The 54,740-nt window shown below is 57.4% G+C and carries 61 protein-coding genes and 1 pseudogene (1 of these 62 running past the window's edge); 33 read left to right on the top strand and 29 right to left on the bottom strand.

Annotated elements, in window-relative coordinates:
- Both rpsR and rpsF read right to left on the bottom strand, forming a co-directional pair.
- Window positions 1–120 carry the 5' portion of a 30S ribosomal protein S18 gene (gene rpsR / locus V6N04_RS08430; RefSeq protein ID WP_371169705.1) on the bottom strand. It extends 108 nt beyond the left edge of the window, so the window shows 120 of its 228 coding nt (coding positions 1–120); it begins with the start codon at window positions 118–120; its stop codon lies off the left edge, out of view.
- A 19-nt stretch (window positions 121–139) separates the two neighbouring features.
- Window positions 140–496, bottom strand: coding sequence for a 30S ribosomal protein S6 (gene rpsF / locus V6N04_RS08425; protein ID WP_371169704.1), 357 nt, complete (start codon window positions 494–496; stop codon window positions 140–142).
- Window positions 497–823: 327 nt separating this feature from the next.
- On the opposite strand from rpsF, the gene V6N04_RS08420 reads away from it, so the two are divergent.
- From V6N04_RS08420 to V6N04_RS08305, 24 genes are all read left to right on the top strand, one after another.
- A complete protein-coding gene (locus V6N04_RS08420; protein WP_371169703.1) occupies window positions 824–1,468 on the top strand; it encodes a hypothetical protein in 645 nt (214 codons plus the stop codon).
- Window positions 1,469–1,608: 140 nt separating this feature from the next.
- Entirely contained in the window at window positions 1,609–2,544 is a 936-nt protein-coding gene (gene fabD, locus V6N04_RS08415; RefSeq protein WP_371169702.1) for an ACP S-malonyltransferase, read from the top strand.
- Window positions 2,545–2,646: 102 nt separating this feature from the next.
- Window positions 2,647–3,384, top strand: coding sequence for a 3-oxoacyl-[acyl-carrier-protein] reductase (fabG, locus tag V6N04_RS08410; protein WP_371169701.1), 738 nt, complete (start codon window positions 2,647–2,649; stop codon window positions 3,382–3,384).
- Between the two features lie 213 nt (window positions 3,385–3,597).
- The gene (locus V6N04_RS08405; protein ID WP_242106401.1) at window positions 3,598–3,831 is read left to right on the top strand and encodes an acyl carrier protein; all 234 of its coding nucleotides are present in this window, start codon (window positions 3,598–3,600) and stop codon (window positions 3,829–3,831) included.
- A 194-nt stretch (window positions 3,832–4,025) separates the two neighbouring features.
- Window positions 4,026–4,769, top strand: coding sequence for a 1-(5-phosphoribosyl)-5-[(5-phosphoribosylamino)methylideneamino]imidazole-4-carboxamide isomerase (locus V6N04_RS08400; RefSeq protein ID WP_371169700.1), 744 nt, complete (start codon window positions 4,026–4,028; stop codon window positions 4,767–4,769).
- A 144-nt stretch (window positions 4,770–4,913) separates the two neighbouring features.
- Window positions 4,914–6,176 carry a beta-ketoacyl-ACP synthase II gene (gene fabF / locus V6N04_RS08395; RefSeq protein ID WP_371169699.1) on the top strand — a complete coding sequence of 421 codons (1,263 nt, stop codon included), beginning with the start codon at window positions 4,914–4,916 and terminating at the stop codon, window positions 6,174–6,176.
- On the top strand, window positions 6,176–7,336 hold the full coding sequence (gene mltG, locus V6N04_RS08390; protein WP_371169698.1) for an endolytic transglycosylase MltG: 1,161 nt from the start codon (window positions 6,176–6,178) through the stop codon (window positions 7,334–7,336). Before fabF ends, mltG begins: the two co-directional genes overlap by 1 nt.
- A 163-nt stretch (window positions 7,337–7,499) precedes the next feature.
- Window positions 7,500–7,871 (top strand): permease, encoded by a 372-nt coding sequence (locus V6N04_RS08385; protein ID WP_371169697.1) that lies wholly within the window; start codon window positions 7,500–7,502, stop codon window positions 7,869–7,871.
- Window positions 7,798–9,147 carry a DNA-packaging protein gene (locus V6N04_RS08380; RefSeq protein WP_371169991.1) on the top strand — a complete coding sequence of 450 codons (1,350 nt, stop codon included), beginning with the start codon at window positions 7,798–7,800 and terminating at the stop codon, window positions 9,145–9,147. The genes V6N04_RS08385 and V6N04_RS08380 overlap by 74 nt, the downstream gene beginning before the upstream one ends.
- Window positions 9,148–9,344: 197 nt before the next feature.
- Window positions 9,345–10,535: a phage portal protein gene (locus tag V6N04_RS08375; RefSeq protein WP_371169696.1), complete on the top strand. Its 1,191-nt coding sequence runs from the start codon at window positions 9,345–9,347 to the stop codon at window positions 10,533–10,535.
- Window positions 10,536–10,550: 15 nt separating this feature from the next.
- Window positions 10,551–11,123 (top strand): HK97 family phage prohead protease, encoded by a 573-nt coding sequence (locus V6N04_RS08370; protein WP_371169695.1) that lies wholly within the window; start codon window positions 10,551–10,553, stop codon window positions 11,121–11,123.
- A gap of 33 nt (window positions 11,124–11,156) precedes the next feature.
- Entirely contained in the window at window positions 11,157–12,362 is a 1,206-nt protein-coding gene (locus V6N04_RS08365) for a phage major capsid protein (protein ID WP_371169694.1), read from the top strand.
- Window positions 12,363–12,533: 171 nt separating this feature from the next.
- Window positions 12,534–13,142: a head-tail connector protein gene (locus V6N04_RS08360; RefSeq protein WP_371169693.1), complete on the top strand. Its 609-nt coding sequence runs from the start codon at window positions 12,534–12,536 to the stop codon at window positions 13,140–13,142.
- A complete protein-coding gene (locus V6N04_RS08355) occupies window positions 13,139–13,477 on the top strand; it encodes a phage head closure protein (RefSeq protein WP_371169692.1) in 339 nt (112 codons plus the stop codon). The genes V6N04_RS08360 and V6N04_RS08355 overlap by 4 nt, the downstream gene beginning before the upstream one ends.
- Window positions 13,474–13,884, top strand: a complete 411-nt coding sequence (locus V6N04_RS08350) for a DUF3168 domain-containing protein (protein ID WP_371169691.1) — start codon at window positions 13,474–13,476, stop codon at window positions 13,882–13,884. The genes V6N04_RS08355 and V6N04_RS08350 overlap by 4 nt, the downstream gene beginning before the upstream one ends.
- A gap of 26 nt (window positions 13,885–13,910) precedes the next feature.
- Window positions 13,911–14,324, top strand: a complete 414-nt coding sequence (locus tag V6N04_RS08345; protein WP_371169690.1) for a phage major tail protein, TP901-1 family — start codon at window positions 13,911–13,913, stop codon at window positions 14,322–14,324.
- Between the two features lie 2 nt (window positions 14,325–14,326).
- A complete protein-coding gene (locus tag V6N04_RS08340) occupies window positions 14,327–14,659 on the top strand; it encodes a gene transfer agent family protein (protein ID WP_371169689.1) in 333 nt (110 codons plus the stop codon).
- Window positions 14,656–14,868 carry a phage tail assembly chaperone gene (locus tag V6N04_RS08335; RefSeq protein WP_371169688.1) on the top strand — a complete coding sequence of 71 codons (213 nt, stop codon included), beginning with the start codon at window positions 14,656–14,658 and terminating at the stop codon, window positions 14,866–14,868. Before V6N04_RS08340 ends, V6N04_RS08335 begins: the two co-directional genes overlap by 4 nt.
- A gap of 5 nt (window positions 14,869–14,873) precedes the next feature.
- Window positions 14,874–15,536, top strand: coding sequence for a phage tail tape measure protein (locus V6N04_RS08330; RefSeq protein WP_371169687.1), 663 nt, complete (start codon window positions 14,874–14,876; stop codon window positions 15,534–15,536).
- A gap of 26 nt (window positions 15,537–15,562) precedes the next feature.
- Complete coding sequence (locus V6N04_RS08325) at window positions 15,563–16,195, top strand: phage distal tail protein, Rcc01695 family (protein WP_371169686.1); 633 nt, start codon at window positions 15,563–15,565, stop codon at window positions 16,193–16,195.
- Entirely contained in the window at window positions 16,195–17,148 is a 954-nt protein-coding gene (locus V6N04_RS08320; RefSeq protein ID WP_371169685.1) for a DUF2163 domain-containing protein, read from the top strand. Before V6N04_RS08325 ends, V6N04_RS08320 begins: the two co-directional genes overlap by 1 nt.
- Entirely contained in the window at window positions 17,141–17,596 is a 456-nt protein-coding gene (locus tag V6N04_RS08315) for an NlpC/P60 family protein (RefSeq protein ID WP_371169684.1), read from the top strand. The genes V6N04_RS08320 and V6N04_RS08315 overlap by 8 nt, the downstream gene beginning before the upstream one ends.
- Window positions 17,596–21,522 carry a baseplate multidomain protein megatron gene (locus V6N04_RS08310; protein WP_371169683.1) on the top strand — a complete coding sequence of 1,309 codons (3,927 nt, stop codon included), beginning with the start codon at window positions 17,596–17,598 and terminating at the stop codon, window positions 21,520–21,522. The genes V6N04_RS08315 and V6N04_RS08310 overlap by 1 nt, the downstream gene beginning before the upstream one ends.
- 3 nt (window positions 21,523–21,525) lie before the next feature.
- On the top strand, window positions 21,526–21,837 hold the full coding sequence (locus V6N04_RS08305) for a DUF7742 family protein (protein WP_371169682.1): 312 nt from the start codon (window positions 21,526–21,528) through the stop codon (window positions 21,835–21,837).
- Here V6N04_RS08305 and V6N04_RS08300 read toward each other — a convergent pair.
- Window positions 21,818–22,156 carry a TraR/DksA family transcriptional regulator gene (locus V6N04_RS08300; protein ID WP_371169681.1) on the bottom strand — a complete coding sequence of 113 codons (339 nt, stop codon included), beginning with the start codon at window positions 22,154–22,156 and terminating at the stop codon, window positions 21,818–21,820. The genes V6N04_RS08305 and V6N04_RS08300 overlap by 20 nt on opposite strands.
- 85 nt (window positions 22,157–22,241) lie before the next feature.
- On the opposite strand from V6N04_RS08300, the gene cysE reads away from it, so the two are divergent.
- Window positions 22,242–23,045, top strand: a complete 804-nt coding sequence (cysE, locus tag V6N04_RS08295) for a serine O-acetyltransferase (protein ID WP_371169680.1) — start codon at window positions 22,242–22,244, stop codon at window positions 23,043–23,045.
- A 442-nt stretch (window positions 23,046–23,487) separates the two neighbouring features.
- Here the strand turns inward: cysE and V6N04_RS08290 are convergent, their stop codons facing one another.
- The 8 genes from V6N04_RS08290 to V6N04_RS08255 form a co-directional block, all read right to left on the bottom strand.
- The gene (locus tag V6N04_RS08290; protein ID WP_371169679.1) at window positions 23,488–24,783 is read right to left on the bottom strand and encodes a pyruvate dehydrogenase complex dihydrolipoamide acetyltransferase; all 1,296 of its coding nucleotides are present in this window, start codon (window positions 24,781–24,783) and stop codon (window positions 23,488–23,490) included.
- Window positions 24,784–24,795: 12 nt separating this feature from the next.
- Window positions 24,796–26,160 carry a pyruvate dehydrogenase complex E1 component subunit beta gene (locus V6N04_RS08285; RefSeq protein ID WP_371169678.1) on the bottom strand — a complete coding sequence of 455 codons (1,365 nt, stop codon included), beginning with the start codon at window positions 26,158–26,160 and terminating at the stop codon, window positions 24,796–24,798.
- A 136-nt stretch (window positions 26,161–26,296) separates the two neighbouring features.
- Window positions 26,297–27,298: a pyruvate dehydrogenase (acetyl-transferring) E1 component subunit alpha gene (gene pdhA / locus V6N04_RS08280; RefSeq protein ID WP_371169677.1), complete on the bottom strand. Its 1,002-nt coding sequence runs from the start codon at window positions 27,296–27,298 to the stop codon at window positions 26,297–26,299.
- Between the two features lie 157 nt (window positions 27,299–27,455).
- Complete coding sequence (locus V6N04_RS08275) at window positions 27,456–27,758, bottom strand: FtsB family cell division protein (protein WP_371169676.1); 303 nt, start codon at window positions 27,756–27,758, stop codon at window positions 27,456–27,458.
- A gap of 238 nt (window positions 27,759–27,996) precedes the next feature.
- Complete coding sequence (locus V6N04_RS08270) at window positions 27,997–28,890, bottom strand: fructose bisphosphate aldolase (RefSeq protein WP_371169675.1); 894 nt, start codon at window positions 28,888–28,890, stop codon at window positions 27,997–27,999.
- Between the two features lie 232 nt (window positions 28,891–29,122).
- Window positions 29,123–29,293 (bottom strand): hemin uptake protein HemP, encoded by a 171-nt coding sequence (gene hemP / locus V6N04_RS08265; protein WP_371169674.1) that lies wholly within the window; start codon window positions 29,291–29,293, stop codon window positions 29,123–29,125.
- Complete coding sequence (locus V6N04_RS08260) at window positions 29,290–29,427, bottom strand: hypothetical protein (protein WP_371169673.1); 138 nt, start codon at window positions 29,425–29,427, stop codon at window positions 29,290–29,292. The genes hemP and V6N04_RS08260 overlap by 4 nt, the downstream gene beginning before the upstream one ends.
- A 178-nt stretch (window positions 29,428–29,605) precedes the next feature.
- Window positions 29,606–30,796 carry a phosphoglycerate kinase gene (locus tag V6N04_RS08255; RefSeq protein ID WP_371169672.1) on the bottom strand — a complete coding sequence of 397 codons (1,191 nt, stop codon included), beginning with the start codon at window positions 30,794–30,796 and terminating at the stop codon, window positions 29,606–29,608.
- Window positions 30,797–30,949: 153 nt separating this feature from the next.
- Here V6N04_RS08255 and V6N04_RS08250 point away from each other — a divergent pair, with 153 nt between their 5' ends.
- From V6N04_RS08250 to V6N04_RS08240, 3 genes are all read left to right on the top strand, one after another.
- Window positions 30,950–31,450 (top strand): peptidylprolyl isomerase, encoded by a 501-nt coding sequence (locus V6N04_RS08250; RefSeq protein ID WP_371169671.1) that lies wholly within the window; start codon window positions 30,950–30,952, stop codon window positions 31,448–31,450.
- Window positions 31,443–32,084, top strand: coding sequence for a peptidylprolyl isomerase (locus V6N04_RS08245; protein WP_371169670.1), 642 nt, complete (start codon window positions 31,443–31,445; stop codon window positions 32,082–32,084). The genes V6N04_RS08250 and V6N04_RS08245 overlap by 8 nt, the downstream gene beginning before the upstream one ends.
- Window positions 32,085–32,195: 111 nt before the next feature.
- Window positions 32,196–33,170: a DUF3179 domain-containing protein gene (locus tag V6N04_RS08240; protein ID WP_371169669.1), complete on the top strand. Its 975-nt coding sequence runs from the start codon at window positions 32,196–32,198 to the stop codon at window positions 33,168–33,170.
- A 6-nt stretch (window positions 33,171–33,176) separates the two neighbouring features.
- Here the strand turns inward: V6N04_RS08240 and V6N04_RS08235 are convergent, their stop codons facing one another.
- From V6N04_RS08235 to tyrS, 6 genes are all read right to left on the bottom strand, one after another.
- The gene (locus V6N04_RS08235; RefSeq protein ID WP_371169668.1) at window positions 33,177–33,722 is read right to left on the bottom strand and encodes a hypothetical protein; all 546 of its coding nucleotides are present in this window, start codon (window positions 33,720–33,722) and stop codon (window positions 33,177–33,179) included.
- 16 nt (window positions 33,723–33,738) lie between these two features.
- A complete protein-coding gene (gene trpE, locus V6N04_RS08230; protein WP_371169667.1) occupies window positions 33,739–35,250 on the bottom strand; it encodes an anthranilate synthase component I in 1,512 nt (503 codons plus the stop codon).
- A gap of 40 nt (window positions 35,251–35,290) precedes the next feature.
- Complete coding sequence (locus V6N04_RS08225; protein WP_371169666.1) at window positions 35,291–37,132, bottom strand: SurA N-terminal domain-containing protein; 1,842 nt, start codon at window positions 37,130–37,132, stop codon at window positions 35,291–35,293.
- Between the two features lie 81 nt (window positions 37,133–37,213).
- Complete coding sequence (locus V6N04_RS08220) at window positions 37,214–38,395, bottom strand: aminotransferase (protein WP_371169665.1); 1,182 nt, start codon at window positions 38,393–38,395, stop codon at window positions 37,214–37,216.
- Between the two features lie 204 nt (window positions 38,396–38,599).
- Window positions 38,600–39,085 carry a GNAT family N-acetyltransferase gene (locus tag V6N04_RS08215; RefSeq protein ID WP_371169664.1) on the bottom strand — a complete coding sequence of 162 codons (486 nt, stop codon included), beginning with the start codon at window positions 39,083–39,085 and terminating at the stop codon, window positions 38,600–38,602.
- An 81-nt stretch (window positions 39,086–39,166) separates the two neighbouring features.
- Window positions 39,167–40,423, bottom strand: a complete 1,257-nt coding sequence (gene tyrS, locus V6N04_RS08210; protein ID WP_371169663.1) for a tyrosine--tRNA ligase — start codon at window positions 40,421–40,423, stop codon at window positions 39,167–39,169.
- Between the two features lie 129 nt (window positions 40,424–40,552).
- Between tyrS and V6N04_RS08205 the strand changes: the two genes are divergently transcribed.
- Both V6N04_RS08205 and V6N04_RS08200 read left to right on the top strand, forming a co-directional pair.
- Complete coding sequence (locus tag V6N04_RS08205; protein ID WP_371169990.1) at window positions 40,553–41,638, top strand: anhydro-N-acetylmuramic acid kinase; 1,086 nt, start codon at window positions 40,553–40,555, stop codon at window positions 41,636–41,638.
- A gap of 12 nt (window positions 41,639–41,650) precedes the next feature.
- Window positions 41,651–42,259, top strand: coding sequence for a 3'-5' exonuclease family protein (locus V6N04_RS08200; protein WP_371169662.1), 609 nt, complete (start codon window positions 41,651–41,653; stop codon window positions 42,257–42,259).
- A gap of 3 nt (window positions 42,260–42,262) precedes the next feature.
- Here the strand turns inward: V6N04_RS08200 and V6N04_RS08195 are convergent, their stop codons facing one another.
- The 6 genes from V6N04_RS08195 to V6N04_RS08170 form a co-directional block, all read right to left on the bottom strand.
- Window positions 42,263–42,604 carry a DUF427 domain-containing protein gene (locus V6N04_RS08195; RefSeq protein WP_371169661.1) on the bottom strand — a complete coding sequence of 114 codons (342 nt, stop codon included), beginning with the start codon at window positions 42,602–42,604 and terminating at the stop codon, window positions 42,263–42,265.
- Window positions 42,605–42,667: 63 nt separating this feature from the next.
- The gene (locus tag V6N04_RS08190; protein WP_371169660.1) at window positions 42,668–44,467 is read right to left on the bottom strand and encodes an aminopeptidase P family protein; all 1,800 of its coding nucleotides are present in this window, start codon (window positions 44,465–44,467) and stop codon (window positions 42,668–42,670) included.
- Between the two features lie 116 nt (window positions 44,468–44,583).
- Window positions 44,584–46,458, bottom strand: a complete 1,875-nt coding sequence (cobT, locus tag V6N04_RS08185) for a cobaltochelatase subunit CobT (protein ID WP_371169659.1) — start codon at window positions 46,456–46,458, stop codon at window positions 44,584–44,586.
- Window position 46,459: 1 nt separating this feature from the next.
- A complete protein-coding gene (locus V6N04_RS08180) occupies window positions 46,460–46,900 on the bottom strand; it encodes a hypothetical protein (RefSeq protein WP_371169658.1) in 441 nt (146 codons plus the stop codon).
- Window positions 46,901–46,902: 2 nt separating this feature from the next.
- Window positions 46,903–47,889 (bottom strand): cobaltochelatase subunit CobS, encoded by a 987-nt coding sequence (cobS, locus tag V6N04_RS08175; RefSeq protein ID WP_371169657.1) that lies wholly within the window; start codon window positions 47,887–47,889, stop codon window positions 46,903–46,905.
- 193 nt (window positions 47,890–48,082) lie between these two features.
- Entirely contained in the window at window positions 48,083–48,709 is a 627-nt protein-coding gene (locus tag V6N04_RS08170) for a DnaJ domain-containing protein (protein ID WP_371169656.1), read from the bottom strand.
- Window positions 48,710–48,783: 74 nt separating this feature from the next.
- On the opposite strand from V6N04_RS08170, the gene V6N04_RS08165 reads away from it, so the two are divergent.
- Window positions 48,784–49,041, top strand: a complete 258-nt coding sequence (locus V6N04_RS08165) for a BolA family protein (RefSeq protein WP_371169655.1) — start codon at window positions 48,784–48,786, stop codon at window positions 49,039–49,041.
- Here V6N04_RS08165 and V6N04_RS08160 read toward each other — a convergent pair.
- The 3 genes from V6N04_RS08160 to V6N04_RS08150 all read right to left on the bottom strand — a co-directional run bounded on the left by V6N04_RS08160 (window position 49,038) and on the right by V6N04_RS08150 (window position 50,397).
- Window positions 49,038–49,430, bottom strand: a complete 393-nt coding sequence (locus tag V6N04_RS08160; RefSeq protein ID WP_371169654.1) for a DUF4177 domain-containing protein — start codon at window positions 49,428–49,430, stop codon at window positions 49,038–49,040. The genes V6N04_RS08165 and V6N04_RS08160 overlap by 4 nt on opposite strands.
- Before the next feature lie 125 nt (window positions 49,431–49,555).
- Window positions 49,556–50,050, bottom strand: a complete 495-nt coding sequence (locus V6N04_RS08155; protein WP_371169653.1) for an SRPBCC family protein — start codon at window positions 50,048–50,050, stop codon at window positions 49,556–49,558.
- Window positions 50,047–50,397: an ArsR/SmtB family transcription factor gene (locus tag V6N04_RS08150; protein WP_371169652.1), complete on the bottom strand. Its 351-nt coding sequence runs from the start codon at window positions 50,395–50,397 to the stop codon at window positions 50,047–50,049. Before V6N04_RS08150 ends, V6N04_RS08155 begins: the two co-directional genes overlap by 4 nt.
- A gap of 341 nt (window positions 50,398–50,738) precedes the next feature.
- Here V6N04_RS08150 and V6N04_RS08145 point away from each other — a divergent pair, with 341 nt between their 5' ends.
- The gene (locus V6N04_RS08145) at window positions 50,739–51,515 is read left to right on the top strand and encodes a hypothetical protein (RefSeq protein ID WP_371169651.1); all 777 of its coding nucleotides are present in this window, start codon (window positions 50,739–50,741) and stop codon (window positions 51,513–51,515) included.
- A gap of 85 nt (window positions 51,516–51,600) precedes the next feature.
- On the opposite strand, the gene pyrE is transcribed toward V6N04_RS08145, so the two are convergent.
- Complete coding sequence (gene pyrE / locus V6N04_RS08140; RefSeq protein ID WP_371169650.1) at window positions 51,601–52,143, bottom strand: orotate phosphoribosyltransferase; 543 nt, start codon at window positions 52,141–52,143, stop codon at window positions 51,601–51,603.
- Between the two features lies 1 nt (window position 52,144).
- Window positions 52,145–53,659 carry an Asp-tRNA(Asn)/Glu-tRNA(Gln) amidotransferase subunit GatB gene (gatB, locus tag V6N04_RS08135; RefSeq protein WP_371169649.1) on the bottom strand — a complete coding sequence of 505 codons (1,515 nt, stop codon included), beginning with the start codon at window positions 53,657–53,659 and terminating at the stop codon, window positions 52,145–52,147.
- Window positions 53,660–53,976: 317 nt separating this feature from the next.
- Here gatB and V6N04_RS08130 point away from each other — a divergent pair, with 317 nt between their 5' ends.
- Window positions 53,977–54,573: a transglycosylase SLT domain-containing protein gene (locus tag V6N04_RS08130; protein WP_371169648.1), complete on the top strand. Its 597-nt coding sequence runs from the start codon at window positions 53,977–53,979 to the stop codon at window positions 54,571–54,573.
- Window positions 54,574–54,627: 54 nt separating this feature from the next.
- Here the strand turns inward: V6N04_RS08130 and V6N04_RS08125 are convergent.
- Window positions 54,628–54,740: pseudogene (locus tag V6N04_RS08125) on the bottom strand (IS5-like element ISCARN85 family transposase); the annotation flags it as partial.

The following is a 54,740-nucleotide window of genomic DNA, read 5'->3' as shown; positions in this document are numbered from 1 at the left end:
CTTGCCACGCTCAGAGATATAGCGCTGCAGAAGGCGCGTGTCTTTGTAATCGATCTTCGGCGCGTTGTCGCCCGAGAACGGGCATACTTTGCGACGGCGGAAAAATGGTTTACCAGCCATAGGTTAGATCCTTTCGAACTTAGCGGTCACGGCCGCGGCGGTCGCCACGTTCGTCACGCTTTTGCATTTGGATCGACGGGCCTTCGGCGTGATCGTCAACCTTGATGGTCAGAATGCGCATAACGTCGTCATGCAGGCGCATCAGGCGCTCCATTTCCTGAACGGCCGGTGCGGGTGCATCGGTTTTCAGGAACGCATAGTGACCTTTGCGGTTCTTGTTGATCTTGTAGGCCATCGTTTTGACGCCCCAGTATTCGCTGTCAACGACTTTACCGCCGTTGTCACCGAGTACGGTGCCAAAATGTTCGATGAGGTTCTCAGCTTGCGTGTTGGACAAGTCCTGACGCGAGATGAAGACATGCTCATACATCGGCATGTGAACTCCAGTTCTATTTTCAGGCGCGCTTCAAAGGATGGGCATTTATGCCTTTCCGCCACCCATCCACGAGAGGCCACGCGGTTCAAAAACACACGGAAAGGACGGTGCCTTATACACCTTTGGCCTAACGGTGCAAGGCGATTTTGAGTGCGGAGACTGGCGCCATGTGACGCAGATAATCCCAGCGAATGCCCGCGAATAACCAGACCTCTGCCCCAATCCCGTCACAGTTGCATGAGACCCCTAGGGAAAGGGTGAGGGCTACGCAAAGAAGTCCTCAAGCCCGCCGAAGAATTCGAAAGAGACTGCAAGGGTGGCATTGCTATGAGTGACCAGAAAATCAGCTTCGAACAGTTGATAGGCATGACGCGCCTTAGTCCTCGTGTATATAAAGCCGACTGGGGCTATCGTCTGACAGCGGAAAATGCAGCCCCCGGCCTGATGCGCCTTACCCATGCGGCAGGGCGCTTTGTCGGGCTGGTGTTGTTGTTGATGATTGCTGGCGTCTGGATGTTTTCGGGCAACGCATTTGCTGATCCCCTGATTATGGCAATGAAGCTGGGTTTGACCGGGCTTCTGTTTGTCCTTGGCTGGTTGTTGTTTTGGTATGGCCGCGATTCACAACAGGCCGAAGCGCAAGTTGATCTGGACAAGCGCGAAATGCGCATGGGGTACAAAGACGGCTGGAACCGGTTCCGTCAGGAAACGCGTATCCCCTTTGGTGAAATCGGCTCGTTCCTGATCTTGCGTGGCAAGGAAGAAAACGGCGAGGCGGGTCTTTATGCGCGGATTGGCAGCGGCATGGATGCTTTCGAAGTGATCGCGGGTGATGAAGAGGTGTTAGAAACTATTCAGACCCAGTTGGTTAAGGATTTGAGCAGCGCACGCCGCACCACGAAGCCGAACAAGGCATGGCCGTCGCTGTCAGAGGGTAAGGCGATCTCGCTGTCGCATGTGACCGCGCCGTAAGCATCCCTGAACAATTGTAGAAAATCAGACTGGCGCGCAAATTTTTGCAGCGCCAGTTTTCATTTCTGGCAAAGCGGATTGCACCGGTCGGACCTGCGCGCTATCCCCTAGGGGTAAGCTTCACGGCAAGAGGAGAGCCCATGAGCCGCGCATTTGTATTTCCCGGGCAGGGTGCCCAGAGCATTGGAATGGGAAGGGCGCTTGCAGAAGCCTATCCCTCAGCGAAGGCCGTATTTGACGAGGTGGATGAGGCGCTTGGCGAAAAGCTCTCGGCCTTGATTTGGGAAGGTGAGGCGGATGAGCTGACTTTGACCCAAAACGCACAGCCTGCACTTATGGCCACTTCACTGGCCGCGATGCGTGCGTTGGAAGCCGAAGGGGTTTCCATCGAGGATGCCGCTTATGTGGCGGGTCATTCGCTGGGCGAATACTCGGCTTTGGCGGCGGCTGGCACATTCTCGATCGCGGATACCGCTCGTTTGTTGCGCGCGCGCGGCAAAGCCATGCAAGAGGCTGTTCCTGTTGGCGAGGGCGCGATGGCGGCCCTTTTGGGACTGGATTTCGACACGGCTGCCGAGGTTGCCTTGGAAGCGGCGCATGATCAGGTGTGTCAGGCGGCGAATGACAACGATCCCACGCAAGTTGTTGTTTCTGGAAACAAAGAGGCCGTTGAGCGCGCGGTTGAGATTGCCAAGGTCAAGGGGGCTCGTCGTGCCGTCCTGTTGCCCGTCAGCGCACCGTTCCATTGTGCATTGATGCAACCCGCTGCCGAGGCGATGGCCGTGGCATTGGCGAATGTAGATATGTCGCCCCCCAAAGTGCCTCTGGTCGCGAATGTTCTGGCGGCGGGTATTTCTGACCCAACGTCGATCCGTTCGCTTTTGGTCGATCAGGTAACAGGTTCTGTGCGGTGGCGTGAAAGCGTATCGTGGATGGCCGAGAACGGCGTCACTGAGATATGGGAGATCGGCGCAGGTAAGGCACTGTCGGGTATGATCCGTCGGATCAACAAAGAGGTTGGGACGCGGGCCATCGGGACGCCTGATGATGTCAAAGCGGCTGTGGCAGCCGACTAGGTTTGGCTTTGCGGGAAATCACACCATGACGCCGCAGGAAATCGAAAATATGGTCTTTTGACCGAACCTATGCGCGCCGCGCAGTAGGAAAGAGGAGAGCAAATGTTTGACCTTTCAGGAAAAAATGCGCTTGTGACTGGCGCATCCGGTGGCATTGGTGGCGAGATCGCCAAAGTGCTTCACGCAGCAGGCGCAACGGTTGGCCTATCGGGCACTCGGGTAGAGCCGCTAGAGGCGCTGGCCGCCGAGCTGGGTGAACGCGCACATGTGCTTCCGTGCAACCTGTCGGACCCGGACGCGGTTGACGCTTTACCCAAACAAGCCATCGAAGCGATGGGTGGCGTGGATATTTTGGTCAACAACGCGGGCATCACGCGCGATCAGATATTCATGCGGATGTCGGACGAAGAATGGGACAGCGTGATCAATGTGAACCTGACTTCGACCATGCGGCTGTGTCGAGGTGTCATGCGCCCGATGATGAAATCTCGTTGGGGGCGGATCATCAACATCAGCTCGATTGTTGGCGCGACCGGGAACTCAGGGCAGGTGAACTACGCGGCCTCGAAAGCTGGCATGGTTGGTCTAACAAAATCAATCGCTTACGAGGTGGCTAGCCGTGGCATCACCGCCAATTGTGTTGCGCCTGGCTTCATTGCGACAGCGATGACGGACAAGCTGACGGACGATCAGAAAGGTAAGATCAACGCGCAAATTCCGGCGGCTCGTATGGGCACACCGGAAGAGATCGCGGCGGCTGTGCTTTACCTTGCGTCGGCTGAGGCGGGCTATACCACTGGGGCCACGATCCACGTTAATGGTGGCATGGCGATGCTGTAGGCAGCCTATGCAGGGCGGGGCGCTGAATTTGACCCTGCCTATTGAAGGATGAAAGCGTTTGCCTATTTAATGCGATGTGCTATAGGCGGCGCATGTTTTACCCCATCGCCCTTTTCAGGGTTGGGGAACTTGGCGTCAAACGCCGCAAACCAAGTGGCCCGTGATGGGTCGATCGAAAAGGGCTATATGCCTGAAAAAACGTGAGGATTTATCATGAGCGACGTCGCAGACCGCGTGAAAAAAATCGTTGTTGAGCACCTGGGTGTTGAAGAGGACAAGGTTACGGAATCGGCCTCGTTCATCGACGATCTGGGCGCAGACAGCCTGGACACTGTTGAGCTGGTTATGGCTTTCGAAGAAGAGTTCGGAATTGAGATTCCTGACGACGCTGCAGAAACCATCCAGACCTTTGGCGACGCTGTAAAGTTCATCACCGAAGCTGCCTGATCTTTCAGGACATCTGAGAATTCGAAACGGCCTGCCAATTTGGCGGGCCGTTTTCATTTTATCTATCGATTTCGACGGAAAGTGACGTAACGACGCTTTCGCGTCTTTTTCTGCCGAATTTGGGCGACCACTATCGGTTGTGGTACTATTCGACTGAACATCACGGATGAATTTTGGTCGGCAGGAGGTATCTGATGATTATCTACCCCACACTCGAACTACAAAATGGACGTTGTGTTACGCTGCACCGGGGGCGCTTGGAAGAGCCATCGGTCTGGCATGTTGATCCAGTTGAGACGGCGCGTGGTTTTGCCGAAGCGGGTGCAGAATGGCTGCATATCACAGATTTTGACGCTGTTGCCGGTGAAGGCAACAATGACGAATTGATTGAAGAGATCATTCAAACCTGCGGTTCGTCGGTACAAGTCGCAGGCGGTGTTCGGACACGCGAGCAAGTGGAAGCGTGGATCGAAAAGGGTGCAGGTCGTGTTGTACTGGGCACGATTGCTGCGCGTGATCCCTCATTGGTCAAGGACATGGCAATGCGCCATCCGGACCAGATCTGTTTGGCCGCCGATGTGTGGCAGGGTCAATTGATGACCGATGGCTGGCGTCAACCAGCAGCGATTGCGCCAGAGGACTTCCTTGCGTCCTATGCGGATGTGCCACTGGCGAGTGTTCTGATCACAGATATCGACAGCGATATTGATCAGGCCGACGCTCAGCTTGGGTTGCTGAGCCAGCTGGCTGGATCAACGCGCCATCAAGTGATCGCTGCGGGCACAGTGCGCGAAGTCGACGATGTGGCGCGGCTGAAATATGTCCCCAATATTGCAGGCACATTGATTGGCCGGGCTTTGTTTAACAAAGATGTCGATCTGGTGGCAGCATTGGACGTGGCCAAACCAGTTCCTGAAGCCAAAGCCGAGTTCATATAAGGCCATTCGTTCACGCGACTTTTTTCACATGTTTCCATGCAGGGTCGGCGCGGTTTTACCACATGTGGTGAAATCAACTTGCCCCTGCATACCCGGGCGCGCTATCACGCTTTGACATTTGAATACCTTTGAAAGGGCAGCAGAATGCGTCGAGTGGTTGTTACAGGTCTTGGCATGGTGTCTCCTTTGGCGAGCGGCGTCGAGGAAAGCTGGAAGCGAATTTTGGATGGGCAGTCAGGGGCTGGCCCAATCACCAAGTTCGATGCGTCTCGTGTGGCGACGAAATACGCCTGTGAGGTACCATTTGGCGATGGCACAGATGGCACGTTCAATCCTGATGATTGGATGGAGCCGAAAGAGCGTCGCAAGGTTGACGATTTCATTCTGTTTGGTCTGGCTGCCGCTGAAATGGCCGTCAAAGATGCGGATTGGTTGCCAGAGGACGAAGAAAGCCGTCTTCGCACCGGTGTGATGATCGGATCTGGAATTGGTGGCTTGTCGACGATTGCCGACACATCAATCATTTTGAAAGAACGCGGCCCGCGCCGGGTTTCGCCGTTCTTCATCCCTGGCTCGTTGATCAACCTGATCTCCGGTCAGGTGTCGATCAGATTTGGCTTCAAAGGGCCAAACCATTCGGTTGTGACGGCCTGTTCGACGGGCGCGCATGCCATTGGGGATGCCTCTCGTCTTATCCAAACGGGTGATGCGGATGTGATGATTGCCGGTGGCGCAGAGGCCGCGATTTGTGAGCTGGGCATTGCCGGGTTCAACGCCTGCAAGGCGCTGTCAACCAAAGGTGAGGACAACCCAGAGGCGGCAAGTCGCCCTTATGATGCGGATCGTGACGGTTTTGTTATGGGCGAGGGTGCCGGCATTGTTGTGCTGGAGGAATACGAGCATGCCAAGGCGCGTGGTGCCAAAATTTACGCGGAAGTGCTGGGCTATGGCCTGTCGGGCGACGCCTATCACATCACTGCACCATCTGAGGATGGCGATGGCGGTTTCCGTGCGATGGAAGCGGCCTTGGCGAAAGCGGGGCTGGAGCCTTCTGCGATTGATTACATCAACGCGCATGGCACATCGACCATGGCGGACACGATCGAGCTTGGTGCTGTTGAACGCCTGCTGGGCGATGCCGCCGACACGGCAACAATGAGTTCGACCAAAAGCTCGATCGGGCACTTGTTGGGTGCCGCTGGCGCGGTGGAGGCGATCTTCTGTATCTTGGCCCTGCGTGACCAGATCGCACCGCCCACAATCAATTTGGATAACCCTGCTGTGGAGCCTCGGTTGAGCCTTGCGGCCAACAAGGCCGAGCCGCGTGAGATCAACACGGTTTTGTCCAACAGCTTTGGCTTTGGCGGGACCAATGCCAGTCTTGTTATGGGGAAGGTCGCTGACTGATGTGGCGCAACATAGCCTCGAACGCGCTGAGCCTGTTTGTTGTCATTCTGATCGTTGGAGTCGGGGTGATTGCTTGGGGCAAGAAGCAATACACGGACCAAGGTCCCTTGGCGCAGGCGATTTGTCTGCGGGTTGAGAATGGCTCGAACTTCTCGCGCGTGGCCGACAGCCTGACGGAGCAAGACGCCATCACCAATGCGACAATCTTCCGGTTGGGGGTCGATTACAGCGAAAAGGCGTCCTTGCTGAAGGCGGGATCGTTTCTGGTCGAGGAAGGTGCCTCGATGGAGCAGATCGTCGACGTTGTGACGCGCGGCGGTGCATCGACCTGCGGGACAGAGGTTCTGTATCGGATCGGTGTTTTGTCGGCGGTTATGCAAGTGCGTGAGCTGGATCCGGCAACTCAGGAATACGAAGTAACGGCCGAGTTCAAGCCTGCAGAGTTAGAGGGCGCGGCGCCTGAGACTTACAACACTGTGCGCGAGGACAGCGACACGCGTTATCGCATCGCCTTGGCTGAGGGCGTGACAAGCTGGCAGATCGTTGACAGCCTGAGCCGCGCGGATTTCATGACCGGAGAGGTTACTGAGACACCTGCCGAGGGCAGCCTTGCGCCTGATAGCTATGAGGTGAAGGCCGGTGCGGATCGTGTGGCACTGATTGCGGATATGCAGGAGTCTCAGGCCGAGATATTGGCTGCGGCTTGGGAGGCGCGTGCGCCTGATCTTCCCTATGCCTCGCCCGAAGAAGCCTTGGTTATGGCGTCTATCGTCGAGAAGGAAACCGGGTTGGCCGAGGAGCGTCGTCAGGTTGCGAGCGTTTTTGTTAACCGCATGAACAAGAGCATGCGTTTGCAAACCGACCCGACCGTGATCTATGGGATCACACGCGGGCAGGGTGCGTTGGGACGGGGATTGCGCCAAAGCGAATTGCGTCGCGAGACACCATTCAACACTTATGTGATTGATGGATTGCCGCCCACGCCAATTGCGAACCCGGGGAAGGCTGCGATTGAGGCCGCTCTGAACCCAGACAGCACGGAGTTTATCTTCTTTGTGGCGGACGGCACCGGTGGTCACGCGTTTGCAGTCACGCTGGACGAGCATAACGCCAATGTCGCCAAGTGGCGTGAGATCGAAGCGGAACGCGCGAACCAGTGAATTCGTAAACAAAACATGACCTTGCCGCGCGCTGTTGCGGCGGGCTGGTTTGACAGAACGCACGGTTCTGCATAGCCTTTGTAATACGCTAGAAGACGTGAATGTAACGGCCTTGGGCATCCGCCCGGGGCCGTTTTTTCATGTCGCTCGTGCGGAGAAGAGCATGAGAGGCAGACATAAAAATATGACAATGATCACGCCCTTGGGGAAGGACGCAGCTTCGGAAGATTACCTGAAGATTGCGGACACGTTTTTTCTGCGTGTTTTGAAAGAGCTGGACCGCCAGTTGAGCGCGGCGGAACTGGCCGATTGCGAGACCACACCGGGATTGGCGAAAGCCGTGACCGAGGTGCGCCGTGCCATGCAAACAGTATTTGAAGAAAGGAAACGTCTTGAACAAAGTGATAAAAACGCCTTTGGCGGTGCCGGAGCAGGGACACTCGACCTTGCTCAGGCCCGAGATGAAATCGGGCGCCGACTGGCTTGCCTGCGCGACGCAAGAGGAGCGGGAGGCGTTTCTGAACGACCTGAGTGATGGGGCACTGGTCGCACTTCCGTACTTGTTCGAGTTTTGGGCACTGGATCACCAACTTGCGCCAGAGGGAGATTGGCGCACATGGGTGATCATGGGCGGGCGTGGCGCGGGGAAAACCCGCGCCGGGTCCGAATGGGTGCGGTCCGAGGTCGAGGGGGCGGGGCCCCTTGATCCGGGCCGCTCTCGTCGCGTGGCGCTGGTGGGTGAGACGATCGATCAGGTGCGGGAAGTGATGGTGTTCGGTGACAGTGGTATTTTGGCGTGTTCGCCGCCAGATCGGCGGCCTGAGTGGCAGGCCGGCCGGCGCCGCCTTGTGTGGCCCAATGGGGCGATTGCGCAGGTGTTTTCAGCGCATGAGCCGGAGAGTTTGCGAGGTCCCCAGTTTGATGCGGCTTGGGTGGACGAGCTTGCCAAGTGGAAGAAGGCCGAGGATACGTGGGATATGCTGCAGTTTGGGCTGCGGTTGGGAAGCCATCCGCGCCAATGTGTAACGACGACGCCGCGCAATGTGGGGGTGTTGAAGCAGTTGCTGAAGAACCCCTCGACCGTGACCACCCACGCGCCGACTGAGGCGAACCGGGCGTATCTGGCGAAGAGCTTCCTTGAGGAAGTGCGGTCGCGCTATGCCGATACGCGGTTGGGGCGGCAGGAACTCGACGGGGTGTTGCTGGAGGACACCGAGGGCGCGCTTTGGACCATGGCGGGGTTGGATAAGCACCGTGTGACCGATGATTTGCCAGAAATTGATCGCATCGTTGTGGCTGTTGACCCGCCGGTGACCGGGCACAAGGGATCGGATGATTGCGGGATCGTTGTGGCGGGTGTGGTTGCCAACGGTCCTCCCGGTGATTGGAAGGCCGTGGTGCTGGAAGATGCGAGCGTGTCGGCGGCCAGCCCCTCAGAATGGGCGCAGGCTGCGTTGGCGGCGATGGAGCGCCATAAGGCAGATCGGTTGGTCGCCGAGGTGAACCAAGGTGGTGATCTGGTCGAAAGCGTCATTCGTCAGATTGATCCAACCGTGCCCTACAGGTCGGTTCGGGCAACGCGGGGCAAGATCGCGCGGGCGGAGCCTGTGGCGGCACTTTATGAACAGGGCAGGGTCGCACATGTCGGCGGTATGGCCGAATTGGAAGACCAGATGTGTCGTATGTCCAGCAAGGGCTACGAGGGTAAGGGCAGCCCAGATCGCGTTGATGCGTTGGTCTGGGCCTTGCATGAGCTGATCGTTGAACCCGTTGCATCCTATGTGCGCCCGCAAGTGCGTACGCTTGGTTAAAAGGTTTTTTAACCATCGCTGGCAAAGTGCAAAACATCGAAAGGCGGGGCCAATAAGCCAGACCGGCACAGCGGCCCCGACCTGACTACCAAGATACGAGATTTCACCGCTCGGGCGGCGCGACCATGCGTCCCCGGACAGGAGAGGTTTGTTTGGGGCAAGCCCCGATGAGCCAAAACGCGAGGAGCACCAAGGGCATGGTATTTGACTTTCTTAAGCGTGGCGAAACGGGCGCAACGGCGTCTGGCCCATCTGAGACCAAGGCGTCCGCCACCGGTCCGGTGATCGCTTATGGCGGCGCAGGTCGTGTGGCCTGGAGCCCGCGTGACGTGGTGAGCCTGACCAAGACCGGATTTGCGGCCAACCCGGTTGGGTTTCGGTCCGTCAAGCTGATTGCGGAGGCTGCGAGCGCGCTGCCGCTGGTCTTGCAAGATGACGCGCAGCGTTATGAGACGCACCCATTGCTGGGCCTGCTGAGCCGCCCCAATGCAGCGCAGGGTCGCGCTGAGTTGTTCGAAGCCTTCTTTGGTCAACTTCTGTTGACCGGCAACGGATATCTGGAGGCTGTACCGGGAGAAGATGGCGCACCGGTTGAGCTGCATGTGTTGCGCTCTGATCGGATGGCGTTGGTGCCGGGCGCGGATGGCTGGCCGGTTGCATATGACTACACGGTTGGGTCGCGAAAGCACCGGTTCCATGTGTCAGAGGGCGTGTCACCGATCTGTCATGTGAAAGCGTTCCACCCGCAGGATGACCATTACGGGCTGTCTCCGTTACAAGCGGCGGCCACGGCGATTGATGTGCATAACGCGGCAAGCCGCTGGTCCAAGGCGCTGTTGGATAATGCCGCGCGGCCCTCGGGTGCCATTGTTTACAAGGGTGCGGACGGGCAGGCGCAGCTGAGCGCGGATCAATATGATCGGTTGTTGTCCGAGATGGAAAGCCACCACGTCGGCGCGCGAAATGCGGGGCGACCGATGCTGCTGGAAGGTGGGCTGGACTGGAAGCCGATGGGGTTCAGCCCCTCGGACATGGAGTTCCAGAAAACCAAGGAGGCCGCAGCGCGCGAGATTGCACAGGCCTTTGGGGTGCCGCCGATGCTGATCGGCATTCCGGGGGACGCGACATACGCCAATTACCAAGAGGCTAGCCGGGCGTTTTATCGCCTGACGGTGGTGCCATTGGTGTCGAGGGTCGCGGCCAGCGTGGGCCATTGGCTGGCGAGTTTCAGCGGAGAGGACGTGGTGTTGAAACCCGACCTCGACCAAGTGCCCGCGCTGTCCTCCGAACGAGATCAGCAATGGAAGCGTGTGGCTGAAGCTAGCTTTCTGACCGACGCCGAAAAGCGCAGCCTGCTGGGCCTGCCTCCGATTGCTCAAGATCAATAAGAAAGGGGCACAGAGATGTCTGATGACCTAACCAGCTTCGGGCTGGAACATAAATTCGTGCAGCTTGGCAAGACCGCCGAGACCGATGAAGGCATCCTGATCAAGGGCTATGCAAGCTTCTTTGATCAGGTGGATACGGGTGGCGATATCGTTGCCCCCGGTGCCTACGGCAAATCACTAAGCGCGCTGAAAACGGCGGAGCGCGGCGTGAAGATGTTGTGGCAACACGACCCGGCCCAGCCGATTGGCGTCTGGGATGACGTCCGAGAAGACGCCAAGGGACTTTTCGTCAAAGGTCGGATCCTGACCGATGTCGAGAAAGGCCGCGAGGCTGCGGCTTTGATCGAGGCCGGGGCGATTGATGGCTTGTCCATCGGCTATCGCACCAAGAGAGCCACGAAGAACGACAAGGGCCAGCGGCTCTTGACCGAGTTGGAGTTGTGGGAGGTGTCGCTTGTGACATTCCCGATGCTTCCGACGGCGCGGGTGGGGGCAAAGGGCGACACGCTTGATGCGACCGACACCACTTTGCGTGAACTGGCGGCTTCTTTGAATGAAGCCCGCCACATGCTGGCCCGTAAACCCTGAGCCAGCGATCTGACCCCTGAAAAGGACCCATAGATGAGCACGAAAGAGACAAAAGCTCAGGGCCAGTCGGCTGTAGCAACTGGCCTAACTCCGGCTGCCGAGGTGAAGACCGCGCTGGCTGGTTTCATGAGCGATATCAATGATTTTCACGACGATGTTTCAACAAAACTTCAACAACAGGAAGAGCGACTGACCATGCTGGATCGCAAATCTCAAACACCTGCGGGCCGCCCGCACCTTGCCGCCGCTGCCGATTTGGAGGCTCCTCATCAGAAAGCCTTTGAGGCCTATGTACGCGGTGGTGACGATGACGCGCTGCGCGGGTTGGAAATGGAAGGCAAAGCGATGTCTTCGGCCGTGGCTGCCGACGGTGGTTACCTGGTTGACCCGGTGACGGCTGACACCATCAAAGGTGTGCTGAACAACGCGGCGTCTTTGCGCTCGGTCGCGAATGTGGTGAATGTCGAAGGCACGGCATATGATGTGTTGATCGACCAAGGTGATCTGGTGACGGGTTGGGCGTCGGAAACGGCGGATTCGGTTGAGACCGGCACGCCCAAGATCGACCGTATCTCGATCCCGTTGCACGAGCTGTCTGCCCTGCCGAAGGTCTCACAACGTCTGTTGGATGACAGCGCATTTGACATCGAAGGCTGGCTGGCTGGTCGTATTGCTGACAAGTTCTCGCGTGCTGAAAGCGGTGCGTTCATCACTGGTGACGGTGTTGAGAAGCCTGTCGGTATCCTGAACCACACCACAATCGACAACGCCAGCTGGACTTGGGGCAATCTGGGCTATGTCGCGACCGGTGAGGCCGGCGATTTCAACGCCACCACGCCTGCGGACGCAATCTTTGATCTGATTTATGCACTGGGTGCGGATTATCGCGCCAATGCGGTCTTCGTGATGAACTCGAAAACCGTGGGTGCTGTGCGCAAACTGAAAGACGCGGATGGTCGCTTCTTGTGGTCGGATGCCACTGTTGCGGGTGAGCCTGCACGTCTGATTGGCTACCCGGTTCTGATCGTCGAGGATATGCCCGACATTGGTGCAGACAGCCTGTCGATTGCCTTTGGTGATTTCGCTGCAGGCTACACGATTGCGGAACGCCCTGACACGCGCATCCTGCGTGACCCGTTCTCGGCCAAACCGCACGTGCTGTTCTATGCAACGAAGCGTGTTGGCGGTGACGTCAGCGACTTTGCGGCGATCAAGCTTCTGAAGTTCTCGGCGTCCTAAGACCCCGAACCTGAGACCCCCGTGTGGCCCGCCTGTGGCACGCACGGGGATAGGGCGCGCACTGGCCTTAACCCGTGTTGTCTAGCTGCTCCCCCTCCGTCCGAGCAATACGGACGGTGCGCGCCCAACCCATCCCCCTGACGTGAGGGGCCCGAATTTCGGAGATGATCCATGATGTTAGTCGAGCAGACCACTGTGCCGGGCACGGCCCTTCCGGTCGCCCAATTCAAGGACCACCTGCGGCTGGGCACCGGGTTTGCCGATGACGGGGTGCAGGATCAGGTGCTGGAAACCTACCTTCGCGCCGCTATGGCCGCGATCGAGGCCCGCACCGGCAAGATCCTTCTGTCCCGTGCGTTCACCTGGACGCTGACCGCGTGGCGTGATTTGGCTGCGCAAGCGTTGCCAGTGGCGCCAGTTAGCCAGATCACCAGCCTGACGATCACTGATCGACTGGGCGGAACTGAACTGATCGCCGACAGCCGTTACTTGCTGGAGGTTGATCTGCATCGCCCACGCTTGGTGTCGACCGGTATCTGTCTGCCAGCAATTCCAGTGGGTGGTCAGGTCGTTATCGGCTTTGACGCCGGCTTTGGTGCGGGTTGGTCTGATATGCCGGCCGATATCGCGCAAGCGGTGATGATGCTGGCGGCGCATTACTATGAAAACCGTTCTGATGCCGGAGGGGGTTCAATGGGTCGGTCACAGTTGCCCTCGGATGTCGCGCAGTTGATCCAGACCTATCGCACTGTGCGCCTGTTTGGCGGAGGTGGCGCATGAAGCTGCCAGTCCTGAACCACAAGCTAACGCTTGAAATGCCAGTGCGTGCGCCCGACGGCGCGGGTGGTTTCACCCAAAGCTGGCAGGCGCTCGGTGATCTGTGGGCTGAATTGAAGCCCGGTACCGGACGTGAGCGGGCGGCGGGTTTTGCCACTGTGTCGACCGTGACGTTTCGTATCACGGTGAGGGCTGCGCCGGATGGTGCGCCGTCGCGGCCAAAACCGGATCAGAGGTTCCGTTCAGGCGCGCGATTGTTTCGCATCCTTGCGGTGACCGAAGCGGATGTAGGTGCGCATTATCTGACCTGTTTTGCGCAAGAGGAGGTCTCGGCATGAGCTATGGCGTTTCAGCTGCCTTGCAACAGGCGGTTTATCAGCGGCTTACGGCGGACACGACGCTGTCTGGTTTGGTTCCCGGCGCGATCTACGACGCGGTTCCTGCTGGGATCATTACCGGGACTTACGTGAGCCTTGGACCAGAGGACGTGCGCGAGCGATCCGACAAGACGGGCTATGGCGCGCTGCATGAAATCACGGTGAGCGTTGTAACCGACGCGGCCGGCTTCCAAGGGGCCAAACAAGTGGCGGCTGCCGTTAGTGACGCGCTGGTCGATGCCACCTTGGTTTTGGCGCGCGGCTCGCTTGTTTACCTGAATTTCCATCGCGCGCGGGCGCGGAGGGTCGAGGACGCTGATGTGCGTCGGATCGACCTGCTTTTCCGCGCGCGTGTGCAAGACGACTAATCCATTTGAATTAACGGAGTGAACCCATGGCTGCGCAAAACGGCAAGGACCTTTTGATCAAGCTCGATATGACCGACACCGGCGTGTTCGAGACCATTGCAGGCCTTCGGGCCACACGGCTGAGCTTCAATGCGGAAAGCGTTGATGTGACCAGTCTGGAAAGCACCGGCGGTTGGCGCGAGCTTCTGGGCGGAGCGGGGGTGAAGTCCGCCTCGATCTCGGGCTCGGGCGTGTTCAAGGACGCGACAACCGACGAGCGTGCGCGCCAGATCTTTTTCGACAACGAAGTGCCAAATTTCCAAGTGATCGTGCCCGATTTCGGCGTGGTCGAGGGGCCGTTCATGATCACCTCGGTCGAATATGCGGGATCGCATAATGGCGAGGCGACATATGAGCTGTCGATGGCCTCGGCCGGTGAACTTAGCTTCACGGCGCTTTGATCATGGCGAACCCCTGGACAGGTGAGGTTTCGTTGGTGATCGACGGCACCTCGCGGGTGATGAAGCTGACCTTGGGTGCTTTGGCAGAGCTTGAGACGCAGCTGGGTGAAGACACGATCATCGGCTTGGTCGAACGGTTCGAAAGTGGGGCGTTTTCCAGTCGTGACGTGCTGGCCCTGATCGTGGCCGGGCTACGAGGCGGGGGCTGGCAGGGGACTGCGAAAGACCTGTTGTCTGCCGAGATTGAGGGTGGGGCTGTCAAGGCGGCGCAGGCGGCTGGTCAGCTTCTCAGCCGTGCCTTTGCGCAACCCGTCGACAGCGAGGCCACTGTGTGAGCGAGGCTCCTGCCTTCGACTGGTCAGGCCTGATGCGGTTGGGGCTTGGACAATTGGGTCTGCGCCCGGCCGAATTCTGGGCGCTGACACCGATCGAGCTGATCGTGATGGCCGGTCTTGATGACAAACCCGCGCCCTGTTTGCGGTCGCGGTTGGAGGAACTGGCCTTGGCCTTCCCGGACACGGGTGGCGGGCCCTCTGAAGGATAGAATTAATGGCTGGACTAGACAGTATCGACAGTTTTGAAGACCAAGTTGACGCCTTGGAAACCGCCTTGGGCGGTGCGCAGGCAATGACGGCTGGGTTTGTCTTTGAACTCAAAGGTATGCATTCAACCGTGTCTGATCTGAGCGCGGACGTGAACACACTGTCGAATGGCATTTCGTCCGGTTTGCGCAAAGCGTTCGACGGCCTGGTCTTCGATGGCATGAAGCTGTCAGACGCGCTTAAAACGGTGGCCAAGTCGATGACTGATGCGGCCTATAACGCGGCGATCAAGCCTGTGACCAACCATTTCGGCGACATATTGGGGCAGGGTGTTGGGGCGTTGACCAACGCGTTCTTGCCGTTCGAGAAGGGCGGTGCGTTTGCGCAGGGACGCGTTGTGCCGTTTGCCAAAGGCGGGGTCGTCTCAAGCCCGACGACATTCCCGATGCGTGGGGCAACGGGCCTGATGGGCGAGGCCGGGGCAGAAGCGATCATGCCGCTTGCCCGTGGGGCGGATGGGCGTCTTGGGGTGCAGGCGGGTGGCGGCGGCCGTCCTGTCAACATCACCATGAATATCTCGACCCCCGATGTCGAAGGCTTCCGAAAATCTCGCAGCCAGATCGCATCACAAATGTCGCGCGCTTTGTCGCGCAGCCAACGTCACCGCTAATTTCATTAACCGAGGAGGGTTGACCCATGTCATTCCACGAAGTCCGGTTTCCGGCAAATCTGAGTTTTGGATCGGTGGGTGGGCCTGAGCGGCGCACGGAGGTGGTCACGCTGGCCAATGGTTTCGAAGAACGCAACACGCCGTGGGAGCATTCGCGCCGCCGCTATGACGCGGGGATTGGCATGCGCTCGCTTGATGATGTCGAGAAGTTGATTGCGTTCTTTGAAGCGCGGCGCGGGCAGCTCTTCGGGTTCCGGTGGAAGGACTGGTCGGATTACAAAAGTGGGCTTCCGTCAAAGGATCCAGACTACACTGATCAGCTGATTGCCTGGGGTGATGGCGAAACAACTGTGTTTGCGGTGACCAAGACCTATCGGTCTGGCACAGATACTTATGCCCGTCCCATTCAGAAGCTGGTCGAGGGGACGGTGAAACTTGGCCTGAAGGGCGATCCGCTGATTGAGGGTACACATTTCACCGTTGATCATGACACCGGCCATGTCACTTTTGTGACGGCGCCCGAGACCGGGGCCGAAGTGACAGGGGGCTACGAGTTTGACGTGCCTGTTCGCTTTGACACGGATGGCATTCAGACGTCGGTTGCGTCTTTCCACGCAGGCGATGCCCCGAACGTTCCAGTGGTGGAGGTGCGGGTCTGATGGCGCTTTCGCAGGAACTACAGGCCCATTTAGGGGAAGGTGTCACAACCATTGCGCGGTGCTGGAAAGTCACGCGACGTGATGGCGTTGTGTTTGGTTTCACCGATCACGATCAGGACATGCAAATAGACAATGTACCCTACCGGGCCGATACCGGCATGACGGCGCGCGCACTGAGCCAGACGACCGGTCTGTCCGTTGACAACACCGAAGCGTTGGGTGTGCTGAATGCGGCGTCGATCAACGAAGCAGACATACGCGCCGGACGCTATGACGGGGCCGAGGTCGAGGCGTGGTTGGTCAATTGGGTTGATACCAATCAGCGTTACCTTAGATTTCGCGGGACTGTCGGCGAATTGGCGCGCGAAGCGGGCGGATTTCGGGCCGAGCTGAACGGATTGTCAGAAGCGCTGAACCAACCTCAAGGCCGCGCCTACCAGCTGCCGTGTTCGGCGGTACTTGGCGATGGCACCTGCCGGTTCAATCTGAACCAGTCTGGCTATCGGTTGGAAATCGCAATTGACGACAACACGGACGAAACCACGTTCAGCTTCTCGGATATGGGGCCCTATCCCAACCGCTGGTTCGAACGCGGACGGCTTGTGGTTCTTAGCGGGCAGGCGAAGGGGCTTATGGGGCTGATCAAGAACGATCGCAAGCTCGCAGATGGGCAGCGCAAGGTCGAATTGTGGGAAGCGCTCCGCGCCGAGATTGAGCCCGGTGACATGGTGCGTCTGGAAGCTGGCTGTGACAAACTGCCGGGCACCTGTCGCGTCAAGTTTAACAATATGCGCAATTTCCGCGGCTTCCCGGACATCCCCGGCGAGGATTGGCTGATGTCCTATCCTGTTGGTCATGGCCGGAACGACGGCGGTGACGCGCGTGAAACCAACGATGCCTCGGGTTTGTTCGATGGCCTGTTGAATCCGTTCAACCCGACCTCGAATGACTGACGTGACCGAGTTGGAATACCAGATCGTTGCCGAGGCGCGCGATTGGTTGGGCACGCCATACGTGCATCAGGCGTCTCGCAAAGGTGTCGGATGCGATTGCCTTGGGCTGATCCGAGGCGTCTGGCGCGAGATGTTCGGCGAAGAACCTGCGACGGTGCCGCCCTATACCGCCGACTGGGCCGAAGCGGCCGGGATCGAGGCTCTGTGGCAGGCTGCATGTGCGCATCTGCGCGAACGGCCCGTCGAGAATGCCCGTCCCGGCAATGTGCTGCTTTTTCGTATGCATGGCGGGTCGGTCGCGAAGCATCTGGGCATCTTGTCGCGCGATGGTGCATCGCCTGCCTTCATCCACGCCTATAGCGGCCACGGTGTGGTCGAGAACTCTCTGTCTTCCCCGTGGGCCCGTCGTGTCGTGGCCTGCTTTGCATTTCCTGAAAGGACAAGCTGATGGCAACGATTATTCTTTCCGCAGTCGGTGCGGCCGCTGGTGCCTCGATCGGTGGCGGTATTCTTGGGCTGTCATCGGTGGTGATTGGCAAAGCGATCGGGGCCACGCTGGGTCAGGCGATCGATAACCGTATTCTGGGTGAGGGGTCCGAGGCGGTAGAGACCGGCAAAGTGGACCGGCTTCGCCTGACCGGCGCATCAGAAGGGGCCGCCATTCCCATGATCTATGGGCGCGCGCGAGTCGGCGGTCAGGTGATCTGGGCCACGCGCTTTAAGGAAACAGTGACGACGACAGGCGGCGGTGGCGGCGGTAAAGGCATGCCATCCCCGCCAGAACCGGAGGTCACGACCTATAGCTACTCGATCAGTCTTGCGATTGCGCTTTGCGAGGGTGAGATTACGCGGGTTGGGCGTATCTGGGCGGACGGCAACGAAATTTCACGCAGTGACATTACGATGCGGACTTATAATGGCACGGAGACGCAGCTGCCGGATCCCAAGATCGAGGCCGTCAAGGGCGCCGGCAACGCTCCCGCCTATCGCGGTGTGGCGTATGTGGTGATCGAGGATCTGCCGCTGGCGTCCTATGGAAATCGGGTGCCTCAGTTCAGTTTCGAAGTGTTTAGACCTGAACAACGCAACCAACCAAAAGAGGTCGCGCGAGGCACGCGGGCCGTCGCGTTGATCCCGGGGACTGGAGAGTACTCGCTTGCCACGACGCCTGTTTACTACAAAAGCGGGCCGGGTGTGGTCGAAGGGTCGAACATGAATTCACCGTCCGGGTGGACGGACTTCAAGACTTCGTACCGGATGATGCAACAGGAGCTGCCGGGGTGTCAGAATACGGCGTTGGTCGTTTCATGGTTTGGCAGTGATCTGCGCTGTGGCAATTGCCAAATCCGCCCGCGGGTTGAGCAGAAAGCCGTTGATGGCGACAGTATGCCATGGAGCGTATCCGGCCTTGACCGGAACCAGGCGGGTTTGGTGCCGCGCGACGATCAGGACCGGCCTGTCTATGGGGGGACTCCGTCTGATAGGGCAGTGATGGAGGCCATTGCCCTTGCCTCAGAAGGGCAGCGCAAGGCCACGTTCTATCCGTTCATTCTTATGGAGCAGATGAAAGGAAATTTGCTCCCGGACCCGTGGACCGGCAATCTAGGTCAAGCGGTTCTGCCTTGGCGAGGACGTATTACGACCTCGTTTGCGCCGGGCCACGTGGCGTCGCCGGACGGAACGCCGTTGGCCACCGCACAGGTCGCAGCTTTCTTTGGCAACGCGCAACCTGGTGATTTTGCCGTAACGGCCAATGGCGTCAGCTATACGGGCCCCGCCGGGTATTCTTATCGCCGTTTTATCCTGCACTATGCACACCTTTGTGCTGCCGCGGGTGGTGTGGATGCCTTCCTTATCGGCTCTGAACTGCGCGCACTGACCCAAATTCGCGGACCGGGCAACAGTTTTCCGGTGGTCGATCAACTGATCCAACTTGCCGCTGATGTACGTTCGATCCTTGGGCCAGACACAAATATCTCTTACGCTGCTGATTGGTCAGAGTACTTCGGCTACCACCCGCAAGACGGATCGGGCGATGTGTTCTATCACCTCGACCCATTGTGGAGCCATCCCGAGATCGACTTCATAGGCATCGACAATTACATGCCTATGTCGGACTGGCGCGATGGGTTCGACCATGCGGATGCGAATTATGGTTCGATCTATAATCTAGGTTATTTGCGATCCAACATCGAAGGCGGCGAGGGGTACGACTGGTATTATAAGAATGCTGAATCCCGCAATCTTCAAATCCGTACACCGATCACAGATGGCGCCCATAACGAGCCTTGGGTCTATCGCTACAAAGATTTACGCAATTGGTGGGACCGTTCACACCACAACCGGGTGGCGGGTGTGCGTCAGACTGTTCCGACCGATTGGTTGCCCGGATCAAAACCGTTCTGGTTCACTGAACTGGGGTGTGCCGCGATTGATAAGGGCACAAACCAGCCCAATAAGTTTCTCGATCCCAAAAGCTCGGAAAGCCAGCTGCCATACTATTCGAACGGGCGGCGCGATGATCTGATGCAGGCGCAGTACCTACGCGCGACGTATGATTACTGGGGCAACCCGAAGAAAAACCCGGTTCACAGTGCCACTGGTGTGCAGATGCTTGATATGAGCCGGGCCCATGTTTGGGCATGGGACGCTCGGCCGTTCCCTCAGTTCCCGAATCTGAAGGGCCTGTGGAGTGACGGGGCGAATTACAATCGTGGCCACTGGCTGAACGGTCGCGTGTCTTCGCGGTCTCTGGCCTCGGTTGTGTCCGAGATCTGTGACCGCTCAGGTGTCACCCGCTATGACGTATCCAAACTTTACGGGTTGGTGCGTGGCTATGTGGTGGACCAGATCGGTGGGGCAAGGTCGGCCCTTCAGCCTTTGATGCTGGCTTACGGGTTCGAAGCGATTGAGCGTGAAGGCGTCCTGATCTTCAAAAGCCGTACCGGACGTGTCGACCATGTGTTGGATTCTGAAAAAATGGCGCTGTCTCCTGATCGCGATACCACGCTGGAACGGATACGTGACCCCGAGGCTGAAATCGCCGGTCGCGTGCGCCTGACTTATGTGGAAGGCGAAGGGGATTACGACATCCGCTCGGTCGAAGCGATCTTCCCGGATGAAACAAGCAGGTCCGTTGCGGCCTCGGAAATTCCGTTGATCATGACCCGCACTGAGGCACGTACCATCGTGGAACGCTGGCTGTCCGAAGCGCGTGTGGCCCGGGACAAGGCCACGTTTGCGTTGCCTCCGTCAGAACTCGACATGGCAGCAGGCGATGTGATCGAGCTTGAGACCGACGCAGGCACCGAGCAATATCGGTTGGACCATGTCGAACAAACCAGCGTGCAGACCATTCGGGCGGTTCGGGTCGAGCCCGGCTTGTTCCAACCCTCCGATAGTGTGGAGCCAGCGCCTGCGGTGAAACCCTATATCCCGCCAGCGCCTGTCTTCCCGCTGTTTCTTGACTTGCCGCTGCTCACAGGGGACGAGGTTCCGCATCAGCCGCGTATCGCGGTGGCGTCGCGCCCTTGGCCGGGGCAGGTGGCTTTGTACAGTTCCGTTTCTGACAACGGGTATGCGTTGAACCGGATGGTGACCAACCCGTCGATCATTGGCGTGACCGAAACCGTTTTGAACAACGCGCCACATGGAGTGATCGACCGAGGGCCTGCACTGCGGGTGAAACTGACCGAAGGGACGCTTTTTGCGACCTCGATCACTGATATGATCAACGGCGCCAATGTGGCGGTGATCGGTGACGGCAGCCCGGGCAACTGGGAGGTCTTTCAGTTCGCTGGGGCTGAATTGGTGGGCGAAAGGACTTACGACCTGACCTTGCGCCTGCGAGGGCAGGCGGGCACGGACGCTGTTATGCCGGATAGCTGGCCGGTGGGCAGTTATGTTGTGATGTTGGGCGCACATCAGGCGCAGATCGCGCTGCCGTCCTCTGCCCGTGGATTGAACCGGCACTACCGGATCGGCCCTGCGCGTAAACCACTGTCGGACCCGTCCTATTTGCACGAGGTTCACGCATTCAAGGGCATTGGCTTGCGACCTTATGCACCTGTGCATTTGAATGCGACGGATCTCTCAGGCGACCACGCCATCTCGTGGATCAGGCGCACCCGGATTGACGGTGACAACTGGGGCGATGTTGAGGTGCCGTTGGGCGAGGCCAGCGAACGCTATCGTTTGCGGATCATTGACGGGATCAGCGTCAAGCGCGAGGTTGAAGTGACAACCGCGAATTGGACGTACAGTTCTGCTCTGCGAAGTGCTGATCTGGTGTCAGGTGCGTATGTGGTCGAAATCGCGCAGGTCTCGGACCGGTTTGGTCCTGGTCCCTATACTCGGTTGGACGTGGCGTTATAGCATATGCGCCCTGTTCTTCCCGGTGATGTTGCCGCAGCCGGTTGCGCCTTACTGGTGCTGCCGGCCCCCAAACGCCCCGGTGCAATGTTGGAGATGCTGCATCGCGCCGAGGCCGCAGACCGCTATCGCCGCGCGCTGGGCCGCGCCCATCCCGCTTGGGGCAATGGCAGTTTGGGGTCGGTCGCAATGTCTCTCCCACGTACGGCAGAGCCGTTTCCGAACGATCCTGACTACGTGGATTGCATGATGACGGTCTTCGCCGCCTTGAAAGCACGCAATGATCGTCGCGCGGTTCTTAACCGGTCGCGCAGCTGACGCATTTTGCGGCGCAGGGGTCAAGGTCAAGACGGCCCGTCGGGATCGCCTCGCCGCAATCCTCGCAATACCCAAACTCACCCTCATCCATCCGCGCAAAGGCTGCGTGAATGCGTGTGCGCTGGGCAGTCCGGCGCGCACCAGTCGCCTTCGCCATCGCCTGATTTTGTAACGCATCCATACGGATCAAACGCCCGACAGCTTGCTGATCAAGCTCGACCGTCTTCTGGCCCAAGGCCCCCCGTGCGTCGTCCCGGTCCAGCGTTTCAAGCTCTGTAGTTAACTGTTTGCGGTAGGTTTCGATTTGCGTTTCATTCATTTCAAATATCTTACCCATCACAGCTTTGCATTTTGAACTCCGATCTTATGTGGTGTAAAAGAAGCGTTCAACTTGAGGATAGAACATGGCCGAGAAACGCGCAGTTTTGACCGAAATCGACCCGGTCTGGGATCGGATCACCCAAGAAGCCAAGCAAGCCATCGCAGATGAGCCGCTTTTGGGCGGGCTTGTCGGCGCATGTGTGTTGCACCACCGCACGCTTGAAAAGGCGCTATCTTACCGGTTCGCTGCCAAACTCAGCTCGAACGAGATGAGCATGGTGTTGCTGCGCGAAATCGCGGACGAGGCCTATGCGGAATGTCCAGAACTGGCCGAAGCCGCTCGTGCAGACATCACTGCCGTTCTGGATCGTGACCCGGCCTGCCACCGGATGTTGCAACCGGTGCTCTATTTCAAGGGCTACCAGGCGATGCAAGCCTATCGCCTTGGCCATTACCTGTGGACACAGGGGCGTAAGGACCTGTCCTATTTCATCCAGATGCGCTGCTCCGAGGTTTACGGGATCGACATTCACCCCGGCGCGCGCATCGGTCGCGGGATCATGATTGACCACGCCCATTCGATTGTTATCGGGGAAACCGCCGTGGTTGGTGATAATGTCTCGATGCTGCATTCGGTGACGCTGGGCGGAACCGGCAAAGAGGATGAAGAGCGTCACCCGAAAATCGGAGATGGCGTTTTGATCGGAGCCGGGGCCAAAGTGCTGGGCAACATCAAAGTTGGGGAATGCTCTCGTATAGCCGCAGGGTCGGTCGTGTTGGAGGAAGTTCCGCGCAACAAGACCGTCGCCGGTGTGCCCGCACGGATTGTGGGCGAGGCCGGTTGCGATCGCCCTGCGCTCAGCATGGATCAGACGCTTATCCAATAACATCGGCGGAAATCCGCAAACTTGCGGCAGATCAATGTTTTAATCTGGCGAGTTCATCTATACGGAACCCCTGAACACTGAAGCGTTTTGAATTATTGTTAAAGTCGACAATTGTTTGAAACGCTCGGAACCTAATAATATTGTGGGCGTCTCGAAATCAAGTTGTAGCCCAACTTAATCTCGAAACGCTGTTGGTGGGAGACCTGATATGATGAAAATTTGGCTTGCGACTGTGGTTGGTTTCTCAACCCTTTTTCTTGTCGCAGTGGCCGGGTAACCGACCCCTAAGCGGATCAAAGTGATCCCTCTAATTGGCCAAGGGCGACGCATCTGCGCCGCCCTTTTGTTTTGAAATATCAATGCCCAAACCGTACTGACAAAAAAACGGCCCAAAACAGAATGCCTGTTTTGGGCCGTTTACGGTAACTCTGTGCCAGTGCGCTTAAGCCAGCATCGTCATCGGGTTCTCAAGGTTATCGACAATAGCCTTCAACAGATTTGCACCCACTGCACCGTCGATCACCCGGTGATCCACAGACATGGTCACGCTCATGATCGTGGCGACTGTCAGCTCTCCGTCATCCCCGACGACCGGTTTTTTGACGCCAGTACCGACGGCCAGAATGCCCGCATGGGGTGGGTTCACAATCGCGTCGAAATTATCGATGCCAAACATGCCGAGGTTTGAGATTGCAAAACTGCCACCCTGATACTCATGCGGGGCAAGTTTGCGTTCGCGGGCGCGACCAGCGAGGTCCTTCATCTGGGTCGATAGGCTAGACAGCGATCTTTGATCGGCATCCTGCAACACTGGCGTGAACAAACCGCCTTCGATGGCAACCGCAACCGCAACGTCCGAAGCTTTCATCTGCAATACGCGATCACCGGCCCAAACGGCGTTGGCTTCAGGCACTTGTTGAAGCGCGATGGCAACGGCCTTGATGATGAAGTCATTGACCGACAGTTTGGTCCCGCGCGCTTCCAATTGCTTGTTCAACTGGCTGCGGAACTTCAGCAGCGCGTCCAATTTGATGTCGCGGCGCAGGTAGAAATGCGGAATGGTTTGCTTGGCTTCTGTCAGGCGCGAGGCGATGATCTTGCGCATCCCGTCAAGCTTAACTTCCTCGAACTCGCGATCTTGATACATCGCGGCGACCGCATCAGCCGAAACGGATGGCGCGGGCGCTGATGCAGCAGGTGCACTTGTTGCAGCCGGGGCGGCGGTAGGAGCCGCTTTGGTAGCAGTTGCCCCTTCAACGTCGGCTTTGATGATCCGACCTTTCGGGCCTGATCCCGTGATCTGCGTCAGGTCCAAACCCTTGTCAGCCGCAATGCGACGTGCCAGTGGAGACGCGAAAACACGTGTACCATCAGCAGCTTGCGGGGCAGGGGCCGCGGGAGCAGAAGCGGCGGGTGCCGAAGCTTCAACCGCTGCAGGAGCGGCCTCAGCTGCGGCAGCAGCAGGTGCGCTGGCGGCGGTGTCGCCAACCTCTTCACCTTCTTCAACAAGGATCGCGATGGCGGTGTTCACTTTCACACCTTCGCTGCCCTCGGCCACAAGGATTTTCCCGATGATGCCTTCATCAACGGCTTCAAACTCCATCGTGGCTTTATCGGTTTCGATCTCGGCCAACAGGTCGCCAGATGCAACCTCGTCACCTTCTTTCACCAGCCATTTCGCCAACGTGCCTTCTTCCATCGTGGGCGACAGGGCGGGCATGAGAATTTCGATTGCCATATCAGTGTCTCCTTAACGATAGGTTACGGCTTTGGCGGCATCGATGACCTCTTTCGTGGTCACGAGCGCGAGCTTTTCTAGGTTGGCGGCGTAAGGCATGGGCACGTCCTTACCGGTTAGGCTGATGACTGGTGCGTCGAGGTAGTCGAACGCCTCCTGCATCAACACGGACGAGATGTGACCGCCGATCGAGGCAACCGGCCAGCCTTCTTCCACTGTGATGCAGCGGTTGGTCTTCATCACCGATTGGATCACGGTTGTGGTGTCCATCGGACGCAATGTGCGAAGGTCGATGACCTCGGCCGAGATACCGTCTTCGGCCAGCGCATCGGCGGCTTCCAAGGCGTATTTCATACCGATCCCGAAGCTGACGATGGTGACGTCCGAACCCTCGCGCCAGATACGCGCTTTACCGAAGGGCACCGTGTAGTCATCCATGACCGGCACATCGAAGCTTTGGCCGTACATCAACTCGTTCTCAAGGAACACAACGGGGTTCTGGTCGCGAATGGCCGATTTCAACAGACCTTTTGCATCCGAGGCCGAGTAGGGCATTGCCACATGCAAACCGGGTATCTGCGCATACCATGCCGCATAATCCTGAGAGTGCTGTGCGCCCACGCGGGCGGCGGCACCGTTGGCACCACGGAACACAATAGGGCAGGACATCTGACCGCCTGACATATAGCGCGTCTTGGCGGCGGTGTTGATGATGTGGTCAATCGCCTGCATAGCGAAGTTGAAGGTCATGAACTCGACAATCGGTTTCAAGCCGCCCATCGCAGCACCAGCGGCAAGGCCGGTGAAACCATGTTCGGTGATCGGTGTGTCAATCACGCGCTTGGCACCGAATTCCTCGAGCAGACCCTGACTGATCTTATAAGCACCCTGATATTCGGCGACTTCTTCGCCCATCAGGAACACAGTGTCATCGCCGCGCATTTCTTCGGCCATCGCGTCACGCAATGCTTCACGCACAGTCGTTGACTTCATCTCGGTGCCGGCCGGAATGTCGGGTTCAGCAACCACAACGGGGGTGATCGGTTGGGCCGCAACGGCTGAGGCAGGAGATTCGGCCACGGGGGCAGCGGCTTCGGACGCGACAGCGGGAGCTGCGATATCATCCGCGCTCTCACCCTCTTCGATCATCACAGCGATGGGCGTGTTTACCTTCACGCCTTCAGAGCCTTCAGCGATCAGGATCTTACCGATGATGCCTTCATCAACCGCTTCAAACTCCATCGTCGCTTTGTCGGTCTCAATCTCGGCAAGGATGTCGCCCGATGCGACCTCGTCACCCTCTTTGACCATCCATTTCGCCAGTGTTCCCTCTTCCATCGTGGGGGACAGGGCGGGCATCAATACTTCAGTAGCCATTCTTTTTTCTCCTCTGTCCTAAAGTGTTTTGGCTTGAGCCTGAAACAGGCTTGAGCCGAAACGCAGTAGAACCTCTCGATGATCCAGGCGTTTCGGGAATAACCGGCGCCGCCAGTTATTCCCGAAACGCTTTTGGTCAGGCGTAAATATCGGTCCACAGCTCTTCGAGCGCGGGTTCTGGGCTTGTTTTCGAAAACTCAGCCGCATCATTCACGACAGCTTTGATTTCCTTGTCTATTGCCTTCAGGTCGTCTTCGGATGCATGCTTGCCCTGCAAAAGAAGCTCGCGCACATGCTCGATCGCGTCACGCTCTTCGCGGACTTTCTGAACCTCTTCACGGGTTCGGTATTTGGCAGGGTCCGACATGGAGTGACCACGGTAACGGTATGTTTTCATTTCTAAAATATAAGGGCCATTGCCTGAACGACAGTGTTCAGTCGCCCGCAGACCAGCTTCCTTCACCGCGACGACATCCATGCCATCGACGGGTTCGCCCGGAATGCCGAACGCCTCTCCTCTGGTGTAGAGCTCAGGCGTGGAAGAGGCGCGTTTCAACGCTGTTCCCATCGCATATTGGTTGTTTTCAATCACATAGATCACCGGCAGCTGCCAAAGCTCCGCCATGTTGAAGCTTTCGTAGATCTGGCCCTGATTGGCCGCGCCATCGCCGAAATACGTGAATGTGACGCCACCGTTTTCTTTGTACTTGTCTGCAAAGGCGAGGCCGGTGCCGATGGGGACCTGTGCGCCGACAATCCCGTGGCCACCATAAAAGTGCTTCTCGGTCGAGAACATGTGCATCGAGCCGCCTTTGCCGCGCGAATACCCACCCTCGCGGCCCGTCAGTTCAGCCATGACGCCTTTGGGATCCATGCCGCAGGCCAACATGTGGCCGTGGTCGCGATAAGAGGTCAGGCGTTTGTCGCCTTCCTTCGCTGCGGCCTCTAGCCCGACAACAACAGCCTCTTGTCCGATATAGAGGTGACAGAATCCGCCGATCAGACCCATGCCATAGAGCTGTCCTGCCTTTTCCTCGAATCGACGGATCAACAACATCTCGCGGTAAAACTCGAGAAGCTCTTCTTTGGATGTATTTGATTTTGCGGACTTTTTCTGGGCGCTTTTCCGGGCTGCCATGTGGCGTTCTCCTCCTGGCGTCAGCTTGCATCTTAACGATAGTTTAGTGTTAAACTATCTTATACAGAGTTTGCGCCTTTAGGTCGACAAAAACTTGCCGTTACGCAAAGCAGGCCGCTATGCGTCGTGTGCAACTCTTTAGATTGGGAGTGGGAAGCTACCGCAATACAACTTCGTCTGCGCGGACCATGCCCAGGATCGAACGGGCTTGTTCATCAAGCAGGTCGAGGTCGAGGTATTCGTCTGACAATCGGTGCGTCTTATTGGAAAGGGCGGCAATCTCGGCCGAGAGCACATCACGCTCTTTCATAAGCGCTTGCGTCTCAGCCTCGATTTGCACGCGACGGAATAAACCATAGTCGCCCTGTACGCTGGCAAACGTGAAGTAGATGCCGAGGCCAACGACCACGACGAAGTAGATTGCTCCACCAAATCCAGCTTGTGTACGAGGTGCGCCCATAGGCTTCCTGTCTGTATGTACTGCCTCTTGCCCATCTCTTTTCGGACGGTGCAAGGGCACTATGGCACAGGTGATTCGCGATGTGAATCCTAAATCGAATCGGTCGGCGGATTTTCTTACCGGACGCGCGGGTGGTGGGCGGCGGAGCCTCCGGCGGGGATATTTTGGGAAAGAAAATGGAGCAGCTATGCAAACGGCCCGCAACGAAGCGCGGGCCGTTGTCGAAGCACGGCAGTGATTAGCCGGCTTTCGAGGCGTCGCAGATGCTGGTGATGGTCTCGGCAATTTCGCCGTTGAACGCGTCGTCGGATTGTTGTGCAGAAAGTCCTTCGGTCAGGGCGCGAGAGAAGCTGGCGATCATGCCGGTGTTCTGGCACAGGCGCGCGTTTGCTTCGGCGCGAGAGTATCCGCCGGAAAGTGCCACGACAGAGGCGACACGTGGGTGATCGACCAGAGGTTTGTAAAGGTTCGCGACCTCGGGCAGGGTGAGTTTCAGCATCACTGTCTGGTCGTCATTCAGCGCGTCGAGCTGGGATTTCAACTCAGCCAACAGGATCTCTTCCGCTTGGGCTTTGTCATCGATGGTGATGTTCACCTCTGGTTCGATGATCGGGATCAAGCCGTGGCCGAGGATCTGTTTGCCGACCTCAAACTGCTGGGCGACGTTGGCTTTGATACCTTCTGGGTTCGCCGCATTGATGACCGAACGCATCTTGGTGCCGAACACATCCGCTTTCACCGCGCGTTCGCAAAGTGTATCAAGCTCGGGCATAGGGTTCATCAGTTGCACGCCGTTTTCTTCGGCGGCCAGACCTTTGTCGACTTTCAGGAAGGGGACGACGCCGCGCTCTTCCCACATATATGTGGCGGTGGGTTTGCCAGCGATTTCCCGATCCATGGTCATTTCGAACAGGATCGCGCCGATCACCCTGTCGCCTGTGAATGACGGGGCTTGCGCGATACGCGAGCGCATGGCGTGGATCAGGTCGTACATTTCAGCGTCGTTGGAGTAGGCGTCTTCTTCGATCCCATAAAGGCGCAGCGCTTTCGGGGTGGAGCCGCCCGACTGGTCCAGGGCTGCAATGAAGCCCTGACCGGCTTTGATCTTATCCAGTTGTGCTTTGTTCGGCATGTCGACCCCATATCAATTTGGATGAATTTCCCCCGTATTAAGGGAGAGGGCGAAGGCATGCAATTCTGCTGGCGCTAACGGAACCAAGAAGAATTTAGGGCAGGGGTGTAGGGGGGATGGGGGCAAGGTTGGATGAAACGGTCGTGGACCTTGCCCCCAGCTTTGGCGCGCGGAGTTCGGAAGACGGGGAACGCAGACCGAAACGCGCCGCGGCATTCTGTGTGTGCCGGGGTTATTTGGTCAGGATCAGCTTTCCGGCACGGGTGATCGTGAGGGTGTAGACCATGTCGTTCAGGACAATCTGGGCTTTCTTGCCGAAATCAGTCAGGGCCATTGCGTCGTGTCGCGGCGGCGCGGCGTGCGTGTCGGTGTCAAAGGCCGAGCTGGGCAGGGGGGCGGTCATGTGCGGTCTCCTTCAAGGCAGGCCTCGATCCATGCGGCAAGAGATTTCAGGCCGGGCAGAATGGGCATAAGGGATTGCGTGGGGGATGGGATGTTGGTGGTGGCCATTTTGGGGCCTTTAAATAAATCAGTCATCTTCGCGCTCCTGATGCAGGTGTTTGGTGCTTTCAGGTCTCCGGCTGGTCGCGGGTGCGATTGGCTGATGTGATTAACTTACTAAAATAGTCAGATAAGAGTCAAGCGGTGTTTTGAAAAAGAAAAAGCCCCGCAGATTTATGCTGCGAGGCTGATTATATATAGTACTTTCAAATGGTTACTGGGAGAGTGCCGCCACGCCCGGCAATTCCTTGCCTTCCATCCATTCCAGAAACGCGCCACCAGCGGTGGAGATATAGGTAAAGTCCTTAGCCGCATCCGCTTTGTTCAGGGCCGCGACCGTGTCGCCGCCGCCGGCGACCGAAATCAAGTGGCCTTCAGCGGACAACTCGGCGGCTTTGCGCGCTGCGGCGTTGGTGGCCGCGTCGAACGGTTCGATCTCGAACGCACCCAGTGGGCCGTTCCAGATCAGCGTCTTTGCATTCTGGAACGTGGTGGCGATCCGCGCGACCGTATCGGGGCCTGCATCCAAGATCATCGCATCGGTGGGGCAGGCGTCGGCCGGTAGTGTTTCATTGGCCGCACCAGCAGCAAACTCACGGGCAACCACGATATCTGACGGCAGGATAATCTCGCACCCGTCCTCTTCGGCTTTGGTCAGGATGTCACGCGCTGTCTCCGCAAGGTCGTGTTCGGCCAGTGACTTGCCAACATCAATGCCTTGCGCGGCAAGGAAGGTGTTGGCCATTCCGCCACCTATAATCAGGTGGTTCACTTTTCCCACCAGGTTGCCCAGTAGGTCCAGCTTGGTGGACACCTTTGCGCCGCCCACGACGGCAACCAATGGACGATCGGGGTCACCAAGGGCTGCCTCCAGCGCCAACAATTCAGCCTGCATCAAGCGTCCAGCGCAGGATGGTAGCAACCGTGCCAGGGCCTCGGTCGAGGCATGCGCACGGTGCGCCGCCGAAAACGCGTCGTTGCAATAAATATTGCCCAATGCCGCCAGCGAGGCAGCGAAACCACCGTCATTCTTGGTCTCGCCTTCATGAAACCGGGTGTTTTCCAACAGCAGCACTTCGCCGGGTTCCAGCGCGGCGACGGCTTTCTTGGCGGGGCCACCAATGCAGTCGTCGGCAAACTTAACCGGAACGCCCAACGCGGCTTCCAGCGCGGGGAGGACGACCGACAAGGACATGTCCGGCACGCGTTGACCTTTGGGACGTCCGAAATGGGCCAGAAGAACCGGCTTCCCGCCAGCCGCCATTATGTCGCGAATGGTGGGCAGGATGCGTTGAATGCGGGTGTCATCGGTGACCACGCCATCTTCGACCGGCACATTGATATCTACACGTACTAAAACGGTTTTTCCGTCCAGCTCCATGTCGTCGAGTGTTTTCCAGGCCATTGGTCCCTCCATCAGCTACCGACGTGTTGCACACCAAAAGCGTGCGCGGGTCAACAGGCGGGGGCGAAAATGCCTTGATCGCCCCTTTCATCTTTGCGCGCCCACGCATAGTTTGTCGCCAAAGACACAACACTCAGACTACAGGAGGCCCAGATGGCCGAATACAAAGATCCCGAAAACACCATCCTGATGGAACTGAAGAACGGCACTGTCGTGATCGAGCTTCTGCCCGACGTGGCCCCGAAGCACAGCGAGCGCATGAAGGAACTGGCGCGCTCGGGCGAATATGACGGTGTTGTTTTTCACCGTGTGATCGATGGCTTCATGGCGCAAACCGGCGATGTCGCCAACGGCAAAGACCCGATGACCCTGCGCCACGCTGGCACTGGTGGGTCGTCGCTGCCTGATCTGCCAGCTGAATTCTCCAAACTGCCCCATGATCGTGGCACGCTGGGTGCGGCGCGGTCGCAAAACCCGAACTCGGCCAACAGCCAGTTCTTCATCAACTTCAAGGACAACAGCTTCCTGAACGGTCAATATACGGTCTATGGCCGCGTGACGTCCGGTATGGAACATGTCGACGCCATCACCCGTGGCGAGCCGCCAGCAGAGCCTGACATGATGATTTCGGTCAAGGTTGCGGCAGATGTCTGAGGAATACGGCAAACGTGACAGGACGACCTTTTGGGTCGCCTTTCTGGCCGGGGTGGCATTGATCGTCGGTTATGCGATTTATTCGTTCTGGCCCAACGAACCAGAGCCGGTTGATCTGGCCGCGCTTGGCGACGCACCCAAGTTAGAGCTGACCATCGAAGGGCAGGCGCAAGGCAATGTGGTCATTACGCTGCGCCCCGATCTGGCCCCGAAACACGTCGAACGTCTGGTGACACTCGCACAAGAGGGCGCTTATGACGGTGTCGTCTTCCACCGGGTGATCGACGGGTTCATGGCGCAAACCGGTGATGTCGAGTTTGGCCGACTGGACAGCGCCGACACCAGCCGGGCTGGCATGGGGGGCTCGAGTTATCCCGACCTACCTGCCGAGTTCTCGGATGTTCCCTTTGCACCGGGCATCGTTGGCATGGCGCGGTCGCAGAGCCCCGACTCGGCCAACAGCCAGTTCTTCATCATGTTCGAACAAGGTGATTTCCTGAATGGCCAATATACGGTGGTCGGGCAAGTGACCGACGGGATGGACGTTGTGCAGAAAATCAAACGTGGCGAGGGCAACAACGGCGCTGTGACCAGCCTGCCGGACGTGATCGCTCAGGCACGCGTGGTCGAATAAGCCATCGACTAACCACTGCGCACATTCGCTCAAACCCCCGTGAGGGGGGCTATGGGGCCTCTTCTTTCTCTGTCAGTGTGGTGACACCGGACGGATAAAAGGAGAGGCCCCATGCGTATTTTAATGACGATGCTTGCCATCACCATGGGGCTATGGGCGCATGAAGCCCGCGCCGATCCCGGCCAGTGGCAATCTGAGTTTCCCAAAACTGACTTCACGATGACCAAAGTGACGGAATGGAATGAGATCATGTCAGGCGGCCCCGGTCGCGACGGCATTCCCGCCTTATCTGATCCGAAATTTATCAATGTCATGGAAGAAGGCCGCCTGGGCGCGCGCGAACCCGTAATTACCTTGGAGCTAGAAGGGGATACGCCGCGTGCCTATCCTTTGCGCTACCTAACGTGGCACGAGATCGTGAATGATAAAGTCGGCGGGAAACCGGTTGCTGTGACCTTCTGCCCGCTCTGTAACTCCGGGATGGTCTTTGATCGCCGGGTGGACGGCAAAACACTGACCTTCGGCGTGACTGGCAAGCTCAGAAACTCCGACATGGTCATGTATGACCGCGAAACCGAGACATGGTGGCAACAAGCCATCGGCGAAGGCATCGTCGGCGAATTGGCTGGCACGCAACTGACGCAATTGCCCGCGTGGATGGAAAGCTGGGCCGAGTTTGCGAAGCGTAATCCCGATGGGCTGGTGATGGACGAACCAAATGCACGCCGCCCCTACGGTCAAAACCCATATGCCGGATATGACAGCCGCCAGCGTCCATATCCTTTCTTTACCGGCGAGCAACCCCCTCACGGAGTGCCCGCTCTGGCCCGCGTCGTTCGTGTAGGTGAACGCGCGTGGCCGGTCTCACGCCTCGCGAAAGAAGGCGAAATAACCGAGGCAGGCGTAACGATCAGTTGGAACGAGGGACAGGCATCCGCCCTTGATACAGCACGCATCTCAAAAGGGCGTGACGTGGGCACCATACGGGTTAAAGACGCAAAAGGCCGCGATGTACCCCACGATGTCCTCTTCGCATTCGCATATCACGCGTTTTGGCCGGATGGGGAGTGGATGCTGGGGGGATGACGACAGTCAGTCGCACCGGTGGGGTTCGTCCAGACTGAACGATACGTTTTTCCAAAGCCAAGTGAATGACGGGATAAAATACCGAAAACTACTGGCGTTAACCAGCAAAGAAACGTGGACAGCGTGGCCATTGCTCTTGCCAAGTTTTGCGGAAACGATGTCCTGCCTTCGAATCTCGTAACCTGCTGGCCGAACCACTACTCTATCATTTTCAATCACTATCTGATGGATGCGCTTGCGAGCAAGTTGCACTGAAAAAGCAAGGGTTCCGGTGGCGAAAACGGCCAATAGCACCCAGAACCGTCGGGGGTCTGCATCCAAGAACATCGGTATCAATCCAAGTGGCGAGAAAAGAAAGATGGAAAAGAACAACCAGAATAGCAGCTTTTGCGGCCTATCATTCACGTCATAGATGCCTTGATGCTCGCCAAAGAGTATTTCCACATCCTGTTCATTTCGAACCACCATGAAAGACTTACCTATCCACAGCACTAGTTTGCTGCTTTTTCTTGTCGAAAATATCCTGGGGTGAGGCCGCAGGCCGAGGGGCAACGCCCCTTATGCGCCCTTAGCTATTCCCACCCCGCGTGAACATTGCTGCATCCTCGGCAGCGCGCCGGATGGCCTTCGACTTGTTCACCGTTTCCTCATATTCCGCCTCGGGATCGCTGTCATAAACGACACCGCCACCGGCTTGAATATAGAGCTTCTCGTCCTTCACAACGGCTGTGCGCAGCGCGATGCACATATCCATGTCACCACCCGCGCTGAAATATCCCAAACCGCCGCCGTAAACGCCGCGTTTCTCGGGCTCCAACTCGTCGATGATCTCCATCGCGCGCACTTTGGGCGCCCCTGAAACGGTCCCGGCGGGCATACCAGCAAAGAACGCCGACAGCGCGTCCTGATCTTCGTGCAGCTCACCCACCACGTTCGAGACGATGTGCATCACGTGGCTGTAGCGTTCGATGATAAACTCCTCGGTCGGGCGCACTGTCCCGATTTTCGAGACCTTGCCCGTATCGTTGCGCCCCAGATCAAGCAGCATCAGATGCTCGGCCAGCTCTTTCTGGTCAGCCAACAGATCGGCCTCAAAGGCCTTGTCTTCCTCGGGCGTTTTGCCGCGTGGGCGGGTGCCTGCGATGGGGCGGATCGTGACCTCGCGATCAAAGACCCGCACCAAGATTTCGGGCGACGCGCCGACCACTTGAAAGCCACCGAAGTTGAAATAGAACATGAAGGGCGACGGGTTCGTGCGCCTGAGGCTGCGATAAAGCGCAAACGGGGGCAGGGGGAAGTTCTGCGTCCAACGCTGGCTGGGAACCACTTGGAAAATGTCGCCCGCGCGGATGTATTCTTTCGCTGTCTCGACCGCAGCCAGATAGTCGGGTTTCGTGAAGTTGGATACCAAGGGGCCAAGCTCGCGCGCCTCACCCAGATCACGCGTCTCACCGGGCGTTGCCCGATCCAGATCGCGCAGCGCATCCATCACCCGTTCAGCCGCTTGGGCATAGGCCGCTTTGGCCGACAGACCGGACCCCACGAAAGCGGGCGAGACCAGTGTGACCTCTCCCTTCACGCCATCAAGCACGGCAACCACAGACGGCCGCATCATCATCGCATCAGGAAGGCCCAGCGGGTCTGGGTTCACATCCGGCAGATGCTCGACCAAGCGGATCATATCATAGCCCAGATAGCCAAACAGACCAGCTGACGCGGCGGGCAAGTCTGTTGGCAATTCAATCGCGCTTTCCGCCAGAATTGCGCGCAGACCATCCAGCGGATCGCCTTGCATATCTTCGAACGCATCACCGTCAAAGCGTGCCATGCGGTTGACCCGCGCTTTTTGATCCCGGCAATCCCAGATCAGGTCGGGTTTCATGCCCACAATGGAATAGCGCCCGCGCACCTCGCCACCGGTCACACTTTCCAACATGAAACTGTCGCGGCGGGCCTCGGTCAGCTTCAACATCAGGCTGACAGGCGTGTCCAGATCGGCGGCCAAACGGGTATAGACCACTTGGTTCTTACCCGCCTTCCAGCCGGCTTCGAATTCCTCGAACGAGGGTGTCAGAGCCATGGTATTTCCTTTCCGGGCCGGGTCTGGACCTAGGTGCGGGTTATTGCAGCTGGGCGTTCACCGCGTTGATGACGGCGCGGTTCAATTCGATACCTGCACGATCCTGAATCGCGCGTGAGAAGGCGCGCTCCACGTCAAGTGCCAGTTGCTGCGCCGTGCCAGCGGCAAAGTTTTCCTTCAACACCAGAGCATCTTCGCTGTTCTGATCGGCAGGAACAATCGCATCCAATCGCGCCATAATGACACCCTCGGTGGTCGGAACCACGCGCCAGGTCCCTGCCTCCATATCGAACACATCGTTGATCAAGGCGGGGGGCGTGCCTTCGATAAAGGCTTCGCGGGTCTGGCCTTGTTCCAACACCTCGGTGAAACCAAGCGAGGCCAGGCTTTCGCCACCTTCCAGCTCTGGGATCAAAGCCGCTGCTTCGTCTGCCAGCAAGGAAAGACGTGTTTCTTGCTCCCATCCTGCCAACACCGCATCTGCGACTTCTGACTGGTCCTGCAGGCGCGGGGGCTGCAACTCGTCCAGACGCATGGCGAACACGCCGCCATCTGCCATAAGTGTGATTTCGGGGAAGTCATCGACAGTCACAGCGCCTGCAGCTTCGCGGAACGTGTCATAGGCGGCGATGCCGTCGGACATGCCAGCGGTCCAATCAATCGTGCCAAGACGCATGTTGTGTGCTTCTGCAATTTCTTCAATCGTGGCGCCGCCTGCCATCTGGTCGTCAAGTTCAGCGACCAAATCGCTGATCACGCGACGGGCCGCATCGGCAGAAAGCTCGCCCTGTAGCTCTTCGCGCGCGTCTTCAAGACTGGTTTCACGGGCCGACAGAATGGCGTTCATCCGAAACAGCGCCGGACCAAGATCGCTTTCCAACGGGCCAACGACACCCGGTTCGGCCAAAGCAAAGATCGCGTCACCAGCTGCGCCAAGGTCTTCTTTGGGAAGGTCACCCAGATCGATATCTGACAGTTCCAGATTGCGGTCGGCCACGAGCGTTTCAAACGTTGTGTCACCCGCAGCAATCGCGTCAGCCGCCGCCTGAGCATCCTCGGTTGAATTGAATACCAAACGCTCGACCAATCGGCGCTCGGGCACCTGATATTCGTTGATACGCTCGGCATAGAGCGCCGCAATCTGATCCTCGGCCACATTTAGGGTCGGGATCACATCTTCGGGGTCCAGCCACGCATAGCTGATCACCTTGGTTTCGGGCAGAGTAAATGTCGCCTGATTTGCATCGTAGTAGGCGGTCAGGTTCTCGGCCGTCGGCGTGGGCAGAGCAGTGGTCAGGCGATCCACACCGATGGCGGCCCATGTGAAGTCGCGTGCTTCACGCGCATAGCCATAAAGCGCATCGACATAGGCTGGCTGAGCTTCGACGCCATCCGCAACGGCGGCTTGCAGAATTTGGCGACTTACTTCTGCCCGCAAGCTCTTCTCAAACTCCGAGGCTGTCAGCCCGGATTGCTCCAACGCAAAGCTATATGCCTGACGGTCAAACTGACCGTCGGCCCCCATGAAAGCGGGAATATCAACGATCCGGTCGCGCAATTGTTCGTCGCCCACAGAGATGCCCAGACGCGCGGTTTCATCCTCTAGGGCGGCGGTGCCAATGACCCGCGCCAGAACCTGTTGGTCCAGCCCGATGTTACGCGCCATCTCCATGGTTAGACGCTGGCCGGTCTGTGCCTGCAACGCGTTCATCTCGGACTGCAATTCGCGCAGATAACGGTTCGCATCCACCTCGGTATCACCGACCGTAGCAATCGAGCGCGCAGAGCCGCCGAAATTGGTCGAGCCGAAGCCCACGAGCCCCACCATCACAAGACCCATCAAGATCCAGCCAAACGTGCGAGAGACTTTGCCGGTTGCCATACGCGTGTTCCTTATACCACCTGTTCCAAGGGGTTTTAGGCGGTCGGAACGGGAATGCCAATATGTGTTAAGAGCAAAGCCTTAGGGCGTAAAAGCTGCGAGCCGCTCCAATACCGTCGCGATTCCGTCTGGATCAATGTTTGCGAAGGCAACGCGCACCTGTTTTTGCCCGGCCAGATCGCCGTCTGGTGTGAACATCGTACCGGGCAAGGCAAGGATTGCGGCCTTGTCCACCAAAGCCTGCGCCAACGCGTCCGAGGGCATGTCGTAAGGGTGCTCGAGGTAGGCAAAATAGGCCCCGCACCCCATCAGACGCCAACCTCTGTTGGCCAGCGGTGCAAATCCCGAACGCATCGCTTGCGCGCGTGCCAGTATCTCGTCCCGCTCACTCGCCAACCAATTGTCAAGGTTACGAAGACCCCAAAGCGCTGCATGCTGCCCAAGTTGCGCCGGACAGATCGTGACGGTGTCGAGGAATTTCTCGACCTGCGCCAACCGGGCAGGGGAGGTCGTAATGGCGCCAACCCGATGCCCGGTCAGACGATATGATTTCGAGAAACTGTAAAGCTGAATGAGGGTCTCGTCCCAATCTGGATCGGTAAACAGCGTGTGCGGTGCGCCGGATTGCGAATGAAAATCGCGATAGGTTTCGTCAATGATCAATGCGATGCCACGCGACTTGGCCAACGTGTAGAATTCGGTGATCAAAGCGGAAGGGTATTCAACGCCCGTCGGATTATTCGGGGTCACCAACACAATCGCACGCGTGCGCGCGGTGATCAGCGCCTCGGCCTTCGCCGGATCGGGCAGAAGTGTATCGCCGGTCGGGAGCGAAACAGTGCTGATCCCCCCCATATCCAACCACATTTTATGGTTGAAGTACCAAGGTGTCGGCAGGATAACCTCGTCCCCCGGTGCGGTCAAAGTTGCAATCGCAGCGCAGAAGGCCTGATTGCAGCCAGAGGTTATGGCGATGTTGTCCGCGGTCACTGCGCCGCCGTAATGACGCGTTATGTTGAACGCCAATTCCGACCGCAGGGCCGGCAGGCCCAACACCGGACCATAAAGATGCGTCTCTGGTTGGCGTAAAACCGCATCCGCCATCGCCTGACGCATCGGCTCGGGTGGGGGATCCACAGGGGCTGCCTGACTGACATTGATCATGGATTGCTCTGCGGGGAAACTCTTTCCCTCAACCCATCGCCGCGCCTCCATCACAGGTGGCGGGAATGTGGCAGCAAGATTTGGGTTCAGGGGCGTCATGCAAGACCTCGTGCAGAGTTCGTTACCCGGACGGTAGCAATCGACGCGGAAGGCTGCAATCGGATGTGGGTGGTACGGACGGCGACATAATTCAGACCTATCGAAACGCGCGCGCATCCCTTTGCGGTTCTTGCGCGGTTAGGACAAGTTTTGCGTCACATGACCGGATGCTCATACATGAGGCGTCATTGCCACTTCAAGCAATTACCGGTGATTCACGTCGACGACAAAACATTTACAGATCTTACCGTCTGGCGTTCGATACGTCCGAAATCCCATTGCCTCGTAATAAGCCAAAGCTTCCGAATTCGAAGCTGAGATCGATGCGTCAATATGCAAGAGATCAGCTTTGCCTGCGGCCTTTCGGGTGACATCGAAGAGCGCGCGTCCCACGCCTCGTCGCGCAGCGGAGGGCTTTATGTGTGTGCCGATGATGCCCCACCCTGGCTCGACGTCCCATTCGTTCCCATTCTTCGCTATTTTCAAAGATTGAAATCCTAAGACCTCTCCATCCGATTTTGCCACGGAACAGCTAATTTTGTCTTGGTCACTGATGTAGTTCTCGAGAACAAAAACCTCATCGTCGGGTCTTGTTCGTTTGCCTGAAGCGGTCAGTTCCTGGAGAAAAGCGCTCATTTGCCCAACATCTTCAGGAGTGGCTTCTCGTATGACCATTTTCATCCCTCGCATGATGTGCTCGGTGTGTTTGCGAATGCGATTGTAATTACCTGTTCACTGACCCAAAACGGGTGTCCCACTGGGGCAGAGCCCCTATCCCTCCAACACCACCAGAGCGTGGCGCTTTTTACCTGCGGACAGTTTCATCGGCTCAGCCAGCTCGCCCGCCGCGATCATGCGGCCTGCATCGGTGAGTGCTGCGTCGTTCACCTTGGCGCCGTTTTCAGCGATCAGACGCTTGGCCTCTTTCCCCGATTTCACCAGCCCGGCTTTCACGAACAACTGAATGATCGAAATGCCGTCACCTAGGTCATCCACTGACAACGTCACGGTGGGCAAATCCTCACCGGTTCCGCCCTTTTCAAACACCTCACGCGCGGTGGCTTCTGCAGCTGTTGCTGCATCCCGCCCATGCGCCAAGGTTGTGACTTCATTGGCCAAAATGATCTTGGCGTCGTTAATTGCCTGACCTTCCAGCGCGCCCAGACGGTCACATTCCTCGATCGGTAGCTCGGTGTATAGCTTCAAGAAGCGACCTACATCGGCGTCGGTCGTGTTGCGCCAGAACTGCCAGAACTCGTACGGGCTTAGCATATCTGCATTCAGCCAGATCGCGCCTTGCTGCGATTTGCCCATCTTCTTGCCGTCGGACGTGGTCAGCAGCGGCGAGGTTAGGCCATAAATCTCATGATCCAACACGCGGCGTGTCAGGTCGATCCCGTTCACAATGTTGCCCCACTGATCCGAACCGCCCAACTGCAACAAACAGCCATAGCGGCGGTTCAGTTCCAAAAAGTCATAGGCCTGAAGGATCATGTAGTTGAATTCAAGGAACGACAGGCTCTGCTCGCGATCCAGTCGTGACTTTACGCTTTCAAAAGCCAGCATTCGGTTGACCGAAAAGTGCCGCCCGATATCGCGCAGGAAGTCGAGGTAATTAAGCCCATCCAGCCACTCGGCATTGTTCAGCATCAGCGCCTTATTGGGGCCATCTGCATCATAGTCGATGTAGCTGGCAAACACCTTTTTGATCCCGGCGATATTGTCGTCGATCTGGTCCGGTGTCAGCAACGGGCGCTCATCTGCGCGGAACGATGGATCACCCACCTTCGTGGTACCACCCCCCATCAGCGTGATCGGCTGGTGCCCGGTTTTTTGCAACCAACGCAGCATCATGATCTGGATCAGAGACCCCACATGTAACGACTTCGCTGTGGCGTCAAACCCGATATAAGCCGGCACGACCCCCGCGGCAAAAGCTTCGTCCAGCGATTGATAGTCGGTGCAATCGGCCAGAAAGCCGCGCTCGATCATCACACGCATGAAGTCGGATTTTGGGTGGTAGGTCATAGTGTTTTGGTCCATCTTAACAGTTGAACCTTTCGTATAGACGGGAGGTGGGCAAAGGAAAAGAGCGTGTTGAACACCATCGGGAAAGAGGCACTTAGCGCGCAGCTTAGCCGCGGTCCCGTCTGGGCCATGGGCTGTATGTCGGGCACGTCAATGGATGGGGTCGACGCGGCGTTGATCGAAACCGATGGGGTTCGGATCGTGGAGTTCGGGGCGGCCGCGTTCGCTGACTATACCGCCGAAGAACGCGCGGTGCTGACCAAAGCGATGGGCAAATGGCACGACGCGCCAGAAATCGCACCCGCAGCCCATATCGTGGAAGAGGTACACAACGCCGTCATCGCGCGGCTGGTGGAAGAGGGGCCGGCACCGGCGCTTATCGGCTTTCACGGCCAGACATTTGCGCATGATCCGCATGGGCGCGGCACTCATCAGGGCGGGGACGGGCAGGCTCTGGCCAGCTCTCTTAATCTTCCGGTGGTCTGGGATTTTCGCAGCGCAGATGTCAATTTAGGCGGCGAAGGTGCGCCACTTGCCCCGTTCTTTCACCATGCGTGTGCCGGGTACATAGGTGCCGAGCAGCCGGTGGTTTTTCTGAACCTCGGCGGGGTCGGAAATATCACTTGGGTCGATCCGGCAATTACCGCTCCGGAAGCCCCTGGCGCGTGCCTTGCTTTTGACACTGGCCCTGCCAACGCACCGATGAATGACCTGATGCAGATGCGGCTTGGTAAAAGCCATGATGAGGATGGCATTTTGGCGCGATCAGGAGTGGCGGATGAAAAGATCGTTTCAGATTTTCTAGACCATCCTTATTTCTTAAAAATGCCGCCCAAGTCTTTGGACAGAAATGATTTTCAGAACTTGTCTGATATGGCTTCCCATCTGTCAGATGCCGATGCTTTACGCACCATGACCGCTTGCATTGCCGTTGCTGTGGCACAAGGGTTGAAGCACTGTCCAAGCTCCCCTTCGCGCGTGCTTGTGACTGGCGGAGGCCGCCACAACGCCACCTTGATGAACGAATTGCGCCATCGCCTTTCGGGTCCGGTCGAGGACATCGATACCACCGGATTAGACGGCGACATGTTAGAGGCTCAGGCCTTCGCCTATCTCGCCGTGCGGGTGGCGAAGGGTTTGCCAACGTCTGCACCAACCACAACGGGCGTCGCAGCGGCGGTAGGTGGCGGCACGGTGTCGGAGCCAATAATCTGAAAGCGATTTCGCATGGATACGGTTGTAATTTTTGACACAGAATTCTTGGTGACCGAAGGGGCGCAGGCTCGGTTTTGGTGCGGGCCACATGATCCTGACCCTGTTGCGGTACAAATTGGCGCAGTTAAGCTGGGGATGGGCGAGGGGTTTCCAATCCTCAATACGCTCAGAATATACATTTGTGCCAAAGATAGGTTTGGCAACGATGCCGTGCTCGATCCCTTTTTCTCTCGACTTACAGGTGTGACGCCTGCGGACATAGATGCGTATGGGATCTCATTAGCAGATGCACTTGAGAAATTGCACCAGTTTACAGGCGATGACCGGCTTTGGTCCTGGGGTAAGGATGAACTGAACATGCTGGCCATCAGCTGTTACATAGAGGGAATTGCACCCCCTCTGCCGATTCAGAGGTTTGGGAACATTTGTTCGTTGGCCCTGAAATCGGGTATGTCCTACGAAGATATTAAGAAAACCCGCAGCTCCAACCTTGCCGACTATCTCGGCGCTCCGCATCCTGCATTGAAAAATCACGATGCATTGGATGATGCGCTTTCAGTGACCTATGCGTTGCGTCACCTGCTTTCAGAAGGGAGCTTAACCCCGTTCGACTTTCACTAGGGGTCAAGTCCGCGCCACGGTTGCCTTTTCCGCGTAGAACGCGATATGTTCCTTGAGAGAGGCCAGATCTTCGACCGGCGCGTCATATATATAACCCGCATCCTCGATCAGGGTCGATTTGGTCTGGATGGAATAATGTCGCGCCTCGCCCAGGTAAGGGTTGGTGGTGACGGTGTCGGATTTGTCCAAAAACGCCATCGCCACATCGGCCACGGGGAAATAGATCACGGGTGTCCCGTCGCCCTCGATCACCTCAAGCGCTGACTGGCTTTCGCCCAACACTGCGCCGCCTGCACGAATGGTCCATTTGCCCTCGGCCGGGCGGATCTTGATTTGGTCAGCCATGGTGTCCTCTTGAATTGAAGTGATGTCGCGAGACTGTAACAGAATTTTTGCAACGCTTGCGTGTCAAATCGGCGCACAAACGGTTTTGAGCCAGTCAAACGTCGCGTCATTCAGGCGGCCCTGAAGCTTTTCGACGCAGAAGGCGTGATAGGCATTGAGCCACGCACGCTCTTCGCCCGACAGCATATCTGCGACGACCAGACTCGTATCGAACGGAACAAACGTCAGCGTCTCTAAAGACAGCATATCGCGATCTGCATCGCCGCCTTCCGGGCAGATGGCCGTTTCCACGACCACAAGGTTTTCCAGACGGATGCCAAACGCACCTTCGCGGTAGTATCCCGGTTCATTGGACAGGATCATACCGGGCAGCAGTTCCACGTCAGAGACGTGGCTGAAGCGCGCCGGACCTTCGTGAACAGACAGATATGCACCAACACCATGCCCCGTGCCGTGGTTGAAGTCTTGGTGGGCCGCAAAGAGGGGATAACGTGCGATGGGGTCCAAGTCCCGACCCGAGCGGCCGCGAGGAAAATAGACACGCGACAGGGCGATCATGCCTTGTAACACACGAGTATAGCATCGTTTTTCTTCTTCCCCGATATCGCCGACCCGCAATGTGCGCGTGATATCTGTGGTGCCATCGCGGTACTGACCACCGCTGTCCAGAACCACCAGATTACCGTCTTCCAAGCTACGATTTGTCTCGTCGGTGACGCGGTAATGCATGATCGCGCCATTGGGTCCGGCCCCCGATATCGTCTCGAACGAGATGTCCAGAAGCGCGTTGCCAGCACGCCGCTTTTCTTCCAGCGTCGTGACCAGATCAATCTCGGTCAGGCCGGATTTATCCGCGCCGTCATACCACGCCAAAAACTCGACCATTGCGGCGGCGTCGCGCAGGTGCGCCTCGCGCGCGCCATTAAGTTCGGTCGGGTTTTTCTGCGCCTTGGGCAGGACCGCAGGATCATCGCCCCACGCAATCTGGGTCCCAGCATCTTCAAGAATTTGCGAAGCCGCCAACGGGGCTGAGGCTTTGTCGACCCGCACCGGACCGTCGAGTTTTTTCAACGCGGTTGAGAAGTCCTTGATTGAATGAAGCGATACATCTGCGTCCAGCTTGGCCTCGATCACTCGGCCCTCTGTGGTGAAAAAGGCGACTGATCCATCGTCATTCAGGATCGCGAAACCTTGAACAACCGGAATACGCGGGATGTCGTCGCCGCGGATATTTAGCATCCACGCGATGCTATCGGACAGTGTCATCACGCAGGCTTTTTGCCCGTCCGCCAGCAAGCCATCGGCAAGCTCGGATCGCTTGGCAGCGCTGGACATGCCCGCAAATTCAATGGGTTGTTCGATGATCTTCCCATTTGGGGCAGGCGGGCGGTCTTCCCAAATCTGATCCACCAGATTGTCGGTCGGGATCAGTTTGATCTCTGTGCCCTCAAGGGCTGCCTCGATCTTGTCGATCTCGCCTTTCGTGTGCAGCCACGGGTCAAATCCAATCTTGGCAGACGCATCAGCCAAACTATCCTTCAACCAAGGTCCGGGCTGAGTTTCGGGCCAGTGCACGGGAGTAAACGCGTCCATATCCGCCTGCACACGCACCTGTGTACGATAGCGTCCGTCGACGAATATTCCCGCAGTTTTCTTCAACGCGATGCAAAACCCTGCAGAGCCGCTGAACCCAGTCAGCCAAGCCAGCCGCGCATCGCAATCAGCCACGTATTCGCCTTGATGGGCATCGGCGCGTGGCACGATGAACCCATCCAAGCCTTTCATGGACATCGCGCGGCGCAAACGCTCTAGCCGGGCGGGGCCGCGTGTGGGATCGGCAGAGCTGTCAAACGTCTGGAACATAAAGAACTCCGGTCGGTAGGTTTGTGGAACTGGGGACTGGTAAATACTGCCGCGCCCAGCAAAGCGGACGCGAATGCGCGCACCATGCCGCACATCGCCACCAGTTGAAAGAGGGGTCAGCCCGCTTTCTTGATGCCCATCACACGCGCACGGGCGCGTGGGTCACTGTCGAAGAGCGCAGCAAGTTGTTCGGTCATCGCGCCTGCCAATTGCTCGACATCCGTGATGGTCACAGCGCGGTCATAGTAGCGGGTCACATCGTGGCCGATACCGATGGCAAGCAGCTCTACCTGCTTGCGTTTTTCGACCATTTCGATCACGTCACGCAGGTGTTTTTCCAAGTAATTCGCAGGGTTGACGGACAAAGTTGAATCATCCACCGGCGCGCCATCCGAAATCACCATCAAGATCTTGCGCTGCTCAGGCCGGGCAGTGATCCGGCGATGCGCCCATTCCAAAGCCTCGCCATCGATGTTTTCTTTCAGCAGGCCTTCTTTCATCATCAGACCCAAATTGTCCCGCGTGCGGCGCATCGGGGCATCGGCTTTCTTATAGATGATGTGACGCAGATCGTTCAGACGACCGGGCTGTTGCGGACGCCCGTCGGCCAGCCATTTTTCACGGGCCAAGCCGCCTTTCCAAGCGCGGGTGGTGAAGCCCAGTACCTCGACCTTGACCTGACAGCGTTCCAGCGTGCGCGACAGTACGTCAGCACAGATCGCCGCGATCGAGATGGGACGGCCCCGCATCGATCCAGAATTGTCCAACAGCAACGTCACGACGGTATCGCGGAATTCAGTGTCTTTTTCCTGTTTGAACGACAACGGCGTGGTGGGGTTGGCGACCACACGCGCCAGACGCCCAGCGTCCAAAATGCCTTCTTCCTGATCAAACAACCACGAGCGGTTTTGTTGCGCTTGCAAACGGCGCTGTAACTTGTTGGCCAAACGACTGACTGCGCCTTTCAAAGGCTCCAACTGCTGATCCAAATAGGCGCGCAAACGCTCTAATTCAGCAGGCTCCGCCAAATCCTCGGCCATAACCTCTTCGTCATGCTCGGCATTATAGACCAGATAGTCCGGATCTGCTTCCGAGGCGGGCGGGGGCGAGGGCTGCTCAAGCGGCGCATCCGCTTCGGGCATTTCCGCCTCGTCGCTCATCTCATCGTCAGCCAGATCATCAAGCGAGACTTGAGCCTCGGACTGGTCCATCTGCTCGTCCTGAGAGCGTTCGGGGTCGGCCTCACCCTCCTCTTCGTCCTGCGACTGCTCGTTTTGCTGATCGTCCTCGGCCTGATCCTCTTCGGCTTCCGCGTCGTCCTGGCTGTCGTCGTCCTCGTTGTCGGGATCATCGCCAAGTTGATCACCGTATCCCAGATCATCAATGATCTGACGGGCAAATCGGGCGAATTCCTTTTGGTCGCTCAGCTTTTCACCAAGGTTGTCCAAATGGTCGCCGGCTTGACCTTCAATGAAGTCGCGCCACAGGTTCAGCACATTGCCAGCAGCGGGCGGGAGGTCGCGCCCGGTCGCCAGATGGCGCATCAGATATCCCGCAGCCACGGGCAGCGGGGCATCCGCAGGCGCGGTGATCTGGTCATAGCCCGCGCGCACTGCGTCTGTTTCGATCTTGGCGTCGATGTTGCCCGCAGTACCGGGCATGTCGCGCGCGCCCATCGCCTCGCACCGGGCGGTTTCCATCGCTTCATAAATCTCGCGCGCCATGCCGGACGCAGGCGCATACTTATTGTGCGTCGCCTCGTTGTGGTAACGCAGCTTCATCGCATAGGCATCCGCCGTGCCCCGCGCCAACAACACCTCATCCCGTGTCATCCGGCGCGTCACCTGAGGCAGACGCACCGCATCATTGGACATACCCGGAGGGTCGACCGAGAAGCTGACCGACAGATCGGGTTCGTCCGCAAGCGTCTTCGTCGCCTCAGCCAGCGCTTTCTTGAACGGATCAGCAGGGTTGTCGGTGGGTTTGCTCATGCTACCAACCTATTTTGGGCGCGATTGCGAGATTCTGGTCAGAGAGTACTCCATCACATAGCTCAGATGTCGATTTGAGATGTTGCTTGGCAAACTTTCGATAAAGTTCATCTTCGGACCTGATCGACCGTTTGATCTGGGAACTGTTATCAATGCCAGCGACGGTAATAGCTACCAAACGCTTGAATAAGTCCCCATCTATCATGCCAGTGTCTTTGGCAAAGACGATGGCAGCCTTCGCATCCTTTGAAGCGGTGAGAAGCTCCTTTGAAGTCGGAAATGATACGTCACCTAGAAAGGTTTTGTGACCTAGGCTGAGACTGGCAATTCCGCCATAGAAACCTGAGCAGAATGCATTCTCAAAAAACGCTGTTGTGCCAGTTTCCGCAAGACTACTTGCGGGGATAACGAGTGTCCAAACTAGAAGTAAACGTCTTAACATAGTTAACCCAAACTCATGCTCACCGCGCTTTCCGGCAGTTCCTCGTCGAAGCAGCGCTGATAGAACTCCGCCACGATCTGGCGTTCAAGCTCGTCGCATTTGTTCAGGAAGGACAGGCGGAAGGCATAGCCGACCGAGCGGAAGATATGCGCGTTTTGCGCCCAGTTGATCACGGTCCGCGGGCTCATCACAGTCGACAGATCGCCGTTCATGAAGGCCGTGCGGGTCAGGTCCGCAACGGTGACCATCTGGCCAACGGTTTTGCGGCCAGCCTCGGTGTTCAGGAACGGGTTCTTCGCCAGCACGATGTTGGTCTCGGCGTCGTGGCTCAGATAGTTCAGCGTGGCGACCAGCGACCAACGGTCCATCTGCGCTTGGTTGATCTGTTGCACGCCGTGATATAGCCCGGTCGTGTCGCCCAGACCCACGGTGTTTGCGGTGGCAAACAGGCGGAAGGACGGGTGGGGGGTGATGACCTCGTTCTGGTCCAGAAGGGTCAGCTTACCGTCATGCTCCAATACACGCTGGATCACGAACATAACGTCCGCACGACCGGCATCGTATTCATCAAACACGATCGCGGTCGGGTTGCGCAGCGCCCAAGGCAGAATGCCTTCTTGGAATTCGGTGACCTGCATCCCGTCTTTCAGCTTGATCGCGTCCTTACCGATCAGGTCGATCCGGCTGATATGACTGTCAAGGTTCACACGCACGGCAGGCCAGTTCAGGCGGGCCGCGACCTGTTCAATATGCGTCGACTTGCCTGTCCCGTGATAGCCCTGAACCATCACGCGGCGGTTGTGCGAAAAGCCTGCAAGGATCGCGAGCGTCGTGTCGGGATCAAACTTATACGTCGTATCAAGCTCTGGCACGCGATCCATACGCTCAGCAAAGCCTTTGACAACCATGTCGCTGTCGATGCCGAAAACCTCGCGCACCGAGATGTCTTCGGTGGGCTTCGCGTTCATATCCAGTGTGCCGTCTGCCATTGGGTGATCCTTCTCCTCGCGGGTCGCAACCAGAGTGTGATGCCCGATCAAAGGGGCGGGTTCAAGGGGAAGGTCGCCAGATTTGTGACGTAAGGACAAGGTGGCCCTAGAAACGTGGCGTGACTGGGCATATTGGCAAAGAAAAAGGCGACACAATGGCCGCCCTTTTGGTACAATCTCGTTGAAACCCGACCTACTTAAAGCTGCGGCTTTCCTTGATTTGATCCCATGCCCAGACAACTTCCTGAAGCTGTTCTTCCAAACTGCGATCACCACCGTTCATGTCGGGGTGCAAAACCTTGATCAGCTTCTTATAGGCCTTGCGGATCTCGGCCTTGGTCCAGTGATCCTTGGCTTCTAGAATTTCGACGGCGCGACGTTCTGTAGGCGGCAGTTTGCGGGTGCCGGTGATGGACTTGCCCGGATTGCGGGTGGCATTTTCGCCCAGCACCTGATGGGGGTCATCAACGCCCAAGCGGGCCCAGGCGCGCTGTTCATCCTTGGTGCCCATCGGCTTGGTCTCACGCTCCCACACGCGATCTTTTTCCATCTGCTCGTTCATTTCTTCTTCGGTGGAGCCGTCAAAGAAGTTCCACTTCAGATTATATTCCCGAACGTGGTCTTTGCAGAACCACTTGAACTCGTCCAGATGATCGGGCGAACGGGGTGCGCGGTACTGACCAGCCTCTTGGCAGCCATCATGTTCACAGACGCGTTGCGAGGTTTCGAACGCCCCGGACATTCCACGCTTGCCGCGCGGGTTCTTCTTTTTGGCGGTCGAGACCGACATATCAAAACCAAAGGGATCGCTTTTAGACATTGGAATACTCTTTTCGACTCGGACCAGAGAGTTTAGTGCATTTTCGAGGCGATTGAAGAGGGAAAGACCAAGAAATGACCAGAACCGAGCAAATATCTTCGAAACTACAAGATGCGTTTTCACCTCAACGGCTTGAAGTTATTGATGAAAGTGAAAAGCACAGGGGGCATGCGGGGTATCAGGAAGGCGGAGAAAGCCATTTCCAGGTCATCATCCGCGCGCCGATTTTCGCCGAGATGTCGCGAATTGCGCGCCACCGCGCCATTCACAAAGCGCTTGGACCGGAGCTTGTGGCACAGATCCACGCATTGGCGCTGGACGTCTCGGACTAACCGTCGGATTTATTGTCGGTTCGTTCAACAGCCGGGGCGTGATCGCTGACTTCATTTGCTTCGGCAGCGGATGGAAGCGCCGGGGCCGGATTTTCCTCAACAGGCGCCACGGGCGCTTCGACCAACGGGGCCTCTGCCACCTCGTCTGCTTCCACCTCCACATCCAGTGCGCGTCGGAACACCAGCATATTGTGATAGACCGTCGTCCGGCCCGTGAGGCCCGAGCGTTCTTCGCTCGGCAACGTGTCTGTGCGTTGATATTCCCACCCTTCAGCGGCCATTTCGTTCAAGATTTCGGCCATCACATGGGCAAAGCGCGCCTCTGAGGTTTTGACGCCTCGTGCTTTTTTACCTTTGCGCGGGGCGGGGATCACTTCGTATTCAAACATGGGGCCACTCTGGTCTGGGTGCGTTCAAGGCGCCTCATTAGCAGGTGAAAGTGATTGGGGCCAGCCATGAAGGCCAACCCCAGCAGGATTGCGCGCAGGCCTGTGGCGGGCCTGCACAATCAACCTTACGATTGCAGATCTGCAAGAATTTGAGCCAGCATGTCCATGCCTGCTCCCCAACCGTGATCCAGCCCGGCCATCGCGCCTTTAAAGCACGCCAGTTCAGCCTCTGTTGCGCCATCCGGCACCCATTCCAGCCGCATATGGGTCTTGTCGCCTTTGGGTGCGAACGTAACCGTGGTCATCAGGTGGCGGGGCCAGTCAGGCATCATTGGGTTCGCCGCTGGTTGCCAATCGTTGTCGGTGATTGTGTGTCTCCAAACCAGACGCTCAAATGGTTTCACTTCTGAATACTCGGCCTTCTCAAACGACGATCCTTTCGACATCCGCATCTCGTTCAGCCAAACGCCGCCCGGCGTGACGTCAAGCTTATGGATGACAGTTTCGACACCCGGACCATACCACTGTGAAAGCAGCTCCGCCTCGGTCCAAGTGCGCCAAACCAGTTCGGGCGAGGCGTCAAATACGCGCTCCAACACGTAGGTGGGTAAATCGGTCATTGGGTATCCTTCCTGTCATTTGATTTTAAATCGCTCAGCAATTTGTCCAGCTCGTTGAAACTTCCGGTCCAGAAGCGTTCGAAGTCCTCAAGCCAGTCGATCGCGGCTTTCATCGGAGCGGCTTTGAGGCGGGCAGGGGCGCGATGCCCTCTGTCGCGTTCAACCAATCCAGCTGTCTCCAGAACCCGGAGATGTTTGGAGATGGCAGGCTGGCTAATCTCGAAGGGTTCAGTCAGCTCTGACACGGACGCCTCACCTTGTGCCAGCCGCGCCAGAATGGCCCGGCGCGTAGGGTCGGCAAGGGCACTGAATACGGCGTCGAGTGTGGGGCCGGCGGGTTTTATCATAACTAAATGGTTATGGATTGGGGTGGAAAAGTCAAGTACTGACCCGTCTAGGTTTGACCAACCCATGTAAACACGCGACATTCTACTCTGCCTGCCTTGGTCACGAGACTGCGGGTATCTTTCAAACTCGTCGCACAAAACCAAGCCGCCGTGCCACGCGCGATGTTTGGATTTACTCACATTCGCAGTAAGCATGTGCTAGCAATCGGGAAGTTCATCTAGCCTACACAAGTGGGCAGATAACTTGCGGCCCAAAGCGGGAAGGAAAGCCAGAGACGTTTTTCAGCCTGCAATGTATGAAGTTTAGTGGGTTGGCGTTGGTCTAATGTAAGGAATAAGCCGTGCAAAACATCTATAAACTTTCGTCCGCCACGGCCGTTCTTTTGGTTGTATCGACGCCGGTGTTCGCAGTGGACTTAGTCGGGGTCGATGTCACGTTGGGTTATGGCGCGGTCACTGGCTCGGAAGACTTGTCGACCGCAGCGTTAACTGGGTCCGTGGAAATTGGCTTCGGGTCAGATTTTGGGCTGCAACTGGATTTGAGCGGCTATTCAAATAACAACTCACTGGGCAGCTCGAAAAGCCTGTCGGGAACGATGCATGCCCTTTACCACGTCAACCAAGATATTACTGTTAGCGCATTCTACGGCGCTAATTCTCTGACGTCTGGCCCAGTCGCGTTCTATGGCGCCGAAGCGGACATCACATTCGGTAACATCACGGCCGAGGTATATTGGACCCAATTCAGCGATCAGGACTTTATCTTTGCAAACTATAGCTCACGGCAACGCGGTGCCGAAGTCAAAGTAGAGCTATCCCCAAAAGTGTCTTTAGGCGTTTCTTACGATCAAGAGAATGCAGATTTGATGATGAAATCCAAATTTCTGCCAGATGCCGGTTACTCGACAAAGAACTTCGCAATGGTTCTTCACTATCGCCCAACCGAGCACGTATCGTTGTTAGCTAAGGTCGGCCAAAGTAAGTACGATGGCACCGGGTCGATCAGCGGGCTCAGCCAATCCGATGTATTCTATGGGCTCGGCATTGAATACACATTCGGTAAAAATAAAGGTACAACGTTCGGAACACGCGGGCGTCTTTGGTCGACGAACTTCTAATCTGAGACGCCTCTGACCAGCTGTTTCCGATGCTGCTTTAGCGCCCCTTTCTTATTCTATCGAAATCTACCGCACCCAAGTGGACTCAGACTTCAAGATCGGACCGCGTAAACACCGGATGCACAGCGAGCGATGGAACATCCTTGATTGAAGGTTCGCCTTCGCCCCGCCAGATCGCGCAAATCACGGCCAAGACGTCGGCCCCTTCCTGCATGGCAAGCTGATGGGCGTCTGCGACGGCCCCTCCGGTCGAGATTACATCCTCGATAAAGGTCACGCGTTTTCCGGCAATATCCTGTCCCTCGATCGCGCGGCAAGTTCCGTAGGTTTTCGCTTCTTTCCGAACGAATGCGGCGGGCAAGCCGGTTTCAAGGGCCATAGCGGTGACCAGAGGGACACCGCCCAATTCAAGACCCGCGATGATCTCGGTTTCTGGCGGTAACAATGCACACATCGCGTGCGCCAGCGGCTTCAGCAGTGATGGATTACCTTCAAACCGGTATTTGTCGAAATAAAGGTTCGACACTTGGCCAGATCGCAGCAGGAATTCACCCTCAAGTGTCGCGGCTTTCGCCAAACGGCGAGCAAGATCTGATCGCGAGGCCGGGGTATTCGGCGTGGAAGCCAACTTAAAGCCCCAGTTTTGCTGTCACGATCTCGTTCACCGCTTTGGGATTGGCCTTGCCGCCGGTGGCTTTCATCACCTGACCAACAAAGAAGCCCACCAGTTTTGGGTTCTCTTTGGCCTTTTCGACTTGCGCTGGGTTGGCGGCGATCACGTCGTCCACAGCGGCTTCGATGGCACCGGTGTCGGTGACCTGTTTCATGCCGCGTGCTTCGACGATTTCCGCCGGGTCGCCACCCTCGGTATAGACGATTTCAAACAGGTCCTTGGCGATCTTACCCGAGATATCGCCCTTGGCGATCAGCGCGATGATCCCGCCCAGTTGGTCGGGGCTAACGGGGCTGCCTTTGATGCCTTTGTCGTCCTTCTTCAGGCGGCCGAACAGCTCGTTGATCACCCAGTTGGCGGCAAGCTTGCCGTCGCGCCCCTCTGCCACTGCCTCAAAAAAAGCAGCGTTTTCCGCATCTGCGGTCAGGACGCCGGCGTCATATTCGGACAGGCCAAAGCCAGCAACGAAGCGCGCTTTCTTCTCATCTGGCAGCTCTGGCAACGTTTGCGCGATGCCATCCACCCAATCTTGCTGGATCTCCAGTGGCAGCAGGTCAGGGCAGGGGAAGTAGCGATAGTCGTGCGCCTCTTCCTTAGACCGCATGGAGCGTGTTTCGTTCTTGTCCGGGTCATAAAGGCGTGTCTCCTGCACAACCTCTCCACCATCTTCCAGAATGGCGATCTGGCGGCGGGCTTCGTAGTCAATCGCGGCCTGAATGAAACGCATGGAGTTCATGTTCTTGATCTCGCACCGGGTGCCCAGATGACCGAAATCCTGTGTCTCCATGTATTTCTCAAACTGGCCCGGGCGACAGACCGAGACGTTGACGTCCGCGCGCAGGTTACCGTTTTGCATGTTGCCATCACAGGTGCCCAGATAGCGCAGAATCTGACGCAGCTTGGTGACATAGGCCGCGGCTTCTTCAGGGCCACGGATATCGGGACGTGACACGATCTCCATCAACGCGACACCGGTACGGTTCAGGTCGACGAAGGACATGTTCGGATCCATGTCATGCACGGATTTACCGGCGTCTTGTTCAAGGTGAATACGCTCGATGCGGACCTTGCGCGCGATGCCGGGACCCATATCTACGATCACTTCGCCTTCGCCCACGATCGGGTGGTAAAGCTGCGAAATCTGATAGCCCTGCGGCAAGTCAGGATAGAAGTAGTTCTTGCGGTCAAATGCTGAGAACAGGTTGATTTCGGCTTTCAGGCCCAACCCAGTGCGCACCGCTTGTTCCACACAGTATTCGTTGATCACGGGCAGCATGCCGGGCATGGCCGCATCCACGAAAGCCACGTTCGAGTTGGGTTCCGCGCCGAACTTCGTCGAAGCACCTGAGAAAAGCTTGGCATTCGAGCTGACCTGAGCGTGGATTTCCATCCCAATAACCAGTTCCCAATCTTCCTTTGCCCCAGCAATGGTTTTAATGGCAGGGGTTTCATAGGCGAGATGATCCAGCATTTGCATATTTCCCGAATTTCTTGATCCACAGGCCTTCTAGGGCAGGGGCGCGCAGGGGGCAAGAGGTTGGGCCTGATCATAGCCACTCACTACCGGTTCGTCTGAAGATGGTGGTGGTCAATCTCTGCTTGTGCTGCGCCGCAGAATGGTTGAATTTTCCGCCAATGGTAGAATGTGGCAGGGCATATCCGCCATGCATATAAGGCATATCAGCGAATTCACGCCAATTGCTGCGGTGCGGCAATCGAATGGTTGAACTTTGCAACCGAACTCCCTACCTGCCAGCAAGCGAGTAAAAACGGACCTTGGTGGGGACGATGAAAAGATTGATTTTGGGGCTGGCGGCTGCTTTGACGCTGACGCAGTCCGTACAAGCCGAAGACATTTTGGGTACGCGCGGGCTGCGCACGCCCGTATTGACCATGAAATGGGATGAGAAGCCGCAGGCCGCTGCCTGGACCAACGCTGCCATTGACGCGTTAGAGACCCACGGCTCGGTTCTGGCACAAACTGTGCCAGACGATATCGACCAATGGTGCCCGGGCTACGCAGCGCAAAACACCGAAGGGCGTAACGCGTTCTGGGCCGGGCTATTGTCGACATTGTCCTTCTATGAAAGCACATGGCGCCAAACAGCCGTTGGCGGTGGTGGCAAATGGTACGGGTTGGTCCAGATCTTGCCTGCGACTGCGCGCGGTTATGGCTGCGAAGCGAAATCGGGGGCTGCTCTGAAGAATGGCGAGCTGAACCTCAGCTGCGCAGTTCGCATCCTTTCAACAACCGTTCCACGCGACAATGTTGTCTCGAAGGGGATGAAGGGCGTGGCTGCCGATTGGGGCCCGTTCCACTCAAAGCGCAAACGCGAAGGCATGCGCAGCTGGATCAAAGAGCAGAATTACTGCTCGGCTGCATAACAACATTCTATACTAAAAAGAGCGGCCCAAACGGACCGCCCTTTTTAGGGCCTGTTAACACTTAATCATATCGACGATTAGGGCGAAATTCAGGAAAGCGCGGTACATGACGTCCAGCTTTTCGAACCTTGAGAAGATGCGCCGGTATCCTTTCAGCCTTCGAAACA

This window comes from Aliiroseovarius conchicola, from assembly GCF_041403445.1.
Classification (GTDB): domain Bacteria; phylum Pseudomonadota; class Alphaproteobacteria; order Rhodobacterales; family Rhodobacteraceae; genus Aliiroseovarius; species Aliiroseovarius conchicola.
This window is presented reverse-complemented; position numbering and strand designations above follow the sequence as displayed.

Excerpts from the sequence above, each read along its gene's own strand:
- V6N04_RS08205 (WP_371169990.1), top strand. The coding sequence starts at position 40,553 with ATGGGCTGTATGTCGGGCACGTCAATGGATGGGGTCGACGCGGCGTTG.
- V6N04_RS08310 (WP_371169683.1), top strand. The coding sequence starts at position 17,596 with ATGGCAACGATTATTCTTTCCGCAGTCGGTGCGGCCGCTGGTGCCTCG.
- V6N04_RS08225 (WP_371169666.1), bottom strand. The coding sequence starts at position 37,132 with ATGGCAACCGGCAAAGTCTCTCGCACGTTTGGCTGGATCTTGATGGGT.
- V6N04_RS08240 (WP_371169669.1), top strand. The coding sequence starts at position 32,196 with ATGCGTATTTTAATGACGATGCTTGCCATCACCATGGGGCTATGGGCG.
- V6N04_RS08305 (WP_371169682.1), top strand. The coding sequence starts at position 21,526 with ATGCGCCCTGTTCTTCCCGGTGATGTTGCCGCAGCCGGTTGCGCCTTA.
- V6N04_RS08275 (WP_371169676.1), bottom strand. The coding sequence starts at position 27,758 with ATGGGCGCACCTCGTACACAAGCTGGATTTGGTGGAGCAATCTACTTC.
- pdhA (WP_371169677.1), bottom strand. The coding sequence starts at position 27,298 with ATGGCAGCCCGGAAAAGCGCCCAGAAAAAGTCCGCAAAATCAAATACA.
- cysE (WP_371169680.1), top strand. The coding sequence starts at position 22,242 with ATGGCCGAGAAACGCGCAGTTTTGACCGAAATCGACCCGGTCTGGGAT.
- gatB (WP_371169649.1), bottom strand. The coding sequence starts at position 53,659 with ATGCTGGATCATCTCGCCTATGAAACCCCTGCCATTAAAACCATTGCT.
- V6N04_RS08180 (WP_371169658.1), bottom strand. The coding sequence starts at position 46,900 with ATGTTAAGACGTTTACTTCTAGTTTGGACACTCGTTATCCCCGCAAGT.
- V6N04_RS08165 (WP_371169655.1), top strand. The coding sequence starts at position 48,784 with ATGACCAGAACCGAGCAAATATCTTCGAAACTACAAGATGCGTTTTCA.
- fabF (WP_371169699.1), top strand. The coding sequence starts at position 4,914 with ATGCGTCGAGTGGTTGTTACAGGTCTTGGCATGGTGTCTCCTTTGGCG.
- cobT (WP_371169659.1), bottom strand. The coding sequence starts at position 46,458 with ATGAGCAAACCCACCGACAACCCTGCTGATCCGTTCAAGAAAGCGCTG.
- V6N04_RS08260 (WP_371169673.1), bottom strand. The coding sequence starts at position 29,427 with ATGACTGATTTATTTAAAGGCCCCAAAATGGCCACCACCAACATCCCA.
- V6N04_RS08200 (WP_371169662.1), top strand. The coding sequence starts at position 41,651 with ATGGATACGGTTGTAATTTTTGACACAGAATTCTTGGTGACCGAAGGG.
- V6N04_RS08370 (WP_371169695.1), top strand. The coding sequence starts at position 10,551 with ATGTCTGATGACCTAACCAGCTTCGGGCTGGAACATAAATTCGTGCAG.
- V6N04_RS08285 (WP_371169678.1), bottom strand. The coding sequence starts at position 26,160 with ATGGCTACTGAAGTATTGATGCCCGCCCTGTCCCCCACGATGGAAGAG.
- rpsF (WP_371169704.1), bottom strand. The coding sequence starts at position 496 with ATGCCGATGTATGAGCATGTCTTCATCTCGCGTCAGGACTTGTCCAAC.
- V6N04_RS08380 (WP_371169991.1), top strand. The coding sequence starts at position 7,798 with ATGAAATCGGGCGCCGACTGGCTTGCCTGCGCGACGCAAGAGGAGCGG.
- V6N04_RS08360 (WP_371169693.1), top strand. The coding sequence starts at position 12,534 with ATGATGTTAGTCGAGCAGACCACTGTGCCGGGCACGGCCCTTCCGGTC.
- V6N04_RS08340 (WP_371169689.1), top strand. The coding sequence starts at position 14,327 with ATGGCGAACCCCTGGACAGGTGAGGTTTCGTTGGTGATCGACGGCACC.
- V6N04_RS08190 (WP_371169660.1), bottom strand. The coding sequence starts at position 44,467 with ATGTTCCAGACGTTTGACAGCTCTGCCGATCCCACACGCGGCCCCGCC.
- V6N04_RS08195 (WP_371169661.1), bottom strand. The coding sequence starts at position 42,604 with ATGGCTGACCAAATCAAGATCCGCCCGGCCGAGGGCAAATGGACCATT.
- V6N04_RS08270 (WP_371169675.1), bottom strand. The coding sequence starts at position 28,890 with ATGCCGAACAAAGCACAACTGGATAAGATCAAAGCCGGTCAGGGCTTC.
- mltG (WP_371169698.1), top strand. The coding sequence starts at position 6,176 with ATGTGGCGCAACATAGCCTCGAACGCGCTGAGCCTGTTTGTTGTCATT.
- V6N04_RS08130 (WP_371169648.1), top strand. The coding sequence starts at position 53,977 with ATGAAAAGATTGATTTTGGGGCTGGCGGCTGCTTTGACGCTGACGCAG.
- V6N04_RS08345 (WP_371169690.1), top strand. The coding sequence starts at position 13,911 with ATGGCTGCGCAAAACGGCAAGGACCTTTTGATCAAGCTCGATATGACC.
- V6N04_RS08365 (WP_371169694.1), top strand. The coding sequence starts at position 11,157 with ATGAGCACGAAAGAGACAAAAGCTCAGGGCCAGTCGGCTGTAGCAACT.
- V6N04_RS08215 (WP_371169664.1), bottom strand. The coding sequence starts at position 39,085 with ATGCGAGGGATGAAAATGGTCATACGAGAAGCCACTCCTGAAGATGTT.
- hemP (WP_371169674.1), bottom strand. The coding sequence starts at position 29,293 with ATGACCGCCCCCCTGCCCAGCTCGGCCTTTGACACCGACACGCACGCC.
- V6N04_RS08150 (WP_371169652.1), bottom strand. The coding sequence starts at position 50,397 with ATGATAAAACCCGCCGGCCCCACACTCGACGCCGTATTCAGTGCCCTT.
- V6N04_RS08330 (WP_371169687.1), top strand. The coding sequence starts at position 14,874 with ATGGCTGGACTAGACAGTATCGACAGTTTTGAAGACCAAGTTGACGCC.
- V6N04_RS08170 (WP_371169656.1), bottom strand. The coding sequence starts at position 48,709 with ATGTCTAAAAGCGATCCCTTTGGTTTTGATATGTCGGTCTCGACCGCC.
- V6N04_RS08255 (WP_371169672.1), bottom strand. The coding sequence starts at position 30,796 with ATGGCCTGGAAAACACTCGACGACATGGAGCTGGACGGAAAAACCGTT.
- trpE (WP_371169667.1), bottom strand. The coding sequence starts at position 35,250 with ATGGCTCTGACACCCTCGTTCGAGGAATTCGAAGCCGGCTGGAAGGCG.
- V6N04_RS08290 (WP_371169679.1), bottom strand. The coding sequence starts at position 24,783 with ATGGCAATCGAAATTCTCATGCCCGCCCTGTCGCCCACGATGGAAGAA.
- V6N04_RS08375 (WP_371169696.1), top strand. The coding sequence starts at position 9,345 with ATGGTATTTGACTTTCTTAAGCGTGGCGAAACGGGCGCAACGGCGTCT.
- V6N04_RS08220 (WP_371169665.1), bottom strand. The coding sequence starts at position 38,395 with ATGACGCCCCTGAACCCAAATCTTGCTGCCACATTCCCGCCACCTGTG.
- V6N04_RS08405 (WP_242106401.1), top strand. The coding sequence starts at position 3,598 with ATGAGCGACGTCGCAGACCGCGTGAAAAAAATCGTTGTTGAGCACCTG.
- V6N04_RS08420 (WP_371169703.1), top strand. The coding sequence starts at position 824 with ATGAGTGACCAGAAAATCAGCTTCGAACAGTTGATAGGCATGACGCGC.
- V6N04_RS08355 (WP_371169692.1), top strand. The coding sequence starts at position 13,139 with ATGAAGCTGCCAGTCCTGAACCACAAGCTAACGCTTGAAATGCCAGTG.
- V6N04_RS08400 (WP_371169700.1), top strand. The coding sequence starts at position 4,026 with ATGATTATCTACCCCACACTCGAACTACAAAATGGACGTTGTGTTACG.
- fabD (WP_371169702.1), top strand. The coding sequence starts at position 1,609 with ATGAGCCGCGCATTTGTATTTCCCGGGCAGGGTGCCCAGAGCATTGGA.
- V6N04_RS08325 (WP_371169686.1), top strand. The coding sequence starts at position 15,563 with ATGTCATTCCACGAAGTCCGGTTTCCGGCAAATCTGAGTTTTGGATCG.
- V6N04_RS08315 (WP_371169684.1), top strand. The coding sequence starts at position 17,141 with ATGACTGACGTGACCGAGTTGGAATACCAGATCGTTGCCGAGGCGCGC.
- V6N04_RS08300 (WP_371169681.1), bottom strand. The coding sequence starts at position 22,156 with ATGAATGAAACGCAAATCGAAACCTACCGCAAACAGTTAACTACAGAG.
- V6N04_RS08155 (WP_371169653.1), bottom strand. The coding sequence starts at position 50,050 with ATGACCGATTTACCCACCTACGTGTTGGAGCGCGTATTTGACGCCTCG.
- V6N04_RS08320 (WP_371169685.1), top strand. The coding sequence starts at position 16,195 with ATGGCGCTTTCGCAGGAACTACAGGCCCATTTAGGGGAAGGTGTCACA.
- V6N04_RS08160 (WP_371169654.1), bottom strand. The coding sequence starts at position 49,430 with ATGTTTGAATACGAAGTGATCCCCGCCCCGCGCAAAGGTAAAAAAGCA.
- fabG (WP_371169701.1), top strand. The coding sequence starts at position 2,647 with ATGTTTGACCTTTCAGGAAAAAATGCGCTTGTGACTGGCGCATCCGGT.
- V6N04_RS08385 (WP_371169697.1), top strand. The coding sequence starts at position 7,500 with ATGAGAGGCAGACATAAAAATATGACAATGATCACGCCCTTGGGGAAG.
- V6N04_RS08350 (WP_371169691.1), top strand. The coding sequence starts at position 13,474 with ATGAGCTATGGCGTTTCAGCTGCCTTGCAACAGGCGGTTTATCAGCGG.
- tyrS (WP_371169663.1), bottom strand. The coding sequence starts at position 40,423 with ATGACCTACCACCCAAAATCCGACTTCATGCGTGTGATGATCGAGCGC.
- V6N04_RS08245 (WP_371169670.1), top strand. The coding sequence starts at position 31,443 with ATGTCTGAGGAATACGGCAAACGTGACAGGACGACCTTTTGGGTCGCC.
- V6N04_RS08250 (WP_371169671.1), top strand. The coding sequence starts at position 30,950 with ATGGCCGAATACAAAGATCCCGAAAACACCATCCTGATGGAACTGAAG.
- cobS (WP_371169657.1), bottom strand. The coding sequence starts at position 47,889 with ATGGCAGACGGCACACTGGATATGAACGCGAAGCCCACCGAAGACATC.